The organism is Acrocarpospora sp. B8E8, assembly GCF_039871605.1.
GTDB lineage: Bacteria > Actinomycetota > Actinomycetes > Streptosporangiales > Streptosporangiaceae > Acrocarpospora > Acrocarpospora macrocephala.
This window is the reverse complement of the sequence record NZ_JBDPLV010000020.1, coordinates 114,519-159,328: the sequence shown is the minus strand read 5'-3', so window position 1 is coordinate 159,328 and position 44,810 is coordinate 114,519. Positions and strand designations below refer to the sequence as shown.

The 44,810-nt window shown below is 68.5% G+C and carries 45 protein-coding genes and 1 riboswitch (1 of these 46 only partly in view); of the genes, 25 read left to right on the top strand and 20 right to left on the bottom strand.

The annotated features are described in order from the left end of the window. A partial coding sequence (locus ABGB08_RS21350) for a hypothetical protein (protein WP_347592870.1) occupies positions 1 to 214 on the top strand: 214 nt, incomplete at its 5' end. A 136-nt stretch (positions 215 to 350) separates the two neighbouring features. Continuing rightward, positions 351 to 2,465 carry a glycogen debranching protein GlgX gene (gene glgX, locus ABGB08_RS21345; protein ID WP_347592868.1) on the top strand — a complete coding sequence of 705 codons (2,115 nt, stop codon included), beginning with the start codon at positions 351 to 353 and terminating at the stop codon, positions 2,463 to 2,465. On the opposite strand, the gene ABGB08_RS21340 is transcribed toward glgX, so the two are convergent. Continuing rightward, entirely contained in the window at positions 2,462 to 2,866 is a 405-nt protein-coding gene (locus tag ABGB08_RS21340; RefSeq protein WP_155358500.1) for a hypothetical protein, read from the bottom strand. The two genes, glgX and ABGB08_RS21340, sit on opposite strands and share 4 nt — an antisense overlap. Positions 2,867 to 3,069: 203 nt before the next feature. On the opposite strand from ABGB08_RS21340, the gene ABGB08_RS21335 reads away from it, so the two are divergent. Both ABGB08_RS21335 and ABGB08_RS21330 read left to right on the top strand, forming a co-directional pair. Continuing rightward, positions 3,070 to 3,771, top strand: a complete 702-nt coding sequence (locus ABGB08_RS21335; protein ID WP_347592866.1) for a pyrimidine reductase family protein — start codon at positions 3,070 to 3,072, stop codon at positions 3,769 to 3,771. Between the two features lie 17 nt (positions 3,772 to 3,788). After that, positions 3,789 to 4,877: an ATP-dependent DNA ligase gene (locus ABGB08_RS21330; RefSeq protein WP_347592882.1), complete on the top strand. Its 1,089-nt coding sequence runs from the start codon at positions 3,789 to 3,791 to the stop codon at positions 4,875 to 4,877. A 44-nt stretch (positions 4,878 to 4,921) separates the two neighbouring features. Here the strand turns inward: ABGB08_RS21330 and ABGB08_RS21325 are convergent, their stop codons facing one another. From ABGB08_RS21325 to ABGB08_RS21305, 5 genes are all read right to left on the bottom strand, one after another. Continuing rightward, positions 4,922 to 5,350 (bottom strand): OsmC family peroxiredoxin, encoded by a 429-nt coding sequence (locus tag ABGB08_RS21325; protein WP_155349790.1) that lies wholly within the window; start codon positions 5,348 to 5,350, stop codon positions 4,922 to 4,924. Between the two features lie 314 nt (positions 5,351 to 5,664). Beyond that, the gene (locus tag ABGB08_RS21320) at positions 5,665 to 6,456 is read right to left on the bottom strand and encodes an ABC transporter ATP-binding protein (protein ID WP_347592864.1); all 792 of its coding nucleotides are present in this window, start codon (positions 6,454 to 6,456) and stop codon (positions 5,665 to 5,667) included. After that, on the bottom strand, positions 6,453 to 7,277 hold the full coding sequence (locus tag ABGB08_RS21315) for an ABC transporter permease (RefSeq protein ID WP_347592862.1): 825 nt from the start codon (positions 7,275 to 7,277) through the stop codon (positions 6,453 to 6,455). The genes ABGB08_RS21320 and ABGB08_RS21315 overlap by 4 nt, the downstream gene beginning before the upstream one ends. A gap of 49 nt (positions 7,278 to 7,326) precedes the next feature. Beyond that, a complete protein-coding gene (locus tag ABGB08_RS21310) occupies positions 7,327 to 8,316 on the bottom strand; it encodes an ABC transporter substrate-binding protein (RefSeq protein ID WP_347592860.1) in 990 nt (329 codons plus the stop codon). Next, positions 8,316 to 9,437, bottom strand: a complete 1,122-nt coding sequence (locus ABGB08_RS21305; protein ID WP_218041451.1) for an agmatinase family protein — start codon at positions 9,435 to 9,437, stop codon at positions 8,316 to 8,318. Before ABGB08_RS21305 ends, ABGB08_RS21310 begins: the two co-directional genes overlap by 1 nt. A gap of 344 nt (positions 9,438 to 9,781) precedes the next feature. On the opposite strand from ABGB08_RS21305, the gene ABGB08_RS21300 reads away from it, so the two are divergent. The 3 genes from ABGB08_RS21300 to ABGB08_RS21290 all read left to right on the top strand — a co-directional run bounded on the left by ABGB08_RS21300 (position 9,782) and on the right by ABGB08_RS21290 (position 13,311). Continuing rightward, positions 9,782 to 10,333 carry a LemA family protein gene (locus tag ABGB08_RS21300; RefSeq protein WP_347592858.1) on the top strand — a complete coding sequence of 184 codons (552 nt, stop codon included), beginning with the start codon at positions 9,782 to 9,784 and terminating at the stop codon, positions 10,331 to 10,333. A gap of 1 nt (position 10,334) precedes the next feature. After that, positions 10,335 to 11,774, top strand: coding sequence for a hypothetical protein (locus ABGB08_RS21295; RefSeq protein ID WP_347592856.1), 1,440 nt, complete (start codon positions 10,335 to 10,337; stop codon positions 11,772 to 11,774). Between the two features lie 88 nt (positions 11,775 to 11,862). Further along, positions 11,863 to 13,311 (top strand): AAA family ATPase, encoded by a 1,449-nt coding sequence (locus ABGB08_RS21290; RefSeq protein ID WP_347592854.1) that lies wholly within the window; start codon positions 11,863 to 11,865, stop codon positions 13,309 to 13,311. Positions 13,312 to 13,328: 17 nt separating this feature from the next. Here the strand turns inward: ABGB08_RS21290 and ABGB08_RS21285 are convergent, their stop codons facing one another. Then, the gene (locus ABGB08_RS21285) at positions 13,329 to 13,814 is read right to left on the bottom strand and encodes a GNAT family N-acetyltransferase (RefSeq protein ID WP_347592852.1); all 486 of its coding nucleotides are present in this window, start codon (positions 13,812 to 13,814) and stop codon (positions 13,329 to 13,331) included. 101 nt (positions 13,815 to 13,915) lie between these two features. Between ABGB08_RS21285 and ABGB08_RS21280 the strand changes: the two genes are divergently transcribed. From ABGB08_RS21280 to ABGB08_RS21270, 3 genes are all read left to right on the top strand, one after another. Next, on the top strand, positions 13,916 to 14,194 hold the full coding sequence (locus tag ABGB08_RS21280) for a hypothetical protein (protein ID WP_347592850.1): 279 nt from the start codon (positions 13,916 to 13,918) through the stop codon (positions 14,192 to 14,194). Beyond that, the gene (locus ABGB08_RS21275) at positions 14,194 to 14,406 is read left to right on the top strand and encodes a hypothetical protein (RefSeq protein ID WP_347592848.1); all 213 of its coding nucleotides are present in this window, start codon (positions 14,194 to 14,196) and stop codon (positions 14,404 to 14,406) included. The genes ABGB08_RS21280 and ABGB08_RS21275 overlap by 1 nt, the downstream gene beginning before the upstream one ends. Before the next feature lie 99 nt (positions 14,407 to 14,505). Beyond that, complete coding sequence (locus tag ABGB08_RS21270) at positions 14,506 to 14,742, top strand: hypothetical protein (protein WP_347592846.1); 237 nt, start codon at positions 14,506 to 14,508, stop codon at positions 14,740 to 14,742. Between the two features lie 46 nt (positions 14,743 to 14,788). Here the strand turns inward: ABGB08_RS21270 and ABGB08_RS21265 are convergent, their stop codons facing one another. After that, positions 14,789 to 15,913, bottom strand: a complete 1,125-nt coding sequence (locus ABGB08_RS21265; protein ID WP_347592844.1) for a hypothetical protein — start codon at positions 15,911 to 15,913, stop codon at positions 14,789 to 14,791. Positions 15,914 to 16,009: 96 nt separating this feature from the next. Next, positions 16,010 to 17,638: an isovaleryl-CoA dehydrogenase gene (locus tag ABGB08_RS21260; RefSeq protein WP_347592842.1), complete on the bottom strand. Its 1,629-nt coding sequence runs from the start codon at positions 17,636 to 17,638 to the stop codon at positions 16,010 to 16,012. Positions 17,639 to 17,744: 106 nt separating this feature from the next. Here ABGB08_RS21260 and ABGB08_RS21255 point away from each other — a divergent pair, with 106 nt between their 5' ends. From ABGB08_RS21255 to ABGB08_RS21240, 4 genes are all read left to right on the top strand, one after another. Beyond that, entirely contained in the window at positions 17,745 to 18,296 is a 552-nt protein-coding gene (locus ABGB08_RS21255; RefSeq protein ID WP_218038726.1) for a sigma-70 family RNA polymerase sigma factor, read from the top strand. A 10-nt stretch (positions 18,297 to 18,306) separates the two neighbouring features. Next, positions 18,307 to 19,191 carry a maleylpyruvate isomerase N-terminal domain-containing protein gene (locus ABGB08_RS21250; protein ID WP_347592840.1) on the top strand — a complete coding sequence of 295 codons (885 nt, stop codon included), beginning with the start codon at positions 18,307 to 18,309 and terminating at the stop codon, positions 19,189 to 19,191. A 73-nt stretch (positions 19,192 to 19,264) separates the two neighbouring features. Then, complete coding sequence (locus ABGB08_RS21245; RefSeq protein ID WP_347592838.1) at positions 19,265 to 19,852, top strand: helix-turn-helix domain-containing protein; 588 nt, start codon at positions 19,265 to 19,267, stop codon at positions 19,850 to 19,852. Continuing rightward, the gene (locus ABGB08_RS21240; RefSeq protein WP_347592836.1) at positions 19,849 to 20,508 is read left to right on the top strand and encodes an SRPBCC domain-containing protein; all 660 of its coding nucleotides are present in this window, start codon (positions 19,849 to 19,851) and stop codon (positions 20,506 to 20,508) included. The genes ABGB08_RS21245 and ABGB08_RS21240 overlap by 4 nt, the downstream gene beginning before the upstream one ends. Positions 20,509 to 20,513: 5 nt before the next feature. Here the strand turns inward: ABGB08_RS21240 and ABGB08_RS21235 are convergent, their stop codons facing one another. Beyond that, complete coding sequence (locus ABGB08_RS21235; protein ID WP_347592834.1) at positions 20,514 to 22,139, bottom strand: ankyrin repeat domain-containing protein; 1,626 nt, start codon at positions 22,137 to 22,139, stop codon at positions 20,514 to 20,516. Between the two features lie 107 nt (positions 22,140 to 22,246). Here ABGB08_RS21235 and ABGB08_RS21230 point away from each other — a divergent pair, with 107 nt between their 5' ends. Continuing rightward, positions 22,247 to 23,038 (top strand): DUF1707 domain-containing protein, encoded by a 792-nt coding sequence (locus tag ABGB08_RS21230; RefSeq protein WP_347592832.1) that lies wholly within the window; start codon positions 22,247 to 22,249, stop codon positions 23,036 to 23,038. Between the two features lie 17 nt (positions 23,039 to 23,055). Here the strand turns inward: ABGB08_RS21230 and ABGB08_RS21225 are convergent, their stop codons facing one another. The 4 genes from ABGB08_RS21225 to ABGB08_RS21210 are packed head-to-tail and all read right to left on the bottom strand — an operon-like array spanning position 23,056 to position 26,373. Continuing rightward, entirely contained in the window at positions 23,056 to 23,802 is a 747-nt protein-coding gene (locus tag ABGB08_RS21225; RefSeq protein WP_347592830.1) for a sirohydrochlorin chelatase, read from the bottom strand. Next, positions 23,784 to 24,512, bottom strand: a complete 729-nt coding sequence (locus ABGB08_RS21220) for a phosphoadenylyl-sulfate reductase (RefSeq protein WP_155352079.1) — start codon at positions 24,510 to 24,512, stop codon at positions 23,784 to 23,786. Before ABGB08_RS21220 ends, ABGB08_RS21225 begins: the two co-directional genes overlap by 19 nt. A gap of 29 nt (positions 24,513 to 24,541) precedes the next feature. Further along, entirely contained in the window at positions 24,542 to 24,694 is a 153-nt protein-coding gene (locus tag ABGB08_RS21215) for an Insertion element protein (protein WP_347592828.1), read from the bottom strand. Continuing rightward, positions 24,691 to 26,373 (bottom strand): nitrite/sulfite reductase, encoded by a 1,683-nt coding sequence (locus ABGB08_RS21210; RefSeq protein ID WP_347592826.1) that lies wholly within the window; start codon positions 26,371 to 26,373, stop codon positions 24,691 to 24,693. The genes ABGB08_RS21215 and ABGB08_RS21210 overlap by 4 nt, the downstream gene beginning before the upstream one ends. A 569-nt stretch (positions 26,374 to 26,942) precedes the next feature. Between ABGB08_RS21210 and ABGB08_RS21205 the strand changes: the two genes are divergently transcribed. From ABGB08_RS21205 to ABGB08_RS21185, 5 genes are all read left to right on the top strand, one after another. Further along, positions 26,943 to 27,344 (top strand): YccF domain-containing protein, encoded by a 402-nt coding sequence (locus ABGB08_RS21205; RefSeq protein ID WP_347592824.1) that lies wholly within the window; start codon positions 26,943 to 26,945, stop codon positions 27,342 to 27,344. Positions 27,345 to 27,520: 176 nt separating this feature from the next. Continuing rightward, complete coding sequence (locus tag ABGB08_RS21200) at positions 27,521 to 28,411, top strand: YihY/virulence factor BrkB family protein (RefSeq protein WP_347592822.1); 891 nt, start codon at positions 27,521 to 27,523, stop codon at positions 28,409 to 28,411. Between the two features lie 30 nt (positions 28,412 to 28,441). Beyond that, a riboswitch (ZMP/ZTP riboswitch) is annotated at positions 28,442 to 28,544 on the top strand. 27 nt (positions 28,545 to 28,571) lie between these two features. After that, complete coding sequence (gene glyA / locus ABGB08_RS21195) at positions 28,572 to 29,837, top strand: serine hydroxymethyltransferase (protein WP_347592820.1); 1,266 nt, start codon at positions 28,572 to 28,574, stop codon at positions 29,835 to 29,837. Positions 29,838 to 30,582: 745 nt separating this feature from the next. After that, complete coding sequence (rsgA, locus tag ABGB08_RS21190) at positions 30,583 to 31,608, top strand: ribosome small subunit-dependent GTPase A (RefSeq protein WP_347592818.1); 1,026 nt, start codon at positions 30,583 to 30,585, stop codon at positions 31,606 to 31,608. Between the two features lie 103 nt (positions 31,609 to 31,711). After that, a complete protein-coding gene (locus tag ABGB08_RS21185; protein ID WP_347592815.1) occupies positions 31,712 to 32,437 on the top strand; it encodes a phosphoribosyltransferase family protein in 726 nt (241 codons plus the stop codon). Here the strand turns inward: ABGB08_RS21185 and ABGB08_RS21180 are convergent. After that, the gene (locus tag ABGB08_RS21180; RefSeq protein WP_347592813.1) at positions 32,426 to 32,776 is read right to left on the bottom strand and encodes a DUF1304 domain-containing protein; all 351 of its coding nucleotides are present in this window, start codon (positions 32,774 to 32,776) and stop codon (positions 32,426 to 32,428) included. The two genes, ABGB08_RS21185 and ABGB08_RS21180, sit on opposite strands and share 12 nt — an antisense overlap. A 63-nt stretch (positions 32,777 to 32,839) precedes the next feature. Between ABGB08_RS21180 and ABGB08_RS21175 the strand changes: the two genes are divergently transcribed. Further along, positions 32,840 to 34,216, top strand: a complete 1,377-nt coding sequence (locus ABGB08_RS21175; RefSeq protein ID WP_347592811.1) for a cytochrome ubiquinol oxidase subunit I — start codon at positions 32,840 to 32,842, stop codon at positions 34,214 to 34,216. 12 nt (positions 34,217 to 34,228) lie between these two features. Further along, complete coding sequence (cydB, locus tag ABGB08_RS21170; RefSeq protein WP_347592809.1) at positions 34,229 to 35,227, top strand: cytochrome d ubiquinol oxidase subunit II; 999 nt, start codon at positions 34,229 to 34,231, stop codon at positions 35,225 to 35,227. Positions 35,228 to 35,277: 50 nt separating this feature from the next. Here the strand turns inward: cydB and ABGB08_RS21165 are convergent, their stop codons facing one another. The 3 genes from ABGB08_RS21165 to ABGB08_RS21155 form a co-directional block, all read right to left on the bottom strand. Continuing rightward, positions 35,278 to 35,592, bottom strand: coding sequence for a WhiB family transcriptional regulator (locus tag ABGB08_RS21165; protein ID WP_081898622.1), 315 nt, complete (start codon positions 35,590 to 35,592; stop codon positions 35,278 to 35,280). Between the two features lie 114 nt (positions 35,593 to 35,706). After that, positions 35,707 to 36,612, bottom strand: a complete 906-nt coding sequence (locus tag ABGB08_RS21160) for a sucrase ferredoxin (RefSeq protein ID WP_347592807.1) — start codon at positions 36,610 to 36,612, stop codon at positions 35,707 to 35,709. Positions 36,613 to 36,711: 99 nt separating this feature from the next. Beyond that, positions 36,712 to 38,223: a glycerol-3-phosphate dehydrogenase/oxidase gene (locus ABGB08_RS21155; RefSeq protein ID WP_347592805.1), complete on the bottom strand. Its 1,512-nt coding sequence runs from the start codon at positions 38,221 to 38,223 to the stop codon at positions 36,712 to 36,714. A gap of 82 nt (positions 38,224 to 38,305) precedes the next feature. On the opposite strand from ABGB08_RS21155, the gene ABGB08_RS21150 reads away from it, so the two are divergent. Both ABGB08_RS21150 and ABGB08_RS21145 read left to right on the top strand, forming a co-directional pair. After that, on the top strand, positions 38,306 to 39,871 hold the full coding sequence (locus ABGB08_RS21150) for an FAD-binding oxidoreductase (protein WP_347592880.1): 1,566 nt from the start codon (positions 38,306 to 38,308) through the stop codon (positions 39,869 to 39,871). A gap of 19 nt (positions 39,872 to 39,890) precedes the next feature. Then, positions 39,891 to 41,402, top strand: a complete 1,512-nt coding sequence (locus ABGB08_RS21145; protein WP_347592803.1) for a metallophosphoesterase — start codon at positions 39,891 to 39,893, stop codon at positions 41,400 to 41,402. A 63-nt stretch (positions 41,403 to 41,465) separates the two neighbouring features. On the opposite strand, the gene ABGB08_RS21140 is transcribed toward ABGB08_RS21145, so the two are convergent. After that, entirely contained in the window at positions 41,466 to 42,170 is a 705-nt protein-coding gene (locus ABGB08_RS21140; protein WP_347592801.1) for a leucine-rich repeat domain-containing protein, read from the bottom strand. A 235-nt stretch (positions 42,171 to 42,405) separates the two neighbouring features. Between ABGB08_RS21140 and ABGB08_RS21135 the strand changes: the two genes are divergently transcribed. Further along, complete coding sequence (locus ABGB08_RS21135) at positions 42,406 to 44,268, top strand: bifunctional 3'-5' exonuclease/DNA polymerase (RefSeq protein WP_347592799.1); 1,863 nt, start codon at positions 42,406 to 42,408, stop codon at positions 44,266 to 44,268. A 511-nt stretch (positions 44,269 to 44,779) separates the two neighbouring features. Here the strand turns inward: ABGB08_RS21135 and ABGB08_RS21130 are convergent. After that, on the bottom strand, positions 44,780 to 44,810 hold the final stretch of the coding sequence (locus ABGB08_RS21130) for a hypothetical protein (protein ID WP_347592797.1). The gene runs 188 nt beyond the window's last position; 31 of the gene's 219 nt are visible here — the last part of the coding sequence; its start codon lies beyond the right edge, outside the window — the gene reads right to left on this strand; the stop codon is at positions 44,780 to 44,782.

Here is a 44,810-nt window from a genome sequence, read left to right as displayed (position 1 = left end):
CGACCGCGACCGCGCCGCCGCGCTGAACATTCTGGCCGAGGGCCTCCACCTGCGCGCGCAGGCGGAGGTGACCCCGACCGGGGGAGAGCAGGACAAGGAGATGGTGGCCGCCGGGCTGGCGGACACGGAAAACGACTGTGGAGGGCGGGTAAGACCAGGTGAGGCAATTCCGAACCTGGCACCGCCCGCGACCTACGCTGCTCATGCGGCGTAGAGGAAGCAGTAAGAATCCCACGGCGACGTGGGGGAGTCCCCGGCGTTCACGCCGGGGAGGATGCCAACAAAACAGACTATCGACCGGGAAATTCACGGGGTGCAGAAGGGGGCTCATCAGTGGACAATGGGGATACATGCGCGACGTCTGGCCTGGAGAGCCGTACCCACTCGGCGCCACCTGGGATGGGGTGGGCACGGGATTTTCGGTGTTCTCCGAAATCGCCGACCGGGTGGAGTTGTGCCTCTACGACGACGATCTCACCGAGACACGGGTGGATCTGCCGGAGATGGATGGCTTCGTCTGGCACGGCTACCTGCCCGGGGTCATGCCCGGCCAGCGGTACGGCTATCGCGTGCACGGCGCCTACGATCCGCGGCGCGGGCATCGGTGCAACCCGGCGAAGCTGCTGCTCGATCCGTACGCGAAGGCGATCGAGGGTGAGGTGCGCTGGAACGAGTCGCTCTTCTCCTACTATCTCGCCGATCCGGGGCGGCTGAACAGCGACGATTCGGCGCCGTACATGCCGAAGAACATCGTGGTGAACCCGTTCTTCGACTGGGGGCATGATCGGCCGCCGCGCACGCCGTACCACGAGACGGTGATCTACGAAGCGCATGTGAAGGGTCTCACCATGCGCCATCCCCAGGTGCCCGAGCGGGAGCGGGGGACCTACGCGGGGCTCGCGCATCCGGCGGTGATCGAGCATCTGCTGTCGATCGGGGTGACGGCCGTCGAGCTGATGCCGGTGCACCAGTTCGTCCCGGAGCACTTTCTGGTGGCGCGCGGGCTGACCAACTATTGGGGCTACAACACGATGGCCTTTCTGGCCCCGCACAACGGGTATTCGAGCGCGGGGCAGCGCGGCGAGCAGGTGCTGGAGTTCAAGAGCATGGTGCGCGCTCTGCACGAAGCGGGCATCGAGGTCATCCTCGACGTGGTCTACAACCACACGGCCGAGGGCGACCACATGGGGCCCACGATCGGGTTCCGCGGGATCGACAACGCGGCGTACTACCGGCTGCTGGACGCGGACAAGCGGTATCACCTGGATTACACCGGATGCGGGAACTCGCTCAACGTGCGCTCGCCGCACGCGCTTCAGCTGATCATGGACTCGCTCCGGTACTGGGTCCTGGAGATGCACGTGGACGGTTTCCGGTTCGACCTGGCCGCCGCGCTGGCCAGGGAACTGCACGATGTGGACCGGCTGTCGGCGTTCTTCGACCTGATCCAGCAGGACCCGGTGATCTCCCAGGTGAAGTTGATCGCCGAACCGTGGGATGTCGGGCCCGGCGGGTACCAGGTCGGAAATTTCCCCCCGCTCTGGACCGAATGGAACGGGAAATATCGGGACACGGTCCGGGACTACTGGCGGGGTGCCTCGGCCACCATGCCGGAGTTCGCCTCCCGCCTCACCGGTTCCAGCGACCTGTACGCCACCGGCGGCCGCCGCCCGATCGCCTCGATCAACTTCGTCACCGCGCACGACGGCTTCACGCTCAACGACCTCGTGTCGTACGACCGAAAGCACAACGAGGCGAACACCGAGCAGAACCGGGACGGATCCGACGACAACCGGTCCTGGAACTGCGGGGCCGAAGGCCCGGTCGAGGATCCGGAGATCGTGCGGCTGCGCCGCCGGCAGCGGCGTAACTTCCTGGCCACCCTGTTCGTCTCCCAGGGCGTGCCGATGCTCACGGCGGGGGACGAGTTCGGCCGCACCCAGCACGGCAACAACAACGCCTACTGCCAGGACAACGAGCTCTCCTGGGTGGACTGGTCGCTGGCCAGGACCGAAAGCGACCTGCTGGAATTCGTCCGGGCCCTCGCCGCCTTCCGCCGTGACCACCCGGTCTTCCGCCGCCGCCGGTTCTTCTCCGGCCGCAAGGACTCCGAGGGCATGCGGGACATCGTCTGGCTCACCCCCGCGGGCCGGGAGATGGACCACGGCGACTGGCACGCCGGATACGCCAAGTCCATCGGCGTCTTCGTCAACGGCGACGCGATCACCGAACCCGGGCCGCGCGGCGAGAAGATCGCCGACCAGTCCTTCCTGCTGCTGATCAACGCCCACCACGAATCGGTGACGTTCACCCTGCCGGGCGCGGAGTACGGCGTCAGCTGGCAGGCCACGATCGACACGGCCGAGGAGCGGGTCAGCGACGACCCGTTCCCCGACCAGGCGTGGACCTACGGCTCCGAGGTCCACGTCACCGGCCGATCCCTGCGGATCCTGCGCTCGGTCTAGCGCGTGATCTGCGTGGCCGTCAGCAGGACCAGGACGAACGCCGACACTCCGGCCACACCGTGCAGCAGGACGGCCAGCCGCTGGAATCGCCGTTCCGAACCCCGGGCGTGCCGCCCTTCTCCGCCCAGCCATCGGGTGAACATGGTGAAACCGAGCAGCGCGACCACGGTGAGCACGAAGAAGGCGACCCACGCGTACCAGTGCTGCCCGGTGATCAGGAATGCGCCCCACAGGCCGAGCCCGGTGACCGCCAGCAGCGGATGGCTGAAGATCAGCGTGGTCGGGAAGCGGGTGACCTTGGTGGCCTGCCGGCGGAAGCCGCCGCCGCCGAGCCAGATGAACAGTAAGTAGATTCCGACGATCGCGGCCAAGAGCCACGCCGCCAAAGCGACAAGCGGCACGAATGCCCCCTCCGACAAGTCTCCCCACCCATCGGTAACATCTGCCTCGATCCAACACCGATCTTGACATTCGGGCATCAGGAGAGATTAAACCGTTACTCGGGTAGTGACATGGCGGATCCTCCGGATCGGCGGCCGAGCCGGGCTCCCAGACTGTCGGTGCGTTGTGCCACTGTAGAAAGGTGCGTCAGATACATCCTCACGTGACCGAGGAGCCGGATCTCGTCGCCGCGTATGGCTATCCGCGAGCCGCGTGGCTGCGCCTCAACATGGTGTCCAGCGCCGACGGCGGAGCCTGGCTGAAGGGCGTCTCCGGCGGGTTGTCCGGCGCGGGGGACAAGCGGATCTTCGGGTTGCTGCGTGGCCTGGCCGACGTGATCCTGGCGGGCGCGGCGACCGTGCGGGTGGAGGGCTACGGGCCGGTCGAGCCGCGCGAATCCTGGCGCGCGCTGCGCGTAGGCCGCTCGGCCGCGCCGCCGATCGCGGTCGTCACCCGCAGGCTCGACCTCGATCTCGGCGGCCCGCTGTTCGCCGACACCGAGCCGTCCGCGCGCACGATCGTGTTCACCACCGAGGCCGCGCCCAAGGACCGGCGGCGCGAGGCGGCCCGCTCCGCCGAGGTCGTGGTGGCCGGGGACGAGCGGGTGGACCTGGTCCGGGCGACGAGGGAATTACGCGCTCGCGGGCTCGGCCGGATCCTGTGCGAGGGCGGGCCCCGGCTGAACGCCCAGCTGTCCGCGGCCGGTCTGGTGGACGAACTGTGCCTGACCGTCAGTCCGCTGCTGATCGGCGGCGACGCGGCCCGGATCTCCAACGGCATCGCCGCCCAGCACGCGCTGGGCTTGGCGCACGTGCTGGAGGAGGACGGCTTCCTCTTCTGCCGCTACGTCCGGGAGGGCGCATAATGACGGAAATTTCGGATTTGACGCTGCCGGTGCTGCCGCCGGTCTCGCCGATGCTCGCCAAAGCGGTCAAAGGCATGCCGCCGCAGAACGGCTCGCTCTTCTACGAGCCCAAATGGGATGGCTTCCGATGCATCGTGTTCCGCGACGGTGACCAGGTCTTCCTGGGCAGCCGCAACGAACGCCCGTTCACCCGCTACTTCCCCGAACTGGTCGAGGCCATCAAGCGCGAGCTGCCCGACCGCTGCGTGGTGGACGGCGAGATCGTCATCATGCGCGGGCAGACCCTCGACTTCGACTCCCTCCAGCAGCGCATCCACCCCGCCGCCTCCCGGGTCAAACTGCTCGCCGACAGCACCCCCGCGTCCTTCATCGCCTTCGACCTGCTCGCCGTGGGCGAGGAGAACCTGATGGCCCTCCCGTTCGCCGAGCGTCGCGCCCGCCTGGAGGAAGTCACCGCCAAGGCTGGCGATTCGGTTCGGCTTACGCCGATCACCACCGTCGAAGAACGCGCCAACGAGTGGTTTGAGATGTTCGAGGGCGCCGGGCTTGACGGGATCATCGTGAAACCGGGGAGCCTGCCGTACGAGCCGGATAAACGGACGATGTTCAAGGTCAAGCACGAGCGCACCGCCGACTGCGTGGTCGCCGGGTATCGGGAGCACAAGAGCGGGCCGATCGTGGGGTCGCTGCTGCTGGGGCTGTATTCCGACGACGGGAAGCTGCACCATGTGGGCGTCTCCGCGTCGTTCCCGATGAAACGGCGGGAGGAGCTGGTGGCCGAACTGGCGCCCTACCGGATCACGGAGATGTCGGAGCATCCGTGGGGGGAGTGGGCGGCCTGGGCGGTCAACGGCGTCGGTGGCGGCCCGGAGGGGCAGCGGCTGCCGGGCGCGGTGTCGCGGTGGAACGCCAAGAAGGATCTGTCGTTCATTCCGCTGCGGCCCGAGCTGGTGATCGAGGTGGCCTACGACCACATGGAGGGCGAGCGCTTCCGGCACACCGCCCAGTTCCGGCGCTGGCGGACGGACCGTTCGCCGGAGTCGTGCACGTATGACCAGCTGGAGAAGCCGATCGCGTACGACCTGAACGACATTCTCGCCCGGTAGAACCGAAACGGCCCCCGTCACTCGCGACGGGGGCCGAACTGGTCCTAACTGAGCAATTCGGCGTTCAGGCTGATCGTGGTCCCGGCGAGGGCCTTGCTGACCGGGCAGTTGGCCTTCGCCGTTTCGGCGGCGGCCTGGAAGTCCTCGGCGGTGATGCCGGGGACGTGCGCCCGGACGGAGATGACGATGCCGGTGATGCCCTCACCCGGCTGGAACGTCACGTCCGCCTTGGTCTCGACCGACTGCGGCGGGGTGCCCGCCTGAGCCAGCCCGTGCGACAGCGCCATCGAGAAGCACGAGGAGTGGGCGGCCGCGATCAGCTCCTCCGGGCTGGTCTTGCCGTTCGCCTCCTGGGAGCGGGAGGCCCACGTCACATCGAAGGTGCCGACCCCCGAGGTGTCGAGCGATACCGTGCCGGAGCCGTCGAGAAGCGCGCCCTTCCACTGGGTCGTCGCGGTACGCGTGGTCGCCATGGTCGATATCCCTTTCAATTCAGCGGGATCTAGCCAGAAGCCTCGAGCATTGGCGCCCGAGAAAAGTGGCTTCCCTGTACGTGGTTTTGTTGTTACTGTAGGTGATGCGGTGACGGGATTGAACGCACCCGGCTTGCCGGGGAACGGCCCCATGATCTGTTATCGGCACCGTAACATGCGGCATGGCTTGCCATGCCGGGCAGTGAGTCACGCTGCCGTACGCGGACCAAACCGTCGAAGCCATCGACGGTGAGGAGCTGCAAGCTCGGTTGTTTGTTATGGCCGAGAAGCTGACAGGCTGTCGAACGGGCAGGCTAGGACGAATCAGCCTGCCCGTTGTGCGCCTGATGTGCCCGATGCTCGGCCCTGACCAGGTCCTCCACCTTGGCCCGCAACGCCAGGAACTCGGTGCTTCGCCGCACCTCCAGGGTCCGTGGCTCGGGCAGTCGCACAGCGATGTCCTGGCTGATCCGGCCGGGGTCGCTGGACAGCACGAGCACCCGCTGGCCGAGGAAGACGGCCTCCTCGACGTCGTGGGTGACCATGACGATCGTGGTGCCGACGTCTTGCCAGATCTGCCGGATGAACAGCTGCATATCTTCTTTTGTCTGGACGTCGAGTGCGCCGAAGGGCTCGTCGAGCAGGAGCACCCTCGGCTGGCAGGCCAGCGCCCTGGCGATCGACACCCGCTGCTGCTGGCCGCCGGACAGCTTGCCCGGTAGTGTCCCGGCGAACGCGGTCAGGCCGACCTCGTCGAGCAGCCACCGCACCCGCTCGTCCCGCTCGGCCCGGGGCACGCCCAGGGCTTCCAGGCCGAAGGCGACATTGCGGGCGACGCTCCGCCACGGGTAGAGCGAGGCCGTCTGGAAGGCCATGCCACGATCCGGCCCGGGGCCCAGCACCTCTTGGCCGTCCAGCAGCACCTGCCCGGTCGTCGGGCGGGCCAGCCCGGCGATCAGGCAGAGCAGCGTGGACTTGCCCGACCCGCTGGCGCCGACGACGGTGACGAACTCGCCGGGTTCGATGGCCAGGTCGATGCCCGAAAGGACCGGGATTCCGGCGATGTACTCCCGGCTCACATCGACCAGTTGCAGACCATTGCTCATTGCGCCCACCGTCCGACGCGGGCCCGGACGAGCCGGAGCGTGATGTCGATGGTCAGGCCGATCAGCCCGATCACGATGAGGATGGCGAAAATACGGTCGGTCTGCAGGAATCGTTGCGCCCGGGTGATCCGGTAGCCGAGCCCGGAGGTCGCCGCGATCAGTTCGGCCACCACCACGAAGTTCCAGGCCGCCGCCGCGTTGACCCGCATCGCGTCGAGGATGCCCGGCAGCGCGTACGGGAAGACGACCCGCGCGGCCACCCGGGCGCGGCCGGCGCCGAGGATGGCCGAGACCTCCAGCAGCCGGGCCGGAACCTGGCGGACCACGTCGGCGGTCATCAGCGTGTTGAAGAAGACCACCCCGAGCACGAGCAGGGCGATCTTCGAGGTCTCGCCGATGCCGAGCCAGATGATCAGCAGCGGGATGAACGCCGAGGCGGGCAGGTAGCGCAGGATGCCGATCACCGGCTCCAGCAGCGGCTGCGCCCACCCCAGCGTGCCCATCGCGAACCCGAGCGGCACCGAGATCAGCACGGCCAGGCCGAAGCCCGCCCCGATCCTGCCCAGGCTGGCCAGCAGGTCGGCGGGCAGATCGCCGCTCTCCACCATGGTCAGGCCCGCCGCCCACACGTCGGGCGGGGACGGCAGGAACGTGTCCTCGACCAGGCCGCTCACGCTCAGCGCCCACCAGCCCGCGAGCGGCACCAGAATCGAGGCCGCCCGCAGGATCCACGCGGTCCGGCGCGACACGTCGGTCTTGAGCAGCTTGACCCGCCGTGGCGTCGCCTGGATATCAGGCGGAGCCGACCGCACGCTCACCATCCCGAACGCCTGACGAAATTTCGGGAAATGTCGGGCGGGCGGAGGCCGGTCACGGCTGGACTGCCTGGACGAACTTGGGCTCGAACAGGCCGTCCAGCGGCGGCGCGCTGTCCACCAGCTTGGTCGACACCAGGAAGTCGGAGATCAGCTTGGCCTGGGCGGGCAGGTCGGTCGCGAACGCCTCCCGGTTCTGCTCCAAACTGAAGATCGTCGTCCCCTTGTCGTACGTCTCGTAGTCGGCCACGCTCACCCCGCCGCGCTTGGCCATGATCTCCAGCGCTTTCGGCCGGTTCGCGGCGATCCACTCGATCGTGTCGAACCAGGTCGCGACCAGAGCCTGCACCGACTTCTCATCCCGGCCCAGCAGATCCTTCGTCACCACCAGATGATCGGGAATCGCGCCCGGGAAGTCCGCCGAGGTGGCGATCGCCTTGCTGCCCTCCCGTTGCAGCGCGGTCGAGGTGAACGGCGCGAACGCGCCCACCGCGTCCACCTGCCCCGCCACGAAGGCGGCCGCCGCCGCGTCCGTCAACATCGGGGTGAACTGCACGTCCGCCTCGGTCAGCCCCGCCTTGCGCAACGCGAGGAGCAGCAGGTAGTGATCGACCGTGCCCTGCTCGGCGGCGACCGTCTTCCCCTTCAGGTCGGCCAGCGTCTTGATCTCGGGCGCCGCGATGATCTGGTCGTTGCCGGTGGAGTTGTCGTTCACCAGCACGATGCTCTGCTTGGCGCCGCCCGCGACCGAGGCCAGCGTGTCGTTCAGCGTCTGGCTGTTGGCGTCGATCGTCCCCGTGGCCAGCGCGTTCAGCGAGTCGGTGTAGCTGTCGAAATACTTCAGCTCCACCTGCACGCCGTTCTTCTCGAACAGGCCCTGCTCGGCAGCCACCTGCCAGGGGAACCAGCCGGGCCAGGCGCTGAAGCCCAGGGTGATCTTCTCCGTGGCGGCTGGGGCGGCCGAGGGGGTGGCTTCGGGTTCGCTGGCGCATGCCGTACCGAACAGGGCGAGGGCGGCCAGGGCGGGCAGTAAGCGACGGAACATCACGCCGCTCCCTTCTTCTTGGGGAGGTGGCCCGCGCGGACCAAGCACCCGAGGGTGTCGCAAATCACGCGGGTGGCGATAAGAGAGGTGATATCGGCGTTGTCGTACGGCGGGGAGCACTCCACCACCTCGATCCCGGCCAGCGGCCGGGCGTCCGCGATGAGCTGGATGAACTTCAGCACCTCACGCGGCAGGAACCCGCCCGGCTCGGGCCAGCCGGTGCCCGGCACGAACGCGGCGTCCAGGCAGTCCACGTCGAACGACAGCCACACCGCCTCCGCGCCGTCCCAGGCGACCTCCAGCGCGCGCTCGGCCGCCCGATCGATCCCCATCTCCACGCAGTCGGTCACCGTCATGATCGTGGTCCCGCGCTCGCGCCCGACCTTCACCCCCGGCCGGGGCGCCTGCCAGCCGCCGATCCCGATCTGCACGAGGTTCTTGGCGGGGACATTCGGGATGTCGGTGGCGTGGAACCAGGGCGTGGTGTGCATGCGCTCGTCCAGGTCGGTTTCCTGGGTGTCCACATGCCGATCGAAATGGATGATCCCGATATTTCCGGAATGGTGTTCGGCGATGCCGCGCACGGTGGGGTAGCCGATGGAGTGGTCGCCCCCGAGAATGACGGGAAACGCGCCGGAGCCGTACACATGCGAGACGCCCTTCGAGATCTGGTCGAAGGTCTTCTCGATGTTCGCGGGGATGGTGAAAATATCCCCCAAATCACACATCGTAATGGATTCCCGCAGGTCAACCCCCAGCTCGAAGCTGTACGGCCCGTACAACGCGGATATCTTCCGAATCCCCTGCGGCCCGAAACGAGTTCCCGACCGATAGGTGGTGCCCCCATCGAAGGGCGCCCCCAGAATGGCCACATCGAACTCGCCGCATTTCCTGACATCTTCGACATATGGTGCTTTGAGGAAGGTGTTGATGCCCGCGAAATGCGGCAACTCCCCCCGGGAGAACGTCGGGATGCTTCGATCCACAATGGAATCCGCCCCCGGCAGGCCGTATTCGAGCCCGCGCGCGATCTCCCGCTCGTGCATCGTCGTGGGCAGCATCGCCTCACGCTCGACCGCGTTCCGCGCCTCGGGTCCGTAGTTGTGGTGGAGATGTCCCACGGGCACTCCTCATCGGGAAAGCCTCATACACAGAGGCAGCCGGAATGACTGTCTCCCGGGCTTTTCTCCCGCCGTGGAACGGCCGCCGCTCCGGCGCCCGCCTGCACCTCTCGGACCAGCCCCCAGCCCACCGGCCAGAACGGAACCCTAGGTGCGCCCCACCCATCGGAGTGAGTCCCCTTCATGACAGCGCCGCCCTGTTTCACCCGTGTTTCTACCGAGTAGCGGTCAGATGACTCCCATCAGCATCGGTGCGCCCGGCGATGCAAGTGTTGTGCAAGCACGTGCTGGTCATATGGGACCGGACGCTCTACCGTCCTTAATGTTCCGCAGCGAGGAGTCCCATGACCTCCCTCATCGTCCTCGTCGCTCTCGTGGTCCTCGTCGCCGTCCTGTTCATCGGGGCGTACAACGGCTTGGTCCGCAAGCGCAATGCCGTGGACAACGCCTGGGCGCAGGTCGACGTCCAGCTCAAACGGCGACACGACCTCGTGCCCAACCTGGTGGAGACCGTCAAGGGGTACGCCGCGCACGAGCGGGGCGCGCTGGAGGCGGTGGTCGCGGCCCGAGGCCGCGCCGTGGGCGCGAGCTCCCCGCAGGAGCACGCGGCGGCGGAGGACCTGCTGACCGGTGCCCTCAAGAACCTGTTCGCGCTGGCCGAGGCGTACCCGGACCTCAAGGCCAGCCGGAACTTCAGCGAACTCGCCGAGGAACTGTCGGTGACCGAGAACCGGATCGCTTACTCGCGGCAGTACTACAACGACGCCGTCCTGGCGTACAACAACGCGGTCGAGACCATCCCGGCCAACATCGTCGCGGCGGCGGCCGGGTTCAGGCGGCGCGAGTACTTCCGAGCACCCGACGAGGAGCGCGGCCCAGTGCGGGTCCGGTTCTGACATGGCGCTGTGGCTTGCCGCGGCCGTCGCCACCGGCCTGTGGCTCCTGCTCCTGCTCGCGCTGGCCCACACCACCCGCAACCCGGATGTCGCCGCGGGACCGGCCACCGCCGAACTGGCCGATGAGCCTCCCGCGGTCGTCGACCTCATCACCGGAGGCTGGCGGTTGTGCGACGAGGCCTCCTCCGCCACCCTGCTCGACCTCGCCGCCAGGGGCGTGGTCGGGATCGAGGAGGTCGGCCCCGAACTCTCCCTGGTACGGCTCCGCCGTGATCCCGGCAACCTGCGGCCGTACGAGAAGCTCGTCTACGATCACGTGCGCGGCCTGGCGGTCGACGGCGTGGTGGCGACGGGGGCCCTCGCCGAGGGAGCGCGTGACCTGCGCCGCTGGTGGCGGAGCTTCCGGCGGAAAGTGATCGCCGACGCCCGGTCGCGCGGCCTGTCGCAGGCTCGCTGGAGCCGGGCGCACGCCGTGCTGCTCACCGCGGCGGCCGTGGTGCCCGCAGCGGCGGGCGGTATCGCGACCGCTGTCTCCGACCCTGAGGCCGACGCGGGGATCGGTGCGGCCGTCATGATGTTCTTTCTGCTCGTCACCCTGATGGGCCGGTTGAACGGCGAGCGCGGCACGGCGTTGGGCGCGCAGCGCGCCAGATACTGGCTGGGAGTCCGCGAGCACCTGTCCGGCGGCCGGTTCGCCGAGCAGCCCGCCGCCTCGGTCACGATCTGGGGGCGCCATCTGGCGTTCGCGGCGGTGCTCGGCCTGGCCCCGCGCGCCGTGGCCGGGCTGCCGGTCAGCACCCCGGCCGACGATCGCCGCGCCTGGTCTGACTACGGCGGTATGTGGCATGTGGTGCACGTGCGCTACCCGTCGCGGCTCCTCTGGGGGCGTCCGGTGGGTCCCACGATCCTTCGTGGGCTGGCCGCAGGCGCGTTCACCGGGTTCTGGACGTGGATCGCGCTGCTGATCGTCTCGGCCTTCGACGCCTGGCCCACCGGGCTGGTGCTGCCCGGCGCGTGGACGGCCGGCCTTGCCGTGGCCGCGCTTCCCCTGGCCTCCGCCGCCATCGACCTGGCCACTGGGGAGATGGTCGAGGGCCAGGTGGTACGGCTCCGCCGGGTCCAGACCTCCTCGGGGGAGGACAATGCCAAGTACATCCACTGGTGCGCGATCGACGAGGGCCGCGACCAGAGGATCAAGGCGTTCGGGATCGGCGAGCAGGACTGGGAGCGGCTCGGCGAGGGCGATCAGGTCCGCGTCCGGGTCGGCCGCAGGCTTGGCTGGATTCACGAGGTCGAGGCCCGCATCCCGTCCCGCCCGCGGAGCACCGGCTACGACGACACCGGCGAGCACACCGCGCAGTTCCCGAAGAGCCTGGGGGAGGTTCCCCTCTTCGACCAGGCGAACACGCGTGATCGATGGACCGGGAACACCCCTTCATGACAGCGCCGTCCTGTTGGCTCTCAGGTGGTCCTGCTGGGCACTTGGTAGATTGAATCTACGTAGATTCAATCTACCAAGGTGGGCGTGGATGGCGGGCTTCATTGGCAGGAAGACAGAGTTGTCGCTGCTGGGAAAGAGGCTTCAGCGGGTGGAGGCTTCGGGTGCGGGCGTCGCCGTGGCGGTGCGGGGGCGACGTCAGGTCGGGAAATCCCGGCTGGTGCAGGAGTTCTGTGATCGGGCGGGGGTTCCATACGTCTTCTCGACCGCGACGAAGGGAGCCTCGCCCGTCGAAGCGGTCGCGTCGTTCCTGGCGGATTTGAGGGAGTCATCCCTGCCGACGGATCCGGCACTGGTGCCCGCGCTTGGAGGGGGAAGCTGGCCTGACGCGTTTCGCGCGCTGGCCTCGGTGGTGCCGCCGACACCGTGTGTGATCGTGCTAGATGAGCTGCCCTGGCTTTCCGAGCAGGACAGTCTCTTCGATGGGGCATTGCAGACGGCTTGGGACCGGCTGTTCTCGTCGAGGCCGGTGCTGCTTCTCCTGCTTGGCAGTGATCTGCACATGATGGAGCGGTTGACCGCCTATGACCGGCCCTTCTACGGGCGTGCCGACAACCTGGTCCTGGGGGCGTTGAACCCGGCCGACACCGGCGACGCGCTGGGGCTCGCGGCACCGGACGCCATCGACGCGGTTCTGGTCTCCGGTGGATTGCCCGGCATCGTGCGAACCTGGCCGCATGGCATGCCCGCGATGGATTTCCTGAAGCAGGAGGCCGCCGACCCCGCCGCCGCCGTGTTCAGCGTGCCTGAGGCGGCTTTGATGGCGGAGTTCCCCAACCCGAACGCCTCCCGGCGAGTCATGGAGGCGATCGGGGCCGGTGACCGTACGCACGCCAACATCGCCGCCACCGCGGGCAGTCGCGAGGGCGCGCTGCCTTCGGGCACGTTGTCGCCCCTGCTACGACAGCTGGCCGTGGAGAAGCAGATCCTGGCCCTCGATGAACCGTTGTCGACCCGCCCGAGCAAGCCCGCGCTCTATCGGGTGGCTGACAGCAGTCTCCGCCTCTACCTGGGCATACTGCGGATGACGCACGAACAGGCCCGCCGTGGACGTTACGAGGCGGCATTCCGGGTGGTCGAACGGCGCTGGACGGCGTGGCGCGGCCGTGCGGTCGAGCCGTTGATCAGGGAATCGCTGGAATTCGCCGGGCTGGCAGGGGACCTGCCGTGGCCAGAGGTGGCGGCCGTCGGCGGCTGGTGGAATCGCCAGTTCGACCCCGAGATCGACCTCGTCGGCGCGGACAGCGCACCGGTCGCGGGCCGAATCTTCTTCGCCGGCTCGATCAAGTGGCTGAACACCCCTTTCGACGGTCATGACCTCGACATACTGCGCCGCGCCGCCACCCAGATCCCGGGGTACGACCCACTGGCCACCGGCCTGGTCGTCTCCTCGCTGAACGGCCTCAACCCGGACGTCGACCACCGATCTATCGATGTCCTATGGCGACCGCAGGATGTCATCGAAGCCTGGCGAACCTGAGACCCTTAGGCCCACGGTCAGAGGAGCGCCGCGATTTCCGGCCAGGCGTAGAAGACCTCGTAGGGTGGCACCTCGCCCGCGAGGACTCCGCCCAGGGAGGTGTAGAAGCGGCGGGCTCGTTCGTTGACGGCCAGTACCCTGATCGCCAGCGAGCCGAACCCGTCGGCACACAGATCGGCCGCCGCCGCCCGCAGCAGGGCGCGGCCGTGGCCCTGGCCCTGATGACCGGGACGGACCGCGAGGGCGTAGATCTCGGCGTCAAGGCCGAGTTCCGGATCCGCCGGGCCGCCCATGACCAGACCGATGACCGTCCCGTCCGGCAGTTCGGCGATCCTGGTGTGATGCGGCCGAGGCCGTTCTGCCGCCTCTCCGAGGAGATTCCGGCGCCAGTTGGCGGCGGATTGCTCGCGGGTGACGTCGAAGTCCTCGAACTCGGCGAACGCGGCACAGGTGATCTCGGCCATGACGTCCGCGTCGGGCGGGAGGGCGTACCGGATCGGCATGAGCGGAGACTACGGCGAGAATGGGCGGATGAGGGAGCGGGTTTAGCGCACGATCTGGCTCTTACCAGTCCCGAGGGCCGAGGCCGCCTGCCATTGCCGTTATGCACGAGATCGGCCTGGTCTCTTCCTCCAATGCCAATTTCGTCCGGTCGGTGCGCACCGGCAGAGCCGACATCGTCGAACTCGGCCTGGTGGTTAAGCGCGAACTTGAACCGCCCTGCCTGCCCAAGCCGTACGTCAAGTCAGTCCTTTCCCTGTACCGCGGCTCTGACGTCTCTGCCGCCCGTGCCGTCGACCTGCTGTTCGACACGTGGACCGAGGACGAGCTTCCGTCGGTGCCGGAACTGCCAGAGAATGCGATCTGGGAGTTCGTGTCGTAATGGAGGTTGCGAGCGAGACGTTCGTCTTCGACACAGGCCCACTGAGCGCCTTCGCCACCAACAACTGGTTAGGCGTGCTCAAGGCTGTGGTCGGTAAGCGCCGTGCCGTCATCCCGGACGTCGTCGTGGCGGAACTGATGGAGGGCGAGGCCAAGGATTCGCGCATCGGTGCCGCCCTCACCGCAGACTGGATCGAACACCGCGAGCTCTGATCTCAGGCCGAGAGGGAGGCGTTCGCCGACTTCTCGGAACTGCTGGTCGTCGGCGACAAGAACATCGGTGAGGCGGGGGTGCTCGCCTTGGCGAGAACGATGAGGGCCACGGCCGTCGTGGACGACGGTGCGGCGAGGAAGGCTGCAGCCTCCTTCAACATCGACTACTGCCCCACACTGCGGCTGCTGTGCTGGTCCATCAGAGACGGCCTGCTGACTGTCCCGCTCGTCGCCGAACTGGCCGACGACCTGCTGTTCAGCAAGTATCATCTGCCGTTCCGACCTGGCGGCTTCAAGCTGTGGGCCGAGGAGAACGGCCTTCTCGACGGCCCTTGAGCCGCGGCGGGTACACATCTCCTCACGGGCTCCAGCGGGCGCGCTCCTAGGTGATCTTTGGGCCGGGCATCGGGTTCTTCTGGGCCACCTGGTGGGTGTTGCTGGGATCGATGGCCATCTGGGCGAACTTCTGCATGACCAGCGTGTAGAACTCCTCCTCGTCCGTGACGAATGGGTTCTCCTTGACGACTTGTTCCATCACCATCTGCCGGATCGTGGTGAAGCTCGCGCCACCCTGCTCGTCGGCCCACCCCAGTCCATCGACGATCGTCTCGTAGAAGGGCGCCAGCCTGGGGTCGATATCACCCCGCGAGATGGTGCCGATGATGACGTTGATGATGCGGTTGCCCACGCGGTCGTTGCGGGGATCGGAGCCGTCGGGGTTGTAATAGATGACGATCTTGTCGGCCTTGGGGATCTCCTCCAGCGGTGTGTCTCCCAGGAAGGCCTTGAAGTTCAGAATGAAGTCCCTGACGTCGCTGCCCTGCTCAAGCAGTGGGATCAGGGCGTCGACCATCTTCATGCTGAGCTGCTGGGACTTGGTGTTGAGCACGATCCGCCGGGCGATCCCGTTGTAGGGAGCGGAGCGCACATTCTTGTTGCGGAAGTGGAAGTAGTCGGCCCCTTTCAACGCGGAGTCGTAGTCGTCGTCCCAGTTCTGGGCCTCTAGGGTGTACAGGTTCCTCTCGAGGCCGGAGATGCAGTACTTCGCGAGCTCCAGCACGTGGATCGGCTTCTTGAGATACTCGCCGTCGAATTTGCTCATGGAGCTGTAGAGATCGGTCTTCCGCTCCAGGTACGCATCGCTGTGGGTACCCGTCGTGGCGTCGTAGAACGTGTAGTACTCGTTGGCGATGAACTCATGGTCGGCGGTCTTCTTCACCGACAAGGGCGCCTGCGCCCAGTTGGTCGCGTTCCGGTTCTGCGCCCGTGGCCGGAAGGGAAGGGCGTTGCCGTCTTCCTGATCACTGCGCTCCGCGGAGTCGTCTTCGGACTTGCTGGTCAGCGTAGTGGTGATCGTGGGGTTCAGGCCGACGTCCCCCGGGGTGTCGGCGTCGTCGCCGGGCTGGGTGGTCGTCGTGGTGTTCTGTTGAAGCCCCCGAAGTGCATCGGAAAGCTGCGAGCCGGGTTTGATCCCTTTAGGGCGCTGCCGTTTCGTCTTTTTGAACACAGAGCCTTCTCCCGTCGATCCGGGCACCCATGGTTGGACACCGCTTGCGTTCTGTGCACTAGCGAGAACGACAGAGAACTCTGGCCTTGACCGCTGTCAGCACGGCGTCGCCGCCTGCTGATCGCGGCGCCCAAGGTCGATAATTGCGTCCAGGTCTGCGTTCTGCAGGGTTCCGTAGGTTCCGCCGTGGTTTCCGGATAGGCGGGAGGTGCAGAAGGCGTCGGCGAGGGGTTCGGGGGCGTGGCGTACCAGTAGGGAGGCTTGGAGGAGGAGGGCCATTTGCTGGGCGATGTGGCGGGCGTTGGATTCGGTGTGGGTGGTGAGGGTTTTTTGGAGGTCGGTGAGGGTGGTGGCGATGCGGGGGTCGTCGGCTAGGGAGACTTCGGTGAAGAAGGCTTCGACGGCTTCGGGTTGGCGGGTGAGGACGCGCATGAGGTCGAGGGCGGCGACGTTGCCGGAGCCTTCCCAGATGCCGTTGAGTGGGGATTCGCGGAACAGGCGGGGCATGCCGGATTCTTCGACGTAGCCGTTGCCGCCCAGGCATTCCAGGGCTTCTGCCGCGTGGGCGGGGGCGCGTTTGCAGATCCAGTATTTGGCGGCGGCCAGAGCCGTACGGCGGAAGAGGCCTTCGGGGGCGGAGCCGGTGACGGCGCGGTCGGTGGCGCCGGCGAGGCGCATCATCAGGATGGTGGCGGCCTCGGATTCGAGGATGAGGTCGGCCAGGACGTTGCGCATGAGGGGCTGGTCGATCAGGGCGCGGCCGAAGGCGTGGCGGTGGCGGGTGTGGTGGACGGCGCGGGTGACGCCGAGGCGCATGCCGGCGGCGGAGCCGATCACGCAGTCCAGGCGGGTCATGTTGACCATTTCGATGATCGTCCGTACGCCGCGGCCTTCTTCGCCGACGAGGTGGGCGATCGCGCGGGAGTACTCGACTTCGGCGGAGGCGTTGGAGCGGTTGCCCAGTTTGTCCTTCAAACGCATCAGGCGCATCGCGTTCAAGGAACCGTCGGGCAGTACGCGGGGGAGCAGGAAGCAGGACAACCCACCAGGAGCTTGCGCGAGGACCAGGAACGCGTCGCACATGGGGGCGGAGTTGAACCATTTGTGGCCGGTCAAGGCGAAGGTTCCGTCGCCGAGGGGTTCGGCCACGGTGGTCCCGGCGCGTACGTCGGAGCCGCCCTGCTTCTCCGTCATCGCCATTCCGGCCAGCACGCCCCGCTTCTCGGCCGCCGGACGCAACCCGAAGTCGTACGCCCGCGAAGCCAGCAGTGGCTCCCACTCGGACGCCAGCGCGGGCGCGTGACGCAACGCCGCGACCGACGCGTACGTCATAGAAATCGGGCACCCATGCCCGGCCTCCACCTGGGACCACACATAGAACTTGGCCGCCCGCGCCACATGCGCCCCGGGCCGGGCCGACGTCCACGGCGTCGCGTGCAGCCCGTTCTCGACGGCGACTGCCATCAATTCGTGCCAGGCCGGATGGAATTCCACCTCATCGATGCGATGCCCATACCGGTCATGCGTCCGCAATACCGGCGGGTACTCGTTGGCCAGCCGCCCCCACTCCTGCGCCCGTGCCGTGCCCGCGAGGATGCCGAGCTGCCGGAGCTCCCCGCCCGCCCAGCCGGCGCCCTCACGGTCGAGCGCCGCCAGCAGTTGAGGATCGGCCGAAACGTCGTGTCCGATCATCGGCGGGGGCTGATTGATCACATCATGAGACACTTGATCCTCCTAAACGGGTAATCTCTTCATCCATCTCAACATCTCACGCGAATAGTGCGATGCTCGGGTCGCGCGGACGAACCGATGCTCAGCAGGGGAGGTGCCAGTGGAGGCACCGGTTGTCGACGACCGTCTGCTCCACCAGCGCGTCGTGGGTGGAGACGAGACGGCTCTCGGCGAGCTCTACGACCGCTTCGCCGCTCTTATTTTCGGTCTGGCCGTGCGGGTCACCCGCGATCGGGTCGTCGCCGAGGACATCGCTCAGGAGGTTTTCGTCACCTTCTGGGAACGTCCGCTGGCGTACGATCCCGAACGGGGTTCGCTTCGGGCCTGGCTGGCGACGATCGCGCATCGGCGCGCGGTCGATCATGTGAGGAGCGAGGAACGGCGGAAGGTCAGCGTGCTCGGGCCGCGCGTGTACGAGCGGCCGGACGAGCTGGAGGATACCGTGCTCGCCGCCGACGAGGCGATCCGGGTGCGGCACGCGGTCACCACACTGCCCGGCGCGTTACGCGAGGTGATCGAACTCGCGTACTACCGGGGCAGGACTTATCGTCAAGTGGCCGATGAACTCGGCATACCGGAGGGCACCGCGAAGTCACGTATCCGGCTTGGCCTGCGAAAACTCGCCGAATCCCTGGGAGGGGAGCAACCATGAGGGGGTGGCGATGAGCCTCGAACGTCTCTATCTGGACACTCTGGCCGAGACGGCCGAAGAGCTGCCCACGTCCCGGGCTCGGCTCCTGGCCGCGGCGGCCTCCCGCCGCCGCCCCGCACCCGCGGCTCCCGGCTGGGCCGCGCCGTACGCGGGACGGGTCGCCGCGATGGACGCGCTCCTGGCCTCGGCCGAACACTGGGACCAGGTCATCGTCGAAGGCTGGACGCTCCAGGAACTGGTCGCCCACCTGGCGGCCAAGGACGGTCTGCTCGCCGCCGCCATCGGCGCGCCGGTGCTCGGCCCGCCGATCGCCGTCAACGAGGCCCTGGCCAGGACCCGGGAACTCCAGGACTTCGGGCGTGACCGCACACCCGTGGAAACCCGCCAATTCTGGCGCGAGCAGGCCGACGTGGTCTGCGCCCGGCTAGCTGAGGTGGATCCCGACCAGGTCGTGGACACCAACGGCGCGCCTTTCGCGATCCGCGACCACCTGCTGGCCCGCATGCTCGAAACCTGGATCCACACCGCCGACGCCGCCACCTTCAACGGGGTACGGCTCCCGCACCCCGTCGCCGAACACATCCACCCGGCGGCCGACTTCTGCGCCCGCCTCGTCCCGTGGACCATGCTGCTGTCCGGCTTCGACGCCACGTCCCGGTCGGTACGGCTGACGCTCACCGGCTCCGGTGGCGGCGACTGGCACATTCCGCTGGATGTGTCCCACGTGGCGGAGCCGTACCAGGGCGAATCCACCGATGTCGCCCTCACTTGTGACGCCGTTGAGTTCTGCTTCCTGCTTGGCGGGCGCGGCGACGACTTCACCTGGGACATCGACGGCGACGCCGCCCTCGCCGCCGACCTCCTCACGGCCGCCCCCGCTCTGTCCGGCCCCTGATCTTTCCAGCCCGGACGTCGCTGGGGCATCGCGGCAATTGACAGAATTATTTGTCTAATGCTTCGATGCCCGCATGGCCGAGATGGTGCTCATGGATGAGCCGGAGCGGGTGCGGTTGGCGTTGTCGCCGCCGCGCCGCCAGATCCTTGATCGGCTGCGTGAACCCGCGTCCGCCGCCCAGGTGGCCGCTGAGCTGGGCATGCCGCGCCAGCGGGTCGGATATCACTTCCGGATGCTGGAGCGGGCGGGGCTGATCGAGCTCGTCGAGGAGCGTTCCCGGCGCGGCTGCGTGGAGCGGATCATGCAGGTCGCCGCCAGCGCCCTCCTGGTCGACCCGGGCATGCTCATCCAGGACACGTTCACCGCGATCGCCGACCGGCACGCCGCCGAGCATCTCGTCGAGGTGGCCGCCGGAACCGTCCGGGACGTGGCCCGGATGAACGCCAACGCCGAACGGCAGGGCGTCCGGTTGCTCACCTTCACCCTGGAAGCCGAGGTCCGGTTCGCCGAACCGGGCGACGTGCACGAGTTCACCGACCAGCTCGCCGCGGCCATGGCTCAAGTGGTCGCCCGTTTCGACCACGCCGGCGGGCGTCCGTACCGGTTGGTTGCCGGGGGTCATCCGGCGCCGCATCCGTCCCGACCTGAGGATCAGAAATGAGCGAAGAAGGATTCATCGTAGAAGTCACCATCGCCGCGCCGGTGGACGCCGTGTGGCGGGCGCTGCGCGAGCCGGAGGAGATCCGGCGCTGGCACGGCTGGCATTTCGACGGCCTCGACAAGGAGATCGAGGTCATCTACCAGGAGAACGCGGTCGAATCGGCCGAGGAGCGTTGGCTGGACCTGGGCAACGACCGCTTCGAGCTCACCGACCTCGGCGACACGACCCGCCTCCGGCTGACCCGCGCCCCCAAAGGCGGAAACCCCGACTGGGACGCCTACTACGACGACATCAACGAGGGCTGGACCACCTTCATCCACCAGCTCAAGTTCGCCCTCGAACGCCACCCCTCCGCCGACCGCCGCACCATCTTCACCTCTGGTACGGCTTCCGCCGACATCTTCGACCTGGCCGGCCTCACCGCCATCGCCGACCTCCCGCCGGGCACCCCGTACGCGGCGAATGGCCTGACCGGCCAGATCTGGTACCGCTCACCCAACCAGATCGGCGTAACCGTCACCGAATGGGGCGACGGCCTCCTGGTCGCCGGCCGGGGCAGCGGCGACAACTCAATGCTCGTCCTCACCACCTACGACCTCGACGACGATACCTTCGCCGCCCTCGAATCCCACTGGAGCTCCCTGCTCACCGCGTGATGCTCCTAGTGGGTCAGGTCGGAGAAGTCGAGGTTGAGGTGGGCGGCGGCTTCCAGGGCCAGGTCGCGGGTGTAGTCGTCGTTGGGGTCGTCGGGATCGGTTTCGCAGAGGATGCGGTGGATGGCGTTGATGGCGCGACCGTCGTGGCGGGCGGCCAGCGCCGCGGCGGCCTCGGCGGTGGTGCTCAGGTCGGGGTCGCTGAGGCGGGCGGAGAGGGCTTCGAGGATACGGGGGTCGTCGAAGTCGTCGCGGTTCAGGTTGGCGAGGCCGTTGGTGGCATAGTCGCGGACCTCGGGGGAGGGGTGCTGGGAGAGCGCGATGAGGGTGGACAGGCCCTCGGCGTGGCCGGGCGGCAGGACCGCACACAGGGCGATCGGGTCGCGGAAGGACTGCTCGCGCCCAGGTCCGCCGATGATGGCCAGGACCTCGGGGAGCGCGCGAGGGTCGCCCTGCTGTCCCAGCGCGCTCAGCACCGAGTCCAGCACCCGGGGATCGGCTTCACGCTCGGCCAGCCGTTGCAGGGCCGGCAGCGTCCGCTCCAGATAGGGCCGCGAGTCGGCGGTGAAGCCGAACTGCGACAGCACATTGACCCCGAATTCCCTGGTCATCGGGTCAGAGGAGGCACACAACTCGGCCGCGGCCCGGAAGGTCTCATCATCGTGCCGGTTCTGCACCGAATGCACGGCCGCCCACCACGTCTCCCCATCCGCGTCCCGATCCCGGTACGGCAAAGCCCGCGCGACCAACTCGGCGACCGGGGTCCGGATGCCCAGCGCATCCTCCAGAATCGTGGCCACCGCGGCATGCCCTCGCTGCATGGCCAGCCGTGTCCCGCCCGCCTCCACCTCCACCAACTCGGTCCCATCGGCAGCGTGCGACCGGCTGACCACCAGGATCACGCCGCGCGAATCGCCCTCGCCCCGAGCGCGCTCACCGTGAATGTGCTCACCTTGATCGCCCTCACCTTGAGCGCCCTCACGCTGCACGCGCTCAGCCGGAGCACCTTCACTGACACCGATCTTGCTGGATTCGTTCCGGATCTCGCTGGAAGTGGGGCCCGTGTCGATCTGGGAGGTCAGTAGGGCCTCGATGTCGGTTTCTGATAGCTCTAGGGCGATTTCCAGGGCTCTGGCTCCGCTTTCGTCTGGTTTGGCGGGGTCGGCGCCGTGTTCGAGGAGGGACCAGACGATGCCGTACGCACCGAATCGGGCGGCGGCGGTGAGGGGGGTGTGCGGACAGCCCGCGTCGGGGGTCGCGCCGCCGTCCAGCAGGACGTCGACGGTGGCCAGGTGGCCGAGACTCGCGGCCCAGAGCAGCGCCGTCCAGCCGCCGCCTTCGGCCGCGTCCGGGTTCGCGCCGCCGTCCAGCAGGGCGCGGACGGCTTCGTCGTGGTCCCAGCAGGCGGCGGCGCACAGCGGGAGGCCCTCGTCCTCGCCGTGACTGGGCAGGTCGGGATCCGCGCCATATTCCAGCAGCAGGCGGATCATCTCGCCGTTGCCGTGCACGGCCGCTTCGTAGAGCGGGGTCGTGCCGCGGGCCGGGTTCAGGTCCATGCCCGGACGGAGGAACTCACGCGCCCGTTCCAGGTCGTCCTCCGCCACCGCGGCCATCAGCTCACTGCCTGTCACCATTCCATCGTCACACAGTCGCGAACCTCCTCAGGCCACGGGCGGGGTGACGCCGGAATCGTCCCTGCGGAGGATCGAGACGGGGGCACTGGGAGGCTAGATTCGAGGGTATGAACGAGCCAGGCGGAATGCGCGCGTCGGACGCGGAGCGCGAAGCCGTTGTCGAGCGGCTGCGGGACGCGTCGGTGGAGGGGCGGCTGACGCTCGCCGAGCTGACCGAACGCACCGAGGCGGCCTATCTCGCCCAGACGCACGCCGAACTGGCGCAGATCACCGCGGACCTCCCCGCCGGCATGGACCGGCCCGCTCCCGCCTTTCCCGCCGTGTCCAGGTCGAAGGGCAAGGCCAGGAAGTGGTTCGTGGCCGTCATGGGCGACACCAAGCGGCGTGGCAAGTGGCGGATCGACCAGGAGATCGGGGTCGTCTGCGTGATGGGCGACGTCGTGCTCGATCTGCGCGAGGCCGAGGTCAGAACCAACGAGGTCGACATCGTCGCCACCAGCGTGATGGGCGACATCAAGATCATCGTCCCGGACGGGGTGGACGTCGAGCTCAGCGGCATGTCCATCATGGGCGACAAGAAGGTCAAGGTCGTCGAAGCGCCTCCCGGCCAGAACGTCCCCGTCGTCCGCGTCCGCGGCTACGCCATCATGGGCGACATCAAGATCATCGGAGACTCCCGGGCCGAGCCCATCAAACGCACCTGGGCCGCCTGGAGCGAATGGTGGCTGGACCGCCGCCGCCAGGCCGACGACGCACTCGGCAACCCCGCCCACGGCGCCCTCCGCGACGCCCACGCCGCCTGGCGCCAACTCCACCGCGGCACACCCCCACCCCCCTCCCCACCCCAACCACCACCCCCACCGCCCTACACCCCACCTCCAGACCCCTCCCGCTGGTAATCCACTCAGCCCTTGTTCTACGCGGAGGCGATGTGGATTCGGCGGTGGAGGGCCTCGGTGTAGCGGGTGAGGATCAAGGTGGTGAGTTCGGGGGCGGCGCCGAGGACGCCGGACACTGTGTGGGCGCCTGCGGAGAGGGTTTCCCTGGTTACCTTGTCGGCGAAATGGCCGGGGGCCAGGAGGTAGGGGGCCACGACCACGCGGGGGGCGCCGGTGTGGAGGAGGCGGGTTACCTCGGTGGCGGGGGTGGGGGTGGTGGCCGAGGCGAAGGCGGGGGTGACCGACCACCAGGGGCGGGAGCGTGACCACTCGGTGGCCAGGCGGGTGATTGTCGCGTTGGCGCGAGCGTCGCTGGATCCGGCCGAGACGAGGACGACGGCGGTGTCAGGGTCGCCCAGGGGGATTCCGGCCTCGGACAGGCGGCGTTCGAGAGCCGCGGTCAGCAGCGGATGCGGGCCGAGGGCGTCGCCCAGATGCACGGTCAGGCGCGGGCGGCGGGCGGTGGCCTCGCGGAGGGCGGCGGGGATGTCGACGCGGGTGTGGTACGCCGCCGTGAGCAGCAATGGCAGGACTACCGCCGTGTCCAGGGTGGCCAGGGCTTTGGCGAGGGTGGGTGGGGCGTGGTCCAGATAGGCGGTGCGGATGTCGAGGTCGGGGCGCGCGAGCCGTACCTGATCGAGGAGGGTGGCCACTACGGCGGCGGCGCGCGGGTCGCGGGACCCGTGTGCCACCGCCACCAGCGGGACTACAGGTGAATGCCGCATTCGATCTTTCCCAGGCCCGCCCAGCGGCCGGCGCGCGGGTCCTCGCCGGGGGCGACCTGACGGGTGCAGGGGGCGCAGCCGATGGACGGGTAGTTGTCGTAGTGCAGCGGGTTGATCAGGACGCCGTTGTCGGCGATGTAGTTGTCGACCTCGTCCTGGGTCCAGCGCGCGATCGGGTTGACCTTCACCATCTGCCGCTTCGCGTCCCATTCGACCACGCGGGTGTTCGCGCGGGTCGGGGACTCGTCCCGGCGAATGCCGGACACCCACGCCAGGTACGGCTCCAGCGCCCGGTTCAACGGCTCGACCTTGCGGAGAAAGCAGCAAAGGTCGGGATTGCGGCCATGCAGGCGGGGGCCCAGGTCACGATCCTGCTCGGCGACCGTCCGGGACGGCGTCACGTTGATCACGTTGACCGGGTAGACGGCCTCGACCGCGTCCCGGGTGCCGATGGTCTCGGCGAAATGGTAGCCCGTGTCGATGAAAAGCACGTCGACGCCCGGCTTGACCCGGCTGACCAGGTCGATCAGCAGGGCGTCGCTCATCGAGGAGGTCAGACAGAGGCGGTCGCCGAACGTGGCCGCGGCCCAGCGGATGATCTCGCGCGCGGGGGCGTCCTCCAGGAACTCGGCGGCGGACTCGACGATGCTCTGCAGGTCGAGAACGCCGCGCTGACGCTCCAAGCCGACTTCAATGTCCACCAATGTCATCTCATTACTCCTCATCACGTCGTGGGAGGTTAGAACCGCACGCCTATGCCAAGAAATTTCACCCGGAAGGCGCGGGCGCAGGCCCGGCAGTACCAGCCGTACGGCTCCTCGTCGGAGACGTAGGGTTCCAGGTCCTCGTCGCCGCAGTAGGGGCAGTAGAACGGGACGGCGCGCTCGCTCACTTGAGGTCGCTCTCGTCGGCCCGCTGGACCCAGTTGGCGAAGGTCTCGCCGTCGTTCTTCTGCTTGCTGAAGTTGCTGACCACGCGCTCCACGTAGTCGGGAAGCTCCTCGGCGGTGGCCTTCAGGCCGCGCACCTTGCGCCCGAAGCCGGGCGTGGCGCCGAGCGAGCCGCCCAGGTGGATCTGGAAGCCCTCGACCTGCTCGCCGCGGTCGTTGACGACGAGCTGGCCCTTCAGGCCGATGTCGGCGACCTGGATGCGGGCACAGGAGTTGGGGCACCCGTTGACGTTGATCGTCAGCGGGTCCTTGAAGTCGGGGAGCCGGTTCTCCAGCTCGTGGATGAGCGTGGTCGCGGTCGCCTTGGTCTCGACGATCGCGAGCTTGCAGTACTCGATGCCGGTGCAGGCCATCGTCTGGCGGCGGAACGTGGACGGGTTGACGTGCAGGTCGGCGGCCTCCAGCTCGGCCACGATCGAGTCGACCTGGTCGGGGGCGATGTCGAGGATGACCATCTTCTGCTCGACCGTGGTGCGGACCCGGTCGGAGCCGTGCCGTTCGGCGATGTCGGCGACGCGGTGCAGGGTGTCGCCGTCCACGCGGCCGACCTTGGGGGCGAAGCCGACGTAGAAGTTGCCGTCCCGCTGGGGGTGCACGCCGACGTGGTCGCGGCGGCCGCCTCTGGGCTGCTCGGGCGCGGGGCCGTCGGGGAGCTCGTAGCCGAGGTAGTCCTTCTGGAGCACGTCGCGGAAACGTTCGGGGCCCCAGTCGTTCATCAGGAACTTGATCCGGGCGCGGTGGCGCAGGCGGCGGTAGCCGTAGTCGCGGAAGATGCCGACCACGCCGCCGTACACGTCGGCGACCTGGTCGGGGCGGACGAACACGCCGAGACGCTTGCCGATCATCGGGTTGGTGGACAGGCCGCCGCCCACCCACGCGTCGAAGCCGGGCTCGCCCGCCTCGTTGACGACACCGACGAAGGCCACGTCGTTGATCTCGTGCACGGTGCAGTGCGCGGGGCAGCCGCTGACCGCCGACTTGAACTTGCGCGGCAGGTTGGAGAACGCCTTGTCGCCGATGAACTTCTCGTAGATCTCGGCGATCTGGGCGGTGCCGTCGATGACCTCGTCCACGTCCACACCGGCCAGCGGGCAGCCGAGGATCACGCGGGGGGTGTCGCCGCAGGCTTCGGTGGTGGACAGGCCGACCTCGTCGAGGCGGCGCCAGATCTCCGGGACCGACTCCACCTCGACCCAGTGCAGCTGCACGTTCTGGCGGTCGGTGATGTCGGCGGTGCCCCGGCCGAACTCGTTGGAGATGTCGGCGATCACCCGGAGCTGGCGGAGGCTGAGCTGGCCGCCGTCGATGCGGATGCGGAGCATGAAGTAGCGGTCGTCCAGCTCCTCCGGCTCCAGGATCGCGGTCTTGCCGCCGTCGATACCGGGCTTACGCTGCGTGTACAGCCCGTACCACCGCATCCGGCCGCGCAGGTCGGCGGGGTCGATCGAGTCGAAGCCGCGCTTGGAGTAGATGTCGATGATCCGCTGACGGACGTTGAGGCCGTCGTCGTTCTTCTTGTTCTCCTCGTTCTTGTTCAGCGGCTCCCGGTAGCCGAGGGCCCACTGGCCTTCGCCACGCGGGCGCTTGTGGTGCCGGTTGCCTGGGCGGGCCGGGGTGCTCATGGCTGGTCCTTTTCCGAGGAGCTGGGGCACTGGGCGGCACGTGAGCAGGCTTTCCTCCCGCCTCGCCGTCGAGTGCGGGGGCACACAAAAAGACGCCTGTTCACGCGCCCACAATTAAGAGAAAGGGGCGACGGTCAACGGGCGTCAGTACAGATAGCGCTACGGACACGCAGAAGATCGACGTGACGTCGCACGACGAGCATCGGATCCGCTGGCATGCCCCAACGATACCCCGCGTACCACAGATGTCCAAGTTCGGGTCCAGAGTGTGGACTCTGATCATCTATCGGTCGCCGGGGGTGGGTCCGCCACACCGCGAATATGTCTGACCAAATGGTCACATGTAAAGCGGGTCAGCCCTGCCTCAGCCAGTTCACGGGTGGCTCGGGCTCGTGTTCCTCGTGCTGCCCGGAGCCGCTGGGCTTCTGGGGTTTTGTCTGGTGCTGGCAGTCGCACCAGGAACCGCCCCGGCACTCGTCGTGATGCCGGTTCTTGCAGGCTTCGCAGATCATGTGTCGGATCCTGCCCGGCCCATGGGGTTTCACCTGCCGGTGTGGGAGGGTCGGAGCGTGAAGGTTCTCGGGTTCGTGCTGAACGTGATCTGGCTGGTGTTCTGTGGGATCTGGATGGCGCTCGGGTATGTGGTCGCGGGAATCGTGTGCTGCGTGCTGATCGTGACCATTCCCTTTGGCATCGCGGCCTTCAGGATCGCTGGATACGTCTTGTGGCCCTTCGGGCGTACCACCGTGGCGAAGCCCGGAGCGGGGGCGCCGTCGCTCGTCGGGAACGTGATCTGGCTGATCTTCGCGGGGTGGTGGCTGGCGATCGGGCACATCATCACGAGCGTCCCGCTTTTCGTGTCGATCATCGGGATCCCGTTCGGGTGGGCGAATCTGAAGATGATCCCGATCTCGTTGATGCCGCTGGGGCGCGAGGTGGTGCCCACCGACCGGAAGTTCGGGGAGCGTTGATGCCCGCACTGGGTCAGGGACCGTATCCTGGGCTGTTAAAGATCCGTACTATTCGCCGCCGCGGCGGGTAGTCCGTGGTTGAACCCAGGATTCCACGAATACGGTTGGGTGCCATGACGTCCACGGACGCTCCGTCGCGTAGGCCCCGCTCTGCGGGTCACAAGTCACGCCTCGGCATGGCGCGTGCCCGGGCCGGGATGGAACGCCTGGCCGGAAGCGGATTCTGGTCGCTGGTCAAGGCGACCACGATGGCGGGCGTCAACTACCGCGTCACCGGCCTCGCGGGCGAGGCGGCCTTCTTCGCGCTGCTGTCGCTGCCGCCGTTCGCGCTCGGGCTGCTGGGCGTGCTGGGGCATCTGAGCGGCATGCTGGGCGAGGCGACGATCGTCGCCATCCGGCAGTCGGTGATCCAGAACGCCGACCTGCTGTTCAGCCCGGACGCGATGAAGAGCGTGGTCGAGCCGCTGCTCAGCGACGTGCTCGACGGGGGCGAGGTGTCGCTGATCTCGGTGGGGTTCCTGCTCTCGTTGTGGTCGGGGTCCCGCGCGCTGTTCGTGTATGTGGACCTGATCTCCATCGCGTACGGACTTGGGGAGACCCGGGGGATCATCAGGACCCGGCTGATGTCGTTCGGCCTCTACCTGGCGGCCCTGCTGATCGGCCTGGTGGTGATGCCGATCCTGGTGATCGGGCCGACGCTGCTGGCCAACGCGCTGCCCGGCTACGAGGGGCTGGTCGGGGTGCTCTACTGGCCGGTCGTGATCGTCGGCTCGGTGCTGATGCTGACCATGCTCTACCACGTCAGCGTGCCGAGGCGGACGCGCTGGTGGCGGGAGGTCCCGGGGGCGGTCCTGGCGCTGCTCATCTGGATCCTGTGCGCCGCCGTGCTGCGCGAGGTGCTGGCCGCCTGGTTCCAGCCGCTGTCCATCTACGGGTCGCTGGCCGCGCCGATCGCGGTGCTGCTGTGGCTGTACATCACCGCGCTGGCCGTGCTCATCGGGGCCACCCTTAACGCCGAGGTTGACCGGTTGTGGCCGCTGGCCGGAACCGGCCGCCGGGTGGAGTAACTCCCGTCGCCGCGGACGGCTCCGATAAGGTGGCAGGGTCGCGACTGGCGCTGACGTCGCCCTGCGGGCGCGTCGCTAGGTGGGGCACCACCGGGGAGCGAACCTGCGGAGGCCGTGCGCCTGGGTCACCGCGGCTGTCAACGTGGACAAGGAAGGCGCCATGGCTGAGAACTCGCTGCACGTCGTCGATCCGGAGATCGCCGAGCTGATCAAGGCGGAGGAGCGGCGGCAGGCCGACACGGTCAAGCTGATCGCCTCGGAGAACTACGTGTCCAAGGCCGTCCTCGCGGCGACCGGGACCGTGCTGACCAACAAGTACTCCGAGGGTTACCCGGGCAAGCGCTACTACGAGGGCCAGCAGGTCATCGACCAGATCGAGGCCTTGGCCATCGAGCGCGCCAAGGCCGTGTTCGGGGTCAACCACGCCAACGTCCAGCCCTATTCGGGCTCGCCCGCCAACCTGGCCATCTATCTGGCCTTCCTGCAGCCCGGCGACACGGTGATGGGCATGGGCCTGCCGTTCGGCGGCCACCTCACCCACGGCTGGTCGGTCTCCGCCACCGGCAAATGGTTCAACCCCGTGCGGTACGGCGTGCGTAAGGACACCGGCCGGATCGACCTGGACGAGGTCCGCGAGATCGCCCTCAGGGAACGCCCCAAGCTGATCTTCTGCGGCGGCACGGCGATTCCGCGCACGATCGACTTCCCGGCGTTCGCCGAGATCGCCCAGGAGGTCGGAGCGGTCCTGGCGGCCGACATCGCGCACATCGCCGGCCTGGTCGCGGGTGGGGCGCATCCCTCGCCGGTCGGGCACGCAGATGTGATCTCCACGACCACCCACAAGACGTTGCGCGGCCCCCGCGGCGCGATGCTGATGGCCACCTCCGACGAGCACGCCACCGCGCTCAACAAGGCCGTTTTCCCCGGCCTGCAGGGCGGGCCGCACAACCACACGACCGCCGCCATCGCGGTGGCGCTGCACGAGGCCGCCACCGAGGACTTCCGCGACTACGCGCGCCAGGTCGTGCTGAACGCGAAGGCCCTGGCGGAGGAGCTGATCAGCCGGGGCTTCGACCTGGTCTCGGGTGGCACCGACAACCACCTGATCCTGATGGACCTGACGCCCAAGGGCATCGGCGGCAAGCCGGCCGCCCAGGCCCTGGACAAGGCCGGTCTGGAGACCAACTACAACACGGTTCCGTTCGACACGCGCAAGCCGTTCGACCCGTCGGGCATCCGGATCGGCACCGCCGGGGTGACCAGCCGGGGCATGGGCGTGGCCGAGATGCGGCAGATCGGCGCCTGGATGGACCAGGTCGTCTCCGCTCTGGCGAAGGACGAGGACGAGGCCAAGCACGTCATCACCCGAGTCCACGGCGAGGTCCGCGAGCTCACCTCGCACTTCCCGGCCCCCGGTCTCAGCTGAGTTCCCGGTTGCTCGCCGTTATCCGGCGCCGTTTACGTCCGCGTTGGTTCTCGCCGTACCGGCGCCAAGGGTGGCCGGGTCTCCGGCGCTCGTGAACTTTGAGGGTCCGTGTTCCAGATGTGGTTCGCGGACCCTCGATCGTGTTCGCCGTTGGGCGATTCGTGAGTTCAATCCGTTTTGGTGCGCCGCTGGGCGGCCTATGAGCTCAATCCGATCCAGGTCGCCCGTGCGCGCGTGCCCGGACCTCGACGATCCTCACCTTGACGTCGCCCGCGTGCGCGTGCCGCGGCGGCCAGGGACCACGATCGGCACTCGTGACCTCGGCCGGTTGCGTGCTGGTGGCACTGCGCATCAGCCTCGCCTGCGCCGCCCTGGCCACTCGCCGGACCATCTCCCGACGCTCGGGCTTCTCGGATCGCCCGCGATGCGGTTCGGCCAGGTTGCCCGTGCGCGCGGTGACGCGCTCGTTCGCGTGTCGTGGGTAATTTGTTTGCTGGCGGGTTGAGGTTTTCAGTAGGGTGTTTCGCGTTGGCCGTCCGGTCGAGGGTGGTCGTGGAGGAATGGGAGGTGAGGACATGCGGGTGTTTCTGACGTGCCTGCCGTCCAACAGCCTCCGGGTGTGCCTCTGAGTTGAGGGCCCGGGTTTTCCGAAGGGTTTCCTCCATTGTTCTCGCCAGAATTCTCTGGTTCTTTTGATCTTGTAAAGCTCGGGTGGCAGGAGTCCGCCGAGCTTCCTGAGGGCCTGGTGCCCGCCCGGGTCGCCCGCGTCGATCGCGGTGTGGCCGAAGTCCTGGCCGCCGATGGCCAGCACCAAGCCAAGTACGGCGCCCGGATCCGCCGGGCCTCCGCCGAGAATCCGGTCGAGTTGCCCTGCGTGGGCGACTGGGTGGCGCTGCGCTACCTGCCGGAAGGGCGGTACGAGCTCGATCACGTGCTGCCGCGGTCGAGCGCGTTCGTCCGGGGCGGGGTGGGACGGGTGTCCCGGGGCGGCCTGTCGGGCGACGGGCAGGGGCACGTGCTGGCCGCCAACGTCGACGTCGTCTTCGTCACCGAGCCGTCCATGCACGCGAGCGACTTCGCCGACCTGGGCCGGATCGAGCGCATGGTCGCGCTGGCCTGGGAGAGCGGCGGCACGCCGGTGGTGCTCATCACCAAGGCCGACCTGTTCGATCAGGGCCTGGACGAGCTGCTGGCCGACGTGGCCGGGGTCGCGCCCGGCGTGGACGTGCACGCGGTGTCCTCGCTCACCGGGGACGGGGTGGACGTGGTCCGTACCTACCTGGACGGCGCGAAGACCGCCGTCGTGCTCGGGCCGTCCGGCGCGGGCAAGTCGACGCTCGTCAACGCCCTCGCCGGGGACGGCGTCATGGAGACGCAGCAGGTGCGGGCCGGGGACGGCCGGGGACGGCACACGACCGTGCACCGCGAGATGATCCTGCTGCCCGCCGGCGGCTTGATCATCGACACCCCCGGCATCCGCCGGGTCGGCCTGTACGACATCAGCGACGGCGTCGACCTGGTCTTCTCCGACATCGAGGAACTGGCGGAAGGCTGCCGTTTCGGCGACTGCTCGCACACCTCGGAACCGGCCTGCGCCGTGCTGGCCGCCGTGGACTCCGGCGACCTGCCGGAACGCCGGCTGGAGAGCTGGTTCAAGCTCCAGCGGGAGGCTGCCTGGATGGCCCGCCGCAGCGACGCCCGCCTCCGGGCCGAGGAAACCCGCAAATGGAAGATCATCCACAAGAGCGTACGAGGCCGCAGCCGTCCGTGATCGAGTCCGGCGCCCTCGGACCCGGGCGCCGGGAGCTGCGGGATACGACGGCCTTTACGCGTGTCGGGTGATTGGGTCGGGTATGTCAAGGGTTGTGGCTCGGATGGAAATAACGCTTCCGTTCGTGGACCGGGAGGAGGCGGGCGAACTGCTCGCCGAGGCCATGGTCGGCCTGAGGCTGCCCGACCCGGTTGTCCTGGCGCTGCCGCGCGGCGGAGTGCCGGTGGCCGTCCCGATCGGGGCGCGGCTGAACGCGCCCGTGGACGTGCTGGTCACCCGGAAGATCGGCCACCCGGTTCAGCCTGAGCTCGGCCTGGGCGCGATCGCCGAGGGCGGTGAACCGGTCTTCGATCACTCCATGCTGCGACATGTCGGGCTGGAGCCGGAGGATCTGGCGGTGATCGTCGCCCGGGAGCGGGATGAGCTCGCCCGCCGAGTCGAGGTCTACCGGGGCGGCCGCGGCCTGCCGCCCCTGGCCGGACATGACGTCATCGTGGTCGACGACGGCCTCGCCACCGGCGGCACCGCCAGGGCCGCCCTCCGCGCGGTCCACACGATCATGCGCACCCAGGCCGCCGTGGACCAGACGACCACACGATCCGGAAAGCGAGATACCCGACCCGCGGCCGACGCGCGTCCGGGCACGGTCACGCTGGCTGTTCCGGTGGCCGCCAAGCAGACCGTGCAGGCATTGGCCGGCGAGGCCGACGAACTCGTCGTGCTGGCCGTGCCCTCCCACTTCCGGGCCGTCGGCCAGCACTACATCTCGTTCGACCAGCTCACGGATGCCGATGTGCTGTCGTTGCTCGCCAGGAGCTCAGCTCAGTAGGACCAGGACGAGGGCGAGTGCGGCGGGGGCCGCCTGGACGTACAGGATTCGGCGGCTGACGGTGGCGGCGCCGTACAGGCCGGCGACGATGACGCAGGCCAGGAAGAAGGTGAGGACGGCGGGGTCGCGGCCGAGGAGGCCCCAGATGAGGCCCGCGGCGAGGAAGCCGTTGTAGAGGCCCTGGTTGGCGGCGAGGGCGCGGGACTGGGTGGCGAAGTCGGGGGTGGTGCCGAAGGCGGCGCGGCCGCGGGGGGTGGTCCAGAGGAACATTTCCAGGATCAGGATGTAGACGTGAATTGCGGCGACGATGCCTACCAGGGCATATGCAGCGACGATCAACGTAACCTCCGATATAGAGCGCGCCTTGACGTTAGGTGATCGACGGTCACGTACGGTGATTTCGTGGACGCTTTGGATCTGGCGCGGTGGCAGTTTGGGATCACCACGGTCTACCACTTCCTGTTCGTGCCCGTCACCATCGGCCTGGCGTTCCTGGTGGCGATCCTGCAGACGGTGTGGCTGCGCACGGGCAACGCCGCGCACCTCCGGGCGACCAAGTTCTTCGGCACGCTCTTTCTGATCAACTTCGCGATGGGCGTGGTCACGGGCATCGTGCAGGAGTTCCAGTTCGGGATGAACTGGAGCTCCTACTCGCGTTTCGTGGGGGATGTCTTCGGGGCTCCGCTGGCGATCGAGGCGCTGCTCACGTTCTTCCTGGAGTCCGTCTTCCTCGGCCTGTGGATCTTCGGGTGGAATCGCCTGCCGCGGCTGGTGCACGCCGCCTGCATCTGGCTGGTCGCGATCGGCTCGGCCCTCTCCGCGTACGCCATCCTGGTGGCCAACTCGTTCATGCAGTGGCCGGTCGGGTTCGCCGTGCGCGGTTCCCGGGCCGAGCTCACCGACTTCGGCGCGGTGTTCGGCAACAAGGTCGCGCTGGCCACCTTCCCGCACGTGCTGCTGGCCAGCTGGCTGACCGGCGGCGTGCTGATGGCCTGCGTCGCGGCCTGGCATCTCAGGCGCCGCCGCAACGTGGCGGTGTTCCGCATGCCGATGCGGCTGGCCATGGCCGTGACGGTCATCACGGGCACGGGCATGCTGTTCACCGGCGACAACCTGGCCAAGGTCATGGTGCAGACCCAGCCGATGAAGATGGCCGCCGCCGAGGCGCTCTACGAGACCGCCCAGCCCGCGCCCTTCTCGCTCTTCACCATCGGCACCCTGGACGGTTCCGAGCCGATCTTCTCGATCGGTGTCCCCGGCCTGCTGTCGTTCCTGGCCACCGGCAGCTTTGACGGCAAGGTCCTGGGCATCAACAACATTCAGGCCCAATATCAGAAAATTTATGGACCTGGCCACTATGTGCCCTACATTCCGATGGCCTACTGGGCCTTCCGGCTCATGATCGGGTTCGGGATGCTGGCCGTGCTGATCGCGCTGGTGATGCTCTGGCTGACCCGGCGGGGTCGGCTGCCTGAGAACAGATGGGTATGGACGGCGACGATCTGGGCGGTCGTCCTGCCGTTCCTGGCCAACAGTTTCGCCTGGATCTTCACCGAGATGGGCCGCCAACCCTGGATCGTGTTCGGCCAGATGAAGACCGCCGCGGGCGTCTCGCCCAACGGCATCGGCCACGTCGTGACCTCCCTGGCCGCCTTCACCCTCCTGTACGGCGCGCTCGCCGTCATCGAGGTCCGCCTCCTCCTGAAGTACGGCAGGCAGGACCCGCCCCCCGAGCAACCCGCCACCGAGGACGACGGCCCGCTGGCCTTCGCGTACTGACCCGGAGCTGAGATGGACCTGACCGACGTCTGGTTCGCCGCGATCGCGGTGTTGTGGATGGGCTACTTCATCCTGGAGGGGTTCGACTTCGGGGTGGGCGCGCTGCTGCCGGTCCTGGCCTCCGGCGACACCGAACGCCGGGTGATGATCAACACGATCGGGCCGGTGTGGGACGGCAACGAGGTGTGGCTGATCACGGTGGGCGCCGCCATGTTCGCGGCGTTTCCGGAGTGGTACGCGACGCTGTTCAGTGGGTTCTACCTGCCGATGCTGGTCATCCTGCTGACGCTGATCGTGCGCGGGGTGGCGTTCGAGTACCGGGCCAAGCGGGACAGCGTGCGCTGGCGGCGGGGGTGGGACTGGTGTCTCATCGCCGGGTCGATCGTGCCGGCGGTGTTGTGGGGGGTGGCGTTCGGGAACATCGTGCGGGGGGTGGAGCTGGACGCGCGGCACGATTATGTGGGGAGTTTCTGGGATCTGCTCAACCCGTACGCGCTGCTCGGCGGCCTTACTACTTTGGCGCTATTTGTCACCCATGGGGCGATATTTCTGGCGTTGAAGACGGTGGGGGAGATCCGGGAGAAGGCGGGGGCGCTGGCCCTGAAGGCGGGCTTCGTGGCGGGGGTGCTGGTGGCCGGGTTCCTGGTGTGGAGCCAGTTCCATGGCGGGTCGGCGGTGTCGATCGCGCTGGGGGTCGTCGCGGTGGTCGTGTGGGCGCTGGCGGTGGCGGCGATCGCGGTGGGGCGGGAGGGGTGGGCGTTCACGGCGTCCGCGGTGGCCATCGGCCTCGTCACGGTGACGCTTTTCGCGGTGCTCTATCCGAACGTGCTGCCGGCCGTAAATCCGGCCAACAGCCTGGCAACGACAAATGCCGCGGCCACCGCCAAGACCTTGAGGATCATGACGTGGGTCGCGGTGCTGTTCCTGCCGCTGGTGCTGATCTACCAGTCGTGGACCTACTGGGTGTTCCGCCGCCGGATCGGCGTACGGAACATCCCAGCGGGCCACTGACGCGTGTCGGGGAGGGTGGGCGGACCCGTTGTGGAAAGACCCGGGGGTTCTTACGCGACGGCGCTGATGCCGGCGCTCGCGGCGCGCCGCATCCGACGACGGCGCTCGGAGGCGCGCTCGTCCTCGTTCAGGCCGCCCCACGTGCCGTACTTCTCCGGCCTAGACAGGGCGTAGTCGAGGCACTCGGCACGGACCGGACAACCGGCGCAGATGGCCTTGGCCTTGCGCTCGCGGATGTCACGCTCCGGCTGACGCTCGCCGTCGGGGCCGAAGAACAGCACAAGGTCCTCTCCCCGGCACGCGGCATCATCCTGCCAACCCCAACTGGGGCGGGGGCGGGCGAGCTGCCGACGTACCTGAGACATGAGAAACCACCTTTGGTGAGAGGTATTTCAGAGTTTGTGCCGCATTGGACGCTTATGGCGTCCCTGCATCCAACGCAATAACTGCCCGTGGTGTTCCCGGCTCCTGGCGAAGCCTCAGGTCAAGGCCGGGGTGAGCAAGCTCAGCTCGGCCAACCTGTAGGTCGAGATCTCTTCGGCGCAGGCGAGACCACACGGTGCCGCGAACACCGCAGGTTCGACCACTACCCGAAATCGCGACGATCCAGCGGGGGCATTGTGAACAACAATGCACACCGTGGTGTCGCCATTCGACCGGGAGGATTCCACGGCCACTGCGCCGACCGAGAGCTCGCCCGTGTGGGACCGGACAAAATGCTCGGCGGCTTGCGATGGCTCAGGGATACCCGCGCGCCCCCGGAAGCGGTCGAGGACGACCTCGCCGTGCCGGTACGCGTTTGCCGCCGCGATCGCAGCAGCCTGAGACATGCTGCCGTAGTAAAGCCCGTGTGGCAAGCACACGAGGTTAGCGGCGTATCGATCGCCGCCAACATGTGTGGTTTCCCACACCTGGCCGGGTAGTTGCTCGTCGAGAAATCTCGCGAGCGGCAGTCCAATGCGGGCACAGCACGCGTTGCGCTTGGCGTGCGTGCAGACCAGAAATACCGGCTCACTGACAAGTATGCAGGACTCTGGAACCACTCCGTGCACGAGTGCGTCCAGGTCAAGATCGTCCGGGTCGTCGAAATGGCCCTCGGCCAGCCAGGGCTCGGCACCGACCGCGGAGCCCGCGAAAACGTGCAGCGGGCCGCCGGAACCGTTGCGGCGGCCGGTCCTGCGAATGAGCTGGGGGCGCACGCCGAGCGCGGTCGCGCGGTCGATCAGGGCCCGCACCTTGTCCGGCAGGCGGCACTCGTCCAGATACGCCGCCCAGGGGCCGGAATGCTCGATGAGCAGCCAGAACCGGGCGCCCACCGTCGCGCTCGCGAGGATGGGCGCTTCGCCGGTGTGCAGCGCGGCAGGATGCCCGCACCCATTGGCCATGCCCGGTTCGCCCCCCTGTGCGCGACGTTCAGAATTAGGTAATCCTAACCTTAGTGGGCCCTGTCAAACCTGCCGAATACCGGGATCCGGTCCGGGGTTTTAATCCTCGCTGGCGAAGACCGCCGCCGCAATGGGTAGCGCGGCGGCCCGGTCCTCGGGGATCAGGCCGATCCTGGTCCGGCGATCCAGGAGGTCATCCGGGTCGAGGGCGCCCTCGTGCCGGACCGCCCAGACCAGCTCGGCCCGCGTGGTCGCCAGGCCCTCGACCACCGGCCGGGCCAGCTCGGGCTCCCGCGCCATCAGGTCCTGTACGGCTGTCGCCTCCGACCCGTACCGCCGCACCAGCCGGAGCGGGGCGCCGTCGCCGCGCTGGGTCGCGCCGACCAGGGGCAGCCGGGCGGTCCTGCTGCGCGGCGCGGGCAGGCCGGTGGCGTCGACGGCGTCCTCGGCCATCCGGCGGTAGGTGGTGAGCTTGCCGCCGACCACGGTCACCACGCCGTCGGGGGAGTGCAGCACCGCGTGCCGCCGGGACAGGTCGGCCGTGCCGCCGCCGGCGGCCAGGAGGGGGCGCAGGCCCGCGTACGCGCCCGCCACCTGGTCCCGGCGCAGCGGCTCGGCCAGGACCGAGCCCAGGACCTCTAGGAGGAACTTCACGTCGCTCTCGGGGGCTTCCGGGATCTCGGGGACGGGTCCGTCTAGCGGCTCGTCGGTGAGGCCCACGTAGACGCGCCCGTCGAGTTGCGGGAGGACCAAGGCGAAACGGTTGCCCGCTCCAGGGATCGGGATGTGCAGGCCCGCTCTGAGCGTGCCCAGCGTGCCCGGGCGCAGGACCAGGTGGGTGCCCCGGGACGGCCGCAGCTCCACGCCGGGCACCAGGCCGCCCGCCCAGACGCCGGTGGCGTTGACGACCGCCTTGGCCCGGATGGTGAACTCCTGGCCGGTGAGCTCGTCGCGTACCTGCCCGCCGTCCCCGCTCAGCGCGAGCGCGCGGCAGCGGGTCAGGACGCGCGCGCCGTGCGCGGCGGCGGTCCTGGCGATCGCGAGCACCAGCCGCGCGTCGTCGGCCACCCGCCCGTCCCAGGACAGCAGCGCCCCGCGCAGGTTCTTGGGGTCGAGCGCGGGCACCAGATCCAGCGCCCGCCCGGCGGGGATCCGAGCCGGACCCGGCAGCAGCCGCCGCGGCGTGCCCGCCGTCACGCGCAGCGCGTCGCCGAGCCGGTAGCCGGTCATCGCCAGCCGGGCCTGGACCCGGGACACGTCCCCGGTCAGCGGCAGCAGGTACGGATGGGCCTGCACCAGGTGCGGGGCCGTGTGCCGGAGCAGGATGCCGCGCTCGGCCGCGCTCTCCCTGGCGATCCCGACCTGCCCCTTGGCCAGATAGCGCAGCCCGCCGTGGATCAGTTTCGAGCTCCATCGGGAAGTGCCGAACGCCAGGTCGTACGCGTCGACGGCGGCCACGGAGAGCCCGCGCGAGGCCGCGTCCAGCGCCACGCCCGCCCCGGTCGCGCCGAGGCCGACCACGAGCACGTCCACCACCCGCTCCCGCACCTCCAGCAGTTCCCTGGCGCGGCGGGCGGCGTTGAGCGAGGAGTCCGGCGAGTTCATGGTCATCCCTCAATCGCGCGTATTACTCTTTGGTAACCTAATCGAAAGGCCGGACCCCGTGGAAACTCCGAGCTCCGCCACAGAACCCATGCTCTGGTCGGGATGGGGGGATCCGGCGAAGGCGCGGGAGCTGCCGCCGAAGGTCCGCAAGCTCCTCGGCGACCTGCTGGGCGTCACCGACCCCGAGAACCCGCCCGCCAGCTTCGGCGAGGTCGAACTGCCCATCTCGGCGCTCCCCGCGCCGGTCATGACCCGGCTGAGCACCCTGGTCGGTGACGAGCACGTGCGCTGCGACGAGGACGCCAGGATCCGGCACACCCGCGGCAAGTCCACCCCCGACCTGCTCCGGATGCGCGCCGGCGACGGCTTGGACGCGCCTGACGCGGTCGTGCTGCCCGGCTCGCACAGCGAGATCCTGGACCTGCTCAAGCTCTGCGCCGAGCACCGGGTGGCGGTGGTCCCGTTCGGCGGCGGCACCTCCGTGGTCGGCGGCCTGGTCGCCTCCCGGGCCAACTTCACCGGCGTGATCGCCCTCGACCTGGCCCGGCTCAACCGGGTGCTCTCCATGGACAAGGTGTCCATGATCGCCGAGTTCGAGCCCGGCCTGCGCGCCCCCCAGGCCGAGCAGATCCTGGCCAGGCACGAGCTCACCCTGGGCCACTTCCCGCAGTCCTTCGAGTACGCCACCCTCGGCGGTTTCGCCGCCGCCCGCTCCTCCGGCCAGGCCTCCGCCGGGTACGGCCGCTTCGACGACATGGTGGTCGGCCTCACCGTGGCCACCCCGCGCGGCACCCTCGAACTCGGCCGGGCCCCCAAGTCGGCGGCGGGCCCTGACCTGCGCCAGGTCATCCTCGGCTCCGAGGGCGCGTTCGGCGTGATCACCGCCCTCCAGCTGCGGGTCAGGACCGCGCCGCGGGCCAAAGTGTACGAAGGCTGGCGGTTCGACTCGTTCACGGCGGGTCAGGCGGCGATGCGGCGGATCGCCCAGGAAGGCCCGCTGCCCACGGTGTTCCGGCTCGCCGACGAGACGGAGAGCATGATCGGGCTCTCCCGCCCCGCCGAACTCGGCACCCTGGCCGAGGCGGGTTGCGCGATGATCACCGGATTCGAGGGCTCGGAGGATGACGTGGCTCACCGGCGCGAGGCCGTGGCCGCGATCCTGTCCGAACTTGGTGGGACATATCGGGGTACCGAACCCGGCGACCGGTGGAACGAGGGCCGTTACGCCGCGCCATACCTGCGCGATTCCCTGCTGGCCGCTGGGGCCACCGTGGAGACTTTGGAGACCGCGGGCTTCTGGGCGGACTTACCACGCCTCTACGACGCCGTACGGCTCGCGCTACGCGCCACGCTCGACGACCCCCTGGTGATGTGCCACGTCTCCCACGTGTACGCCACCGGCGCGTCCCTCTACTTCACCGTGGTCGCGGCCCAAGACGACGACCCTCTCGCTCAGTGGGACCGTGCCAAGAAGGCCGTCAACAAGGCCATCGTCCTCACCGGCGGCACCATCTCCCACCACCACGGCGTCGGCCGCGACCACCGGGCCGCCTACGCCAGCGAGATCGGCGACCTCGGCGTGGAGATCGTCCGCGCGATCAAGGGGCGACTCGATCCTTACGGGATTCTCAACCCGGGTGTCCTGATCCCCTAGGAAGGGCCAAGATTGGTTCATGGTCACGGTCGACGTCGCGGCGGCGCGGGGGAAACAGGGTTCGTCCCGGGTGTCCGAGGAGGGCGCGGGCTGGGACGGTCAGCAGATCGGCACCTTCGAGGCGCTGCGCCCCAGCAAGGACACCTTCACCTGGCTCAACCCGCGCACGCTGTGGCGCTCCAGGAACGAGATCCTGGCCGGGCTCTTCGGCGACCCCTCCGCTGAGGTACGGCGCCGCTGGGTGGCCTCCCAGCGGGAGAACGGCGCCGACCCCGACTTCCGGATCACGCGCGAGGTCGGCCAGGACTTCTCCTTCCTGGTCATCGGCGACACCGGCGAAGGCGACGCCTCGCAGTACGCGGTCGTGCCCGGCCTGCTGAAACTCGGCGCGGACACCTCGTTCGCGGTCATCGCCAGCGACGTCATCTACCCGACCGGCGCGGCGAGCGACTACTGCGACAAGTTCTTCCGCCCGTTCAAGGACTACGACGCTCCCATCTACGCCATCCCCGGCAACCACGACTGGTATGACGGGCTCGGCGGGTTCATGCGGGTGTTCTGCGGGTCCAAGCCGCTGCAGGTGCAGCGGGAGGGTTTCCGGCTGTCCCCGGCCGGGCTGCGCGGTCTGCTCTGGAAGAAGCCTGAGGCGATCGACGAACCCGCCCTGGCGGAAGCCTGGAAGCTGCGCGGGCGGCCGTCCCAGCAGGCGGTGCAACCGGCGCCGTACTGGGTGCTCGACCTCGGCCGCCTCCTGGTCGTCGGCATCGACACCGGCATCCGCGGCACCCTCGACCGCGAGCAGGGCGAATGGCTGCGCCACGTCTCCGCCGACCCGCGCCCCAAGATCCTCATCACCGGCAAGCCCATCTACGTCCGTGACGACTACAAGCCCTGCCCCATCGAGGGCGGCGGCACCGTGGACGAGATCGTCACCGCTCCGCAGCACAACTACCTGGCCGCCATCGGCGGCGACGTGCACAACTACCAGCGGTTCCCGGTCAAGGTCGGCGACCGCGTCATCCAGTACCTGGTCGCGGGCGGCGGCGGCGCGTTCATGCACGCCACCCACACCATCCCCCGGGTCACCCGCGTCCCCGAGGACGCCTTCAAGTGCTACCCCCTGCGCGGCGACTCGCTCTCCTTCTACAGCCTGCTCTACAGCCGCCGCTTACGGATGAAATGGCTCTACCTCACTCCTGACCAGGGCCTGGCCCTGATGTCCCAACGCGTCGGCAACACCCCGCCCCGCGACATGACCGAGCCCGTCCCCATCACCAGCCGCATGAAGTGGGCCGCCCGCATCCTCGGCGCCTGGCCCTTCCCCCTCAGCCTCCCCGTCGGCCGCTTCTTCCACCGCTGGATCTCCGAACTCTCCGACTGGGACACCCCACCCTTCTTCAAAAGCTTCCTCCACCTGTCCATCGCTGGCGACGAACTCCGCATCCGCTGCTTCGCCGCCACCGGCTGCCTCGCCCAGGAACTCAACCCACCCTTGGAAGACGAAATCAAGATCCCTCTCCCCGTGGCCTGAGGAGAGCCCGCCTGGTGATCTAGTCACCTGGTCGGCGGCTATCTCGGCTGTCTTGGTACGGGCTTAGTATCCGGCGATCGCGTTGCCGCCCACGTCGAGGCCGGTGCGGCCCGCGATCGACTCGGGCAGTTCGGTCAACTCGTTCAGGCTCAGCTCGAGACGGGTGAGGGAGGTGATGCTTCCGATCGAGTCCGGCAACCGGCGCAGCTTGTTGCGGTAGGCGCTGAGCTTCCTGAGGGAGGTCAGGTTTCCGATGGTGTCCGGTAGTCCGGTCAGCTGGTTGTTCGCCACATCGAGTTCGGTGAGGGCGATCAGCTTTCCGATCGAGTCGGGGAGCTCTTGGAGATCGCAGGACCACAGGTCGAGTTTGGTGAGCGCGGTCAGCTCGCCGATCGAGTCGGGCAGCGCGGTCAGCTTGTTGCGTGCCGCGTCCAGAACGGTGAGAGAGCGCAGGCTCCCGATCGAGTCCGGGAGGCCGGTCAGCCGGTTGTCCCGCAGGTCGAGCCGGGTGAGGGCGGTGAGGTTCCCGATGGTCTGCGGCAGTTCGGTGAGCGCGTTGCCGCGGAGGTCGAGTTCGGTCAGGGCGGTGAGCTCGCCGATCCAGTCCGGGAGCATGGAGAGCTGGTTGGAGGACAGGTCCAGACGGGTCAGCGTGGTGAGATCACGCACAGATTCGCGTAGTTTGCGGAACCGGAGTCCGGACAGATCCAGCGCGGTGCCGCCCCCGGCTCGCACGGCCGCTATCGCCTGGTCGATCGCCCCGGTCATAAGCCTTCCCTGTCCCCGATTCTCTTCCCACAGGCGTTCTGTTTCTTCCCACAGGTCTCCTACCCCACGAGCGTCCTGTTTCTACCCACAGGTCTCCTACCCCACGAGCGTCCTGTTTCTTCTCGCAGCCGTCCTACTCGCAGGTGCCCTGCGGTAACCACGATCCGTTCCGCCGTCCGCTGGGTGGGCTGATGATCATCGGTGGATTGTCGGTGCCACCTGGCACTCTGGAGTCATGTACGTGGTGGTGGCGGGAGACCCGGAGGGCCCAGGGGGGACCATCCGGCCTGAGGGCGGCGCCGCCACACGTGTCCCGGATCTGGCCGAGGCGATCCGCGCGTGGCCCAGAGGAGATCGCAACCCGGGTGATTCCGTGGAGCCGGTTCCGGGGTTGGGTGTTCCCCGCGAGGGTGTTGCAGGGCCGGGTGATCTCCGCAAGGGGGTTGCGGGATTGGGTGCTCCCCGGGAGGGGATTGCGGGGCTGGGTGCTCCCCGGGAGAGGGCTGCGCGGGAACTCGGACTTGGTGGTGGGGGGATTTCCCAGGGCGGCGTGGAGTTGGGTGCCGACGCTGGAGGGGTCGGGCAGCGGGGGGCCGGTGGGGTTCGGTGGGTTTGGGGGGATGCGCGGAGGGTTTATCCGGGGATTCTGGCCCGAGGGGTGCGGGTTGGGCGGTGTCATGATGTCGCGCTGACCGAGGGGTTGTTGCTGGGGGCTGAGGGGCGGTTCGGGGAGCCACGGTCGGCTGAGGCGGCTTATGCGCGGTTGCATGGGCTGCCCGTGCCGGAGGATCGGGAGGCGGTGGCCGAGGGAGGTCAGGGGATCCTGTTCGAGGCTGAGCCTCGGGAGACCGGGTTCGGGGTGGACGAGGCCGAGCTGGTGGCGGAGGTCTATCGGGATCAGCTTGGGCGGATCGGGCGGCTGGCGGAGCCGGGGCGGTTCCGGTTGCTGGTGGCCGCGGAGTCGGCGGGGGCGTTGATCGCGGCGGAGATGGGGTTCTTCGGGATGCCATGGCGCGAGTCCGTGCATGACGCGTTGCTGACCGAGCTGCTGGGGGCCCGGCCGGCGCACGGGATGCGGCCGTCGAAGTTGCAGGCACTGGCCGATGAGGTGGCGGCGGCGTTCGGGCAGCCGGTCAATCCGGATTCGCCACAGCAGATCGTGAAGGCGTTCAAGGCGGCGGGGGTGACGGTGGCGTCCACGCGGTCCTGGGTGCTCAAGCAGGTTGATCATCCGGGCGTGAAACCACTCTTGGCGTACAAGGAGCTGGCTCGGCTCTACAGCTTTCACGGGTGGGTCTGGGCTGATCAGTGGGTGAAGGGGGATCGGTTCCGGGCCGAATATGTGGTCGGCGGTGTGGTCAGCGGGCGGTGGGCGACCAGCGGCGGAGGGGCGTTGCAGATTCCGAAACTGATGCGCCGGGCCATCGTCGCCGACGAGGGCTGGACCCTGGTGGTGGCCGACGCCGCGCAGCTGGAGCCGAGAGTGCTCGCCGCCATGGCCGGGGACGGCGGGCTCGCCAGGGCGGCCGGGGAGATCGATCTCTACGCCGCGCTGGCCAAGGCCTTCGGCGGCCAGCGCGACGCCGCCAAGATCGCCATGCTCTCCGCCATGTATGGCGGGACCAGCGGCGACGCCCCCAAACTGCTGGCGGTGATGCGGCAACGTTTCCCCCAGGCGTACGCCTTCGTCGAAGACGCCGCCCGCGCCGGTGAGGAGGGCCGCCTGGTGCGATCCTGGCTGGGCCGCACCTCGCCGCCCCCGTCCGCGCGCTGGCGCGAACTCGTCTCCGGCCCCGAGGGCACCCGCGCGGCCCGCGACCGCGGCAGGTTCACCCGCAACTTCGTCGTCCAGGCCACCGCCGCCGAATGGGCCGCCACCCTGATGGCCATCCTCCGCAACCACCTCCCCGACCCCGCCAGAATCGTCTTCTTCCAACACGACGAGGTCATGGTCCACTGCCCCCTCACCCAAACCACCACCGTCCAGGCCGCCATCACCGCCGCCGCCGACGAAGCCACCCGCCTCCTCTTCGGCGAAACCCCCGTCCGCTTCCCCATGGAAGCCATCGCCGTCTCCTGTTACGCAGACGCCAAATAGCCACGCGGACGTCTCGACAGGGCTGGGCGGGACGCTGAATGGTGCCACGATGGGGCAAAGGAGATCGCGCGGCAACAAGATCACCACTCCCTGGGCCCTGACACCGGCAGCCACCCTAAGCGGCTGACCAGCGGGCAAGGCATGTGGAGCGCCTGGCGCGTGAAGACGCGCAGGCCGGGTGCGGCGGGCGGGCCGGGGAACCCACCGTGAGCAATCACGACAGGGCGTCCCGGTCCGACCCAAACGAGGGGCCTACCTCTCCGCCACCGCACCCGCCGACCTAGAACCGGGTGTTTTGGCGTGAAATGACGGCGGTCCGTGACCGTGTGGGGCGGGCTGTGGGACGGGGCAGAGAATCCCTGCCGGGAGGGCCTCCGGGGGAGGATCGGACCGGTTTCGGCGGCGGTGGAGGTGATCACGGAAGTCGCGTTGCTGACAGATCGCTGGAGCAAGTTGACGTGATTTCAAAGGCGCGCCCCAGCCCTGTCTGGACTGGGGCGCGCCAGCGGGGTCACTCGCAGATCATGTTCACGCTGGCCGTG

Coding starts and splice junctions, on each gene's coding strand:
- glgX (WP_347592868.1), top strand. CDS start 351: ATGCGCGACGTCTGGCCTGGAGAGCCGTACCCACTCGGCGCCACCTGG.
- ABGB08_RS21325 (WP_155349790.1), bottom strand. CDS start 5,350: ATGGCGACCACGCGTACCGCGACGACCCAGTGGAAGGGCGCGCTTCTC.
- ABGB08_RS21320 (WP_347592864.1), bottom strand. CDS start 6,456: ATGAGCAATGGTCTGCAACTGGTCGATGTGAGCCGGGAGTACATCGCC.
- ABGB08_RS21315 (WP_347592862.1), bottom strand. CDS start 7,277: ATGGTGAGCGTGCGGTCGGCTCCGCCTGATATCCAGGCGACGCCACGG.
- ABGB08_RS21310 (WP_347592860.1), bottom strand. CDS start 8,316: ATGTTCCGTCGCTTACTGCCCGCCCTGGCCGCCCTCGCCCTGTTCGGT.
- ABGB08_RS21300 (WP_347592858.1), top strand. CDS start 9,782: ATGACCTCCCTCATCGTCCTCGTCGCTCTCGTGGTCCTCGTCGCCGTC.
- ABGB08_RS21295 (WP_347592856.1), top strand. CDS start 10,335: ATGGCGCTGTGGCTTGCCGCGGCCGTCGCCACCGGCCTGTGGCTCCTG.
- ABGB08_RS21290 (WP_347592854.1), top strand. CDS start 11,863: ATGGCGGGCTTCATTGGCAGGAAGACAGAGTTGTCGCTGCTGGGAAAG.
- ABGB08_RS21285 (WP_347592852.1), bottom strand. CDS start 13,814: ATGCCGATCCGGTACGCCCTCCCGCCCGACGCGGACGTCATGGCCGAG.
- ABGB08_RS21280 (WP_347592850.1), top strand. CDS start 13,916: ATGCACGAGATCGGCCTGGTCTCTTCCTCCAATGCCAATTTCGTCCGG.
- ABGB08_RS21275 (WP_347592848.1), top strand. CDS start 14,194: ATGGAGGTTGCGAGCGAGACGTTCGTCTTCGACACAGGCCCACTGAGC.
- ABGB08_RS21270 (WP_347592846.1), top strand. CDS start 14,506: ATGAGGGCCACGGCCGTCGTGGACGACGGTGCGGCGAGGAAGGCTGCA.
- ABGB08_RS21250 (WP_347592840.1), top strand. CDS start 18,307: ATGAGCCTCGAACGTCTCTATCTGGACACTCTGGCCGAGACGGCCGAA.
- ABGB08_RS21245 (WP_347592838.1), top strand. CDS start 19,265: ATGGCCGAGATGGTGCTCATGGATGAGCCGGAGCGGGTGCGGTTGGCG.
- ABGB08_RS21240 (WP_347592836.1), top strand. CDS start 19,849: ATGAGCGAAGAAGGATTCATCGTAGAAGTCACCATCGCCGCGCCGGTG.
- ABGB08_RS21235 (WP_347592834.1), bottom strand. CDS start 22,139: ATGGTGACAGGCAGTGAGCTGATGGCCGCGGTGGCGGAGGACGACCTG.
- ABGB08_RS21230 (WP_347592832.1), top strand. CDS start 22,247: ATGAACGAGCCAGGCGGAATGCGCGCGTCGGACGCGGAGCGCGAAGCC.
- ABGB08_RS21225 (WP_347592830.1), bottom strand. CDS start 23,802: ATGCGGCATTCACCTGTAGTCCCGCTGGTGGCGGTGGCACACGGGTCC.
- ABGB08_RS21220 (WP_155352079.1), bottom strand. CDS start 24,512: ATGACATTGGTGGACATTGAAGTCGGCTTGGAGCGTCAGCGCGGCGTT.
- ABGB08_RS21210 (WP_347592826.1), bottom strand. CDS start 26,373: ATGAGCACCCCGGCCCGCCCAGGCAACCGGCACCACAAGCGCCCGCGT.
- ABGB08_RS21200 (WP_347592822.1), top strand. CDS start 27,521: ATGGCGCGTGCCCGGGCCGGGATGGAACGCCTGGCCGGAAGCGGATTC.
- glyA (WP_347592820.1), top strand. CDS start 28,572: ATGGCTGAGAACTCGCTGCACGTCGTCGATCCGGAGATCGCCGAGCTG.
- ABGB08_RS21185 (WP_347592815.1), top strand. CDS start 31,712: ATGGAAATAACGCTTCCGTTCGTGGACCGGGAGGAGGCGGGCGAACTG.
- cydB (WP_347592809.1), top strand. CDS start 34,229: ATGGACCTGACCGACGTCTGGTTCGCCGCGATCGCGGTGTTGTGGATG.
- ABGB08_RS21165 (WP_081898622.1), bottom strand. CDS start 35,592: ATGTCTCAGGTACGTCGGCAGCTCGCCCGCCCCCGCCCCAGTTGGGGT.
- ABGB08_RS21160 (WP_347592807.1), bottom strand. CDS start 36,612: ATGGCCAATGGGTGCGGGCATCCTGCCGCGCTGCACACCGGCGAAGCG.
- ABGB08_RS21155 (WP_347592805.1), bottom strand. CDS start 38,223: ATGACCATGAACTCGCCGGACTCCTCGCTCAACGCCGCCCGCCGCGCC.
- ABGB08_RS21150 (WP_347592880.1), top strand. CDS start 38,306: ATGCTCTGGTCGGGATGGGGGGATCCGGCGAAGGCGCGGGAGCTGCCG.
- ABGB08_RS21145 (WP_347592803.1), top strand. CDS start 39,891: ATGGTCACGGTCGACGTCGCGGCGGCGCGGGGGAAACAGGGTTCGTCC.
- ABGB08_RS21140 (WP_347592801.1), bottom strand. CDS start 42,170: ATGACCGGGGCGATCGACCAGGCGATAGCGGCCGTGCGAGCCGGGGGC.
- ABGB08_RS21135 (WP_347592799.1), top strand. CDS start 42,406: ATGTACGTGGTGGTGGCGGGAGACCCGGAGGGCCCAGGGGGGACCATC.